Below are 55,843 nucleotides of genomic sequence, written 5' to 3' on the forward strand. Positions count from 1 at the left end.
GGGCGGGCCGTCGCCGTCGCCCTGCTCAACCTCAGCGGCCTCGGCCTCGGCTACGCGCTCGTGCGCCGCCGGCTGCTCATGGCCGCCTGCTGGGTGGCGACCGTGATCCTGCTGGTCATCGCCCTGCCGGCCGACGCCGACGGTGTCCCGGGCGCCCTGCTCGCCGGCTACGTCGTCCTCCTGCTGCTGGCCGCCGCCCATGGCGCGTACACCGGACTTCGCACCCGCCTCCGGTGGCCCGGCCGCACGCCCCTCGCGCTGCTGCTGGGCCTGGTGCTGCTCGCCGTACCGGCCGGTGGCGCGCTCTGGTACCAGGACGCGCGCGACGAGGCCGTGCAGCAGGCGCTCCTGGACCGTCTGGCGAGCGCCGACCACCTGGTCGCGGCGGACGCGGGCAAGTCCTTCGCCACCGCCGAGCCGGACTACCGCCGGGTCCTCGGGGTCTACCGCGACCTCGTCGTCCACCACTCCGGCTCCCGCGCCGCCCGCAAGGTCCCCGCCAGCCTGCGCACCTACTACTCCAAGGTCGCCGCGCCCTACGACGGTCAGGACTACTGCACCGCCGTGGCCCCGCTGACCTACCTGCGCACGGTGCCCGGCGAACTGCCGAAGGCCACCGTCGGGGCGCTGGCCGGCTGGCCCGACGACCGGCTCGCGACCTCGCTGTACGAGTGCGGTTCGCAGGGCCTGGCCTCGGGCGACCGGGACTGGGACACACGCTTCGGCGACCTGATGAAGACCTTCCCGCACTCCCCGCAGACGGACAAGGTGGTTCCGGCCGTCGACGCGGCCGTGAAGAAGGCGCAGAAGGACGTCGGCGGCTCCGGGTCCTGCACGGCCGTCGAGGAGCTGAAGCGGCTCGACTTCGAGATCGGCGACCTGACCGGCGCCGCGGGCGACATCGACGGGGGGCTCGCGTCCGCCGCGTCCCGGGCCCGGCGCAGCGCCTCCGACGGCGCGTACGACTGCGGGGTCCAGGAGTACAAGAGCGGCGACTTCACCGGCGCCCAGCAGACCATGGACGACTTCGTCGCCGCGCACCCGCACCACCGGAACCGGGCGCGCGCCCAGAAGATCGCCATCGCCGCCGAGGTGGCCCAGACCATCCCGGCGGCCGGCAGGAAGCTGCCCACCACCGCCTCCGGCGGCAGCATCTCGGTCACGGTGAAGAACGACAGCCCGGACGACGTCACCGTGCTGTACACCGGCCCGGTCACCGGCAGCTTCACGCTGCGGGCCTGCGGCAGCTGCCGCTCCTACCTGCTCGCCGACACGCTGATGTCCACCTTCAAGCCCTGCGGCGGCGGCAAGGACTACCCGCAGCGCACCATCCAGCTCCCGGTCGGCACCACGTACTTCGTGCACAAGCCGAACGGTGGTCGGGTGACGACCGCGGGCTCCGACACGGCCAAGCTGCGCTCCGGGTACATCTACACCGAGTGCGCGTACACCACCCAGGGCTTCGGCTCGGGGACCTGACCGGCGTCGCCGCCGGTCAGGCCGGGTGGAGGGATCAGTCCTCGCGCCCGCCCCGGCGGCGCACGGCCACCAGTACGCCGGCGCCGGCGAGCACGGCCGCGGCCGCGGCGCCCGCGAGGGGCAGCGCGGGTCCCGCGCCGGTGCTCGCCAGGCTGCCGCCGGTGGTGCCGGTGGTGCCGGTGGAGAGGTCACCGGTGGTGCCGGTGCCGGTCGTGGAGCCGGTGGTGCCGCCCGTCGTGGTGGAACCGCCGCTCGTCCCCTTGCCGGTGCCGCCGGTGGACGTCGTCGAGCCGGTGCCGCCGGTCGAGCCGGTGCCGCCGGTCGAGCCCGTGCCCCCCGTCGAGCCGCCGTCCCCGGTCGAGCCGCCGCCCGTGGTGCCCGTGCCGTCGGTGACGTCGAGGGCGATGCGGGCGGTGTCGTTCGCCCTGTCGTGGTCGAACGGCCGGGGCTCCGGGCCGATCTCCACGTAACCCCGGGCGCCGGGCACCGACTTGTCGATCCTCACCTTGAAGGCGTACGTCTTCGTGTCGTGCTCGTTCACCCAGGGCGCGCCGGTGCCGCACGCGTAGGACTCGGCCCCGGTGTTCGTGCACAGCGGGTCGGGCCTGACCGCCGAGGTGCCCTCGGGCAGCGTGACCAGCACGTGGGCCGCGCGCTGCCCCGGCTGCGGCAGTACCCAGGCGGGCCCCGCGTCGGCGAACCTCACCCGGAGCGTGACGGTGTCCCCGACCTTGCCCTTCAACCGCGCGCCGGTCACCCGGAAGTCGGCCGAGTTGTCCGCGGTCACCGCGACGTCCGCGGTCCCGGCGGCACCGGCCGCCGGCGGCGTCCCGTCGGTGCGCTCGACCAGCTTCAGCGCGGCGGCCGTACCGCGCACCGGCGCGGAGGCGCCGTCGTCCGGGGCGGGCGCCGCGGAGTCGACCGTCACTCGGATCCGGTCGTACAGGGCACGGTCCAGGGCCTTCAGGGTCAGCGGACGCTCCGGGGCGTAGACGGCTCCGGGCCGCACCGGCTGGTCGAACTCGCACACCACCTGGGCGCGGGCCGGCTCCTCGTCGGTCGGACCGACCGTGGAGCGCAGGCAGTTGGACGGGATCCCGGTCTGGCTCAGACCGCGGGTGACGGAGTACGAAAGCCAGACCTTGTCGAGCGCCGCGGTGCCCGTGGCGGTGAAGGTGGGCGACAGTCGCAGCTCGCTGCCCGGCTTCACCTTGTCGAACGGCGCGATGGGGCCCAGCGCCAGGCCGGTCGCGGGGGCGTCGACGGCCGCGGCCGGCGCGGCGCACAGCGCGATCAGGGCGACGGCGCCGAACGCGCCCGCGGTCCGGCGCACCGCACGGGGGCCGGGAGAGCTGAAGGGCATGGATTCCTCTGACTGGAGCGACGGTGGCGGACGAACTGTCTGAGGGCGAACGGAAGTTCCCCTCTCCGTGAGACGTCCGTGCCGACGGAACGGTTGTGCGAGAGATCGCTCCCGTTCCGCCGTTCCCCGGCCCCTCGTCCCCGCTCCCCGCGGCCGCCTCAGCCGGCCGGGTGGTCCGTGCGCAGGCGCACCTGTTCCTCCAGCCGGCGCAGGCTGCCTTCCAGGGCCTGCCGGGCCGCTCGTTCGCCCGGGTCGTGCCGGTCGTCGAAGAAGGACAGGTGGACGGTCACCTCGCTGGCGCCGCTGCCGATGCCCGCCACCTGGAGCCAGCCCGCGTACTCGCCCTGCTCCCTGGTGCCCCACTCCAGGCGCATCTGGTCGGGCTCGGCGCGCAGCAGGGCGGCGGTGTCCCGCTCGGAACCGGCCTCGTGCACCGTGACGGCGGGCGGCTCCTCGGGGGCCACGTGCAGGGCGTGGGGCAGCCAGGTGTCCAGCTGGTTGACGTTGGCCGCCTGGTCGAAGACCTGCTCGGGCTGCGCGGGCATCGTGCGGGAGCTTTCGTACTCGGCCATGACTGCATCGCTCCTCCGGTCGGGAGTCGTACCCCCGTCGCGTGCCCGTTCCGCGGCGACCGAAAAGCCTCGCGCCCGCCCGGATGTCAGGCCACGGCCGTGCGGGCGGTGCGCTCCACCAGGGAGACGCCGTCGCCCATGGAGGCGCTGCCGTCCGAGAGGACGGCGACGAGACGGCGGTGACCGCCGAGGGTGACCTCGCCGATGCTGTTGACGTCCCACAGGCCCGTGGTGGTGCGCTGGAGCCAGCCGTTCTTCAGCTGGGTGCCGGCGGCGTTCACCGCCGAGACCCCCCACGCCTGCTCGGGCAGGACCTCGCCCATCAGGGTGCGGACGTAGGTGCGGGACCCGGGGGTGAGGGGGGTGGCGGCGTTCTCGTCGAAGACCGCGCGCAGCAGCCGTATCTGGTCGCTCGCGGTGGTCCGGGTCAGCCCCCACCTGCCGCCGGGGCCGCCCGTGGTCGAGGTCAGCCCCAGGCGCTTGTTGGCCGCATCGAGGCCGGGCGCCCGGCCGATCTCCTTCCACAGGGCGTCCGCCGAGTCGTTGTCGCTGCGCCGGATCATCGGCTCGGCGTGGCCGCGCTCCTCGTCGGTCAGGGCGCGGTGCTCGTCCTGCGCCTTGAGCAGCACCGCGGCGAGGATGTCGACCTTGACGATGCTGGCGGTGTCGTAGGCCCGGTCCTCGCCCTGGACCACGGGAACGCCGCCGTCCGCGTCGAGGTCGAGGACGGCCACGGTGGCGTGCGGATCGGGAACCGGCGCCGGTGCCGGGGGCTTCGGCGCCGCCGCCTTCGAGGGCTCCGTCCGCGGAGCCGGCGAGGTCGTCGGGGCCGGCTTCGGCTTCGGGGCGGGCGTGGCGGCCGTAGCCGCCGGGATGCCGGCGGTGAGCAGGGCGGTCACCGAGGCCAGAAGAACGCCGGCCGTGCGGCGGGGGTGCGAGGACATGGCTCCTGAAGTTAGACAAAACCCGCCCGCCGCGAAGTGGCTGCCATCACTCCGAACCCCGTTTCGCCCGGATTGTGAGAAGAACCACCGGCGGGACGCCATGCGCGTGCAGGCCGTCGCCGCGGCGGCGTGTACACGCGGTTCGGCCGCGTTCCTCGCATATCGTCACCCGGACACCGACATCCGGAGTGATCATGGAAAAAACGGATGAACTGGTTACCTTGAGGGAGAGCGCGGCGGTCGTCCCCGTCCCCTCGCGTCCGCCCGTGCGCCGCGCCCGGCGCTGGCCGCTCGGCGCGGCCGCGCTGCTCCTGGCGGGCGCGACGGGCGTCCTCCTCCTCGGCGGTACGCGGTGGCTGGACCAGCCCGCCGTAGGAGCGTGGCGCACCGTCTGCCTGGCCATCACCGTGCAGGCGCTCCCGTTCCTCGTCCTCGGCACCGTGCTGTCCGGCGCGATCAACGCCTTCGTGCCCGCCGGCCTGTTCACCCGGGTGCTGCCGAAGCGGGCCGCGCTCGCCGTCCCGGTCGCGGGCGTCGCCGGCGCGGTGCTGCCGGGCTGCGAGTGCGCCTCCGTCCCGGTCGCCGACAGCCTGATCCGCCGGGGCGTCACGCCGGCCGCCGCCTTCGCCTTCCTGCTGTCCGCGCCCGCCGTCAACCCGGTCGTGCTCACCGCCACCGCCGTCGCCTTCCCGGGCAACCCCGCGATGATCGCCGCCCGCCTCCTCGCCTCCCTCGGCACGGCGGCCGTGATGGGCTGGCTGTGGCTCTGGCGGGGCGACGAGAAGTGGCTGCGCCCGGCACTGCGCCACCGGCACACCGGACACGCGCACGGGCACAGCCGCCGGCAGGAGTTCCTGCTCGCCTTCCAGCACGACTTCCTCCAGGCCGGCGGCTTCCTCGTGCTCGGTGCGATGGCGGCGGCCACCTTCGACGTCGCCGTGCCGCGCGCGGTCCTCGACGCCTTCTCCGGCACGCCCTGGCTGGCGGTGCTCTTCCTGGCCGGCCTCGCGGTCCTGCTGGCGGTCTGCTCGGAGGCCGACGCGTTCGTCGCCGCCTCGCTGACCGGGTTCTCGCCGACCGCCCGGCTCGCGTTCATGGTGGTCGGGCCCATGGTCGACCTGAAGCTGATCGCCCTTCAGGCGGGCACGTTCGGCCGCGCCTTCGCCTGGCGCTTCTGCACGGCGACCACCGTGGTGGCCGTCGCCGCCAGCGCCCTGATCGGAGGGGCCCTGCTGTGAGACGCGTCGCCCCGTCCCTGCTGCTGAAGCTGACCGGGATCGGACTGCTGCACATCACCCTGTTCGACGACACGTACCTGCGCTACGTCAAGGCCGGCCTGCGCCCCGTGCTCATCGCCTCGGGCGTCGTCCTCCTGCTGCTGGGGATCGCGGCGGCGTTCTCCCGGGCCGGGCGCGAGGGGCACGCGCACGACGGCCACGACCACTCCGGCACCCCCTCTGCCGCCTGGCTGCTCCTCCTCCCCGCGCTGAGCCTCCTGCTCTTCGCCCCGCCGGCCCTCGGCGCCTACACCGCCGCCCGTTCCGGCGCCAAGCCGGTCGCCGTGCAGAAGAAGGGCTTCGACCCGCTGCCCGCGACCTCTCCGCTGCCGCTGACCCTCACGGACTTCACCAAGCGCGTCCAGCAGGACCGCAGCCGCGCCATCCTGGGCCGCAGCGTCCGCCTGACCGGCTTCGTCACCCCTGACGCGGCGGGCGACGGCTGGTACCTGACCCGCATCATCTTCACCTGCTGTGCCGCCGACTCCCAGACCGTGAAGGTCCACGTCCACGGCTCCGAGTCACCCCCGGCCGACACCTGGCTCGCGGTCACCGGCACCTGGCACCCGGCGGGCACCCTCGGCACCAGATCCGCACCGGCCGCGCTCGACGTCCAGCGGGTGACACCGATCGCGCGGCCGGTCAACGCCTTCACCGATGACCTCCCGATCACTCCGGGATAGCCCGGCCGCTCAGCCGAACAGACCGCGCACCCGGATCGTCTCGACCCGGCGCCATGTGCCGCCGGGCAGCAGCAGCCACTGGTTGCCCGGCCCGTGGCCCCGCCAGTGGCCGGCGCCGGGCGTGCCGTGGGCGGTGCGGGGGCGCGGATTGCGGCGTGCGGGGAGCGGGGCCCCGCAGTCGCGGCCGGTTCGAGGCTGCGCGGCCTTCGCCTTGCCGTTCTTCCTGGTCTGCTTGCCCATCCCTGCCTCACCTCCCGAATCCTCCCGGTACCCCTTACGGCAGCATGCACCGATCCGGCGCCCGGCGGCAGGGCCGAACGGACGCTCTTTTCTGGCGGGGCGGCGGCGCGTCGCGCAGCGTGGAGGAACAGGGGGCAACAGCCGTGGCCGGCACCGCCGCCGCAGAGAGGTGGGACAGATGGACCAGGACGTCTCCAAGCCCCGGGTCGTGGTCGGCGTCGACGGCTCGCCGTCCTCCTTCGAGGCGGTGCGCTGGGCCGTGCGTTACGCCGGGCTCGTCGGCGGCGCGGTGGAGGCCGTCGCGGCGTGGGAGGTGCCGCTGTACGGCTGGTCCGCGCCCGCGGTGGACATGTACATCGACGAGGAGGCGACCCGCGAGCAGATGGCGCAGGAGCTGACGGAGGTGCTCGGAGCGGAGGCGGCCGCCGCGGTGCGCACCCGGGTGGCCCACGGCAACCCGGCCGAGATCCTGCTCCGGGCCGCCGAGGGCGCCGAGGTCCTGGTGGTGGGCAGCCGGGGCCGGGGCGGCTTCGCGCGCGTCCTGCTCGGCTCCGTCAGCCAGCGTGTGGCGGCGCACGCGGCCTGCCCGGTGGTGATCGTCCGCTCCGAGGAGACCTGAGGCCCGCCGCGACCCGGCGAGCCGGCCCCTGCCTTGCCGTCGGTCCCTGCCTGGCTGTCAGTCCCTGCCTTGCCGTCATTCCCTGCCTGGCTGTCGGTTCTGCCTTGCCGTCGGTCCCTGCCTTGCCGTCGGTCCCCGCCCGACTGCCGGTCCCCGCCCGGCGGCCGGGCACCCCTGGCGCGCGGCGGGGGCGGCGTCACGGCGGTCCCGGCGGCTCCCTCAGCACGCTCCACGCCACCGGACCGAGCAGGTCCGCGAGCCGCCGGAACACGTCCAGCAGCAGGTCGTCCAGGGTCAGCACGCCCACCAGCCGTCCGTCGTCCAGGACGGGCAGCCGGCGCACGCCGGTGCGCCGGAAGGTGCGGTAGGCCGCGTGGATCTCGTCGCCCGCGTCCAGGGTGACCACCCGCGGCGACATCACCGCGTCGATCCGGCTGTCCAGCGGCAGGCCCTCGCCCAGCCCGCGCAGTGCGAGGTCGCGGTCCGTGACGATGCCGCGCAGGGCGCCGTCCTCCACGACGAGCAGGGAGCCGACGGCGGTCTCGGCCATCCGCCGGGTGGCCTCCGCCAGGGTGGCGTCCGGCGCGACGGTCACGGGCGGGGCGGTCATCAGCCGGCCGACGCTCACCGGTCCGTCGAAGGACGGCATGCCGGGCGGGAGGCCGGTAGGGGGGACAGGGGTCATCAGAGCCTCTTTCGGACACCGTCAAGGACACCGACCGTCGGTGGACGGTGTCTTCAGGCTGCGCCGGACGGGCCGCCGAGGGCAGGGGCCGCCCGGACCTCATCCGAGGAGACCGATTCCCCTGGAAAGGGACAATGTACCCATCCGCTCCGCCCGTTCGGCCGTGCGAGCGTGGAAGGCGGACGGGTCGCTGCGCCGCTGCGCAGCCCGAGGAAAGGCGGTGAGGAACATGCCTCTGCCCCTGGTCGTGGGTGTCGACGGCTCCGATTACAGCCTTCAGGCGGTGGACTGGGCGGCCGACGAGGCGGTCCGGCTCGGTGTGCCGCTGCGGATCGTGCACGCCTCGCTCTGGGAGCGCTACGAGGGCCGGCTCCCGTCGCTCGGCGGGGAACCGTCCGCCCCCCATGTGATGGCCGAGCACATCGTGGCCTCGGCGGCCGAACGCGTCCACAGGCGCGCCCCGGACTTGGAGGTGGACGCCGCCGTGGTGGCCGAGGACCCGGTGTCCATGCTGCTCGCCGAGGGCGACAACGCCACCGCCGTGGTGACCGGCAGCCGGGGCCGTGGCGAGTTGAAGGGGCTGCTCCTCGGCTCGGTCGGGCTGGCCCTGGCCGGGCGGGCGTCCGGACCGGTGATCGTGATCCGCGGCGACGCGGCCGGCCTCGGCGGCACCCACGACCGGGTGCTGCTCGGCGTCGGCGATCCCGGCACCAGCGACACGGCGGCCCGTTTCGCCCTGCGCGAGGCGGCGGCCCGCCGGTGCGTCCTGGACGCGGTGCGCACCTGGCGCCGGACCGGCGACGGCAACCCGCCCCAGCAGCCCGACTACGAGGACGAGGCCGCCGACCTGATCGACAAGCTGTTGCAGGACCCGCTGACCGAGCATCCGGACGTGCGGGTGTCCCGGACCGTCCTGGAAGGACCGCCCGGCAAGGTCCTGCTGCACCGCTCCGCCGCCGCCGACCTGCTGGTCCTCGGGGTACGCCGGGAGCGTGGGCATGCCGGGCTCCAGCTGGGCCGCGTCACGCACCGGCTGCTGCACCACGCCGACTGCCCGGTGGCCGTCGTACCCCAGCTGCCGTGAGGAACAACCGTGCCGGGCGGTCAGCGGGCGGAGTGCTCGTTCGCGCCCTGCGGCTCCAGATGGGAGGCGAGCACGGCGGCCTGGACCCGGCGCTGCACACCGAGCTTGGCCAGCAGCCGGGAGATGTGGTTCTTGACCGTCTTCTCCGACAGGTACAGCCGCCGGCCGATCTCACGGTTGGTCAGGCCGTCCCCGATCAGCGCCAGGATGTCCCGCTCGCGCGGCGACAGGCTCGCCAGCTCCGGCGGCAGCGACGGCGTCTCCTCGGGGTCGGCCCGCAGCGAGCGCATCAGCCGGGCCGTCGTCGCCGGGTCCAGCATCGACTGGCCGGAGGCCACCGTGCGCACCGCGGACACCAGGTCCGAGCCCTTGATCTGCTTGAGTACATAGCCGGACGCGCCGGCCATGATCGCGTCCAGCAGGGCGTCCTCGTCGTCGAACGAGGTCAGCATCAGGCACGCCAGCTCGGGCATCCGGTTGCGCAGTTCCCGGCAGACCGAGATGCCGTCCCCGTCGGGCAGCCGTACGTCCAGCACGGCGACGTGCGGGCGCAGGGCGGGGCCCCGGACCAGCGCGTGCGCGGCGGTGTCGGCGTCGCCGACGACGGAGATGTCCGGTTCGGCGTCGAGGAGGTCGGCCAGGCCGCGCCGGACGACCTCATGGTCGTCCAGGAGGAACACCCGGATCGGGTCCTGTGCCGTGAAGGTGCGTGTCTCGGTCATCTCGACCTCTCGTTCCCGGAAGTGGACATACTGCGGCCTGCCACCCGGACGATCATCGCCGGACCGTGCCGCGTGTGCCAGGGCCGACCGGCCCCACTTCCCGAGGACCGGCCTCGCGACTCAAGGGTGTCACGCCCGGCCGGGTCGTCCCGCGGCCTTCCTCACGCGTGCGCGGTCCGCTCGCCGGGCGCCAGGTCGAAGCGCACGTCCACGACCCCCTCGACGGCGCGCACCAGCCGGGCCGCCACGGGGACCAGGGAGGTGTCCCGGATCCGGCCGAGCACGGTCACCACGCCGTCCTCCACCCGCAGCTCCACCGCCGAGTCAGGCGGCGGGAAGAGCCGCGCCACGATCTCCCGCCGTACCTCCTCCTCGATCTCCTGGTCCGCGCGCAGGAAGACCTTGAGCAGATCGGCGCGGCTGACGACGCCCTCCAGCATGCCGGTCGCGTCCACCACGGGCAGCCGCTTGACCCGGGCACGGGCCATCATCCGGGCGGCCTCGGCCAGGCTCGCGTCCGCGTGGACGGTGACCGCGGGGGAGGTCATCAGGTCCCCGGCGGTGATCGCCTCGCCCTTGGCCATGTCGGCGGGGGGCCGCAGCGCCCGGTACTCCTCGGCCGGGTCGTCCCGCAGCTCCTCCTTGGGCAGCATGTCGGCCTCGGAGACCACGCCGACCACCAGGCCCTCGCCCTCGATCACGGGCAGGGCGCTGACCTGCCAGTCCTGCATCATCTCCACCAGTTCCTTGAAGGGGGCGCGCCGGCCGACGGCGGCGACGGTCGTCGTCATGACGTCGCTGACGATGTGCGGGGTGCCGTACATGGTGACTCCGTGGCTTCTCGACGTGGCTTCTCGACCTGACTTCTCGAAGCGCTTCGCGACGGGAGTTCCGCTGTCCCCAGCGTGCGCCGGTCGCCGCCGGTCGGCACAGGGGCCTCTCGGCCCTCGCGCCCGGGGCCGCTTCCCGGGCCCATCGGGCCAGGCCCGGGACCAGCGGCCCCTGATCGTCTCGCCCGTCGTGCAGGAGTCTGTAATCGTCGCTCCAGACCGGAGGGGCGACCTTTGCGAGAGGTGGAACCATGACCCGAACCGTCACCGCCGGCCTGGACGGCTCCCCCGAGAGCCGGGCCGCCGTCGAATGGGCGGCGCGCGAAGCGGCGCTGCGCGACCTGCCGCTGCGGATCCTCCACGTGCGGGAGCCCGAGGCGGGTCTCGACGCCGACGCCGCGGCGGCCGAGGAGTGGGCCCGCACGGTGCGTGAGTCCGCGGCGGGCCTGCGGCTGCGCCACCCCGCCATCGAGGTCGTCACCGACCAGGTCACCGGCGACCCTGCCGCCGCCCTCGCCGAGGCGGCCGACGGAGCGGAACTGCTGGCGCTCGGCTCCCGCGGCCTCGGCCGGCTCGGCGGGTTCCTGATCGGCTCGGCCGGGCTGTCCGTCATCGCGCACACGATGCGTCCGGTGGTGCTGGTCCGAGCGGGTGAACAGGCCGCCGACGAGCACCAGCCGGACCCGTCGGGCGTCCCGTCCGCCGCCACGCCCTTCAAGCCCGTCGTCCTCGGCCTCGACATCGACGACCCCGAGGGCCCCAGCGAGGCGCTCCTGGAGTTCGCCTTCGACGCCGCCGCGCGCCGCGGCACCGCCCTGCGCGTGGTGCACGGCTGGACCCCGCCGCCGTACGCCGCGTACGGCATCCCCGCCGACCCGCCGGTCGTGCCCGTCTTCGGCCGCCGGGCGTCCGCCCTGCTCACCAAGGTGCTGCGGCCCTGGCGGCAGAAGTTCCCGGACGTCGAGGTCAGCGAGGCCAGCCGGGCCGGCAACGCGGCCCCGGTCGTGGTCGACGCCGCCCGCGACGCCTCCCTGGTGGTCGTCGGACGCCGCATCCGCACCAGCCCGTACGGCGTCCACATCGGCCATGTGACCCAGGCCGTCCTGCACCACGCCGGGGCGCCCGTGGCCGTCGTCGCGCACGGCTGAGGTGCGCGACGGTCCGCCACGTGGCCGAATGAGGCGAGGCCCGTCGCCGAAACCGCCGGTACGGCTCGCGCGCGCCGGTGAATCCGTCAACGATGGGGTGCGGGCCCGCCTCGTCGACCTCCACTTAGGGAGAGTGAACACGATGGACCTGCCCGTCGTCGTCGGTGTCGACGGCTCCGAGGAGAGTCTGCGCGCCGTGGACTGGGCCGCCGAGGAGGCCGCACTGCGCGGGGCATCGCTCCGCGTGGTCTACGCCTCGCTCTGGGAGCGCTACGAGGGCTCCCTCATCGCCCAGGACGTCGGCAAACCGGCCGAGGAGGTGATGGCCGCGGACATCATGGGCGCCGCCGAGCGCCGGGCCCACCTGCGCCACCCGGAGCTGCGGGTCACCACCGCCGTGCTGGCCGAGGAACCCTCGTTCGGGCTGGTCAACGAGAGCAGCACCGCCCGCGTCGTGGTCCTCGGCTGCCGGGGCCGCAACGCCGTCACCGAGCTGCTGCTGGGCTCCGTGAGCCTGGCCGTCGCCGCGCACGCCCACTGCCCGGTGATCGTGCTGCGCGGGACCCCCCGGAACACGGCGGCCCCCGGCCGCGTCGTGCTCGGCGTCGCCGAGAAGGCCGCGGGCTCGGCCGCCGTACGGTTCGCGGCCGAGGAGGCGGCGCTGCGCGGGACGCCCCTGGAGGCCGTACGGGCCTGGCGGCGCCCGGCGCACGGCGACACCGGACATCCGCTGCTCGCGGGCGGCCCCGTCCACGCGGAGGAGCAGGAGGCGGCCGAGGCGCTGGAGGACGCCCTGCGGGACGTACCCGAGGGCCTCGACCAGCACCGGCACACCGCCGAGGGACACGCCCGCGACGTCCTCGTCGCCGCCTCCCAGGACGCCGGACTGCTCGTCGTCGGCGCCCGGCGCCGCAGCGGCCGCTTCGGCCTCCAGCTCGGCCGGGTCGCGCACGGGGTGCTGCACCACGCGGCCTGCCCGGTGGCCGTCGTACCGGAAACCGACTGACGCCGACCACCACCGACTCTCCGCGAACGACGGCACCCGCCCGACTTCGCCCGAACCCGACGACGATCGGAGTCCCCATGACCGAGGCCGCCCCTCAGGAAGCCGCTCTCACCGAGGAGGAGCTGCGCACCCTGGACGCGCACTGGCGCGCCGCCAACTACCTGGCCGCCGGGCAGATCTATCTCATGGCCAACCCGCTGCTGACCGAGCCGCTGCGCCCCGAGCACATCAAGCCGCGGCTGCTCGGCCACTGGGGCACCTCGCCAGGACTCAACCTCGTCTACACTCACCTCAACCGCGTGATCAAGGCCCGCGACCTGGACGCGCTGTGCGTCTGGGGGCCCGGACACGGCGGCCCGGCGGTCCTCGCGGGCTCCTGGCTGGAGGGCAGCTACAGCGAGACGTACCCGGACGTCACCCGGGACGGGGCCGGCATGGGCCGGCTGTTCCGGCAGTTCTCCTTCCCCGGCGGCGTGCCCAGCCACGTCGCCCCCGAGACGCCCGGCTCCATCCATGAGGGCGGCGAACTCGGCTACTCCCTCGCGCACGCCTACGGCGCCGCCTTCGACAACCCCGGCCTGCTCGTGACCTGCGTGATCGGCGACGGTGAGGCGGAGACCGGGCCGCTCGCCGCGTCCTGGCACTCCGACAAGTTCCTCGACCCGGTGCACGACGGGGCGGTGCTGCCCATCCTGCACCTCAACGGCTACAAGATCGCCAACCCGACCGTGCTGTCCCGCCTCCCCGAGGAGGAGCTGGACCAGCTGCTGCGGGGATACGGCCACGAACCCCTGTACGTCACCGGCGACGACCCCGCCGTCGTGCACCGCGCCCTCGCCGCCGCCCTCGACCAGGCCCTGGACCGGATCGCGCTGAAGCAGCGCGCCGCCCGCGAGGAAGGGGCCACCGAGCGGGTGCACTGGCCGATGATCGTGCTGCGCACCCCCAAGGGCTGGACCGGGCCGGCCGAGGTGGACGGCGTGCCGGTCGAGGGCACCTGGCGGGCCCACCAGGTCCCGTTGCCCGGCGTCCGCGAGAACCCCGCCCACCTGCGGCAGCTGGAGCAGTGGCTGCGCTCGTACCGGCCCGAGGAACTGTTCGGCCCGGACGGCCGCCCCACCGCCGACGTCCTCGCCTGCGTCCCCGAGGGTGACCGGCGCCTCGGGACGAACCCGCACGCCAACGGCGGCGTCCTGCTGCGCGACCTGCCGCTGCCGCCGCTCGACACCTTCGCCGTGGCCGTCGACAAGCCGGGCACCGCCCTGCACGAACCCACCAGGGTCCTCGGCGACCTCCTCGAACAGGTCATGAAGGACACCCGCGAGCGCCGGGACTTCCGCCTCGTCGGCCCGGACGAGACCGCCTCCAACCGGCTCCAGGCCGTCTTCGACGCCAGCGGCAAGGCATGGCAGGCCCAGGTGCTCCCGGTGGACGAACACCTGGACCGGCAGGGCCGGGTCCTGGAGATCCTCTCCGAACACCTCTGCCAGGGCTGGCTGGAGGGCTATCTGCTCACCGGCCGGCACGGACTGTTCTCCTGCTACGAGGCGTTCGTGCACATCGTCGACTCCATGGTCAACCAGCACATCAAGTGGCTCAGGACATCCCGGCGGCTGACCTGGCGGGCGCCCATCGCCTCCCTCAACTACCTGCTCACCTCGCACGTGTGGCGCCAGGACCACAACGGGTTCTCCCACCAGGACCCCGGCTTCGTGGACCACGTCCTCAACAAGAGCCCCGAGGTCGTCCGCGTCTATCTGCCGCCGGACGCCAACACCCTGCTGTCCGTGGCCGACCACGTGCTGCGCAGCCGCGACTACGTCAACGTGGTCGTCGCCGGCAAGCAGCCCTGCTTCGACTGGCTGACCATGGACCAGGCCCGCGCCCACTGCGCGCGCGGCGCCGGGATCTGGGAGTGGGCCGGCACGGAGGACGGCGGCGAACCCGACGTCGTCCTCGCCTGCGCCGGTGACGTGCCCACCCAGGAGGTGCTGGCCGCCGCCAAGTTGCTGCGCGAGCACCTGCCCGACCTCGCCGTGCGGGTCGTCAACGTGGTCGACATGACCCGGCTACTGCCGCACGAGGAGCACCCGCACGGCATGACCGACTTCGAGTACGACGGCCTGTTCACCACCGACAAACCCGTCATCTTCGCCTACCACGGCTACCCCTGGCTGATCCACCGCCTGGCCTACCGCCGCACCGGCCACCGGAACCTGCACGTGCGCGGCTACAAGGAATCGGGCACCACCACCACCCCCTTCGACATGGTCGTCCGCAACGACCTCGACCGCTACCGCCTCGTCATGGACGTCATCGACCGCGTCCCCGGCCTCGCGGTCCGCGCCGCCGCCGTCCGCCAGACCATGGCCGACGTCCGCAGCCGCCACCACGACTGGATCCGCGAGCACGGCACGGACCTGCCGGAGGTCGCGGACTGGACCTGGGGCGGGTGAAACCGGGGCCGTCCGGCCCAAGCGCGCGCCCCGTGCGCCGACCAAGCTGGACATACCGGGATGTATCGAACATCCCGGTCCCGCGGCACACCGAGTGAAGAGGGTGAGGAGCGGCATGAAGGGTTATGTCTTTCAGGGGCCCGGAGAGGCGTCCTGGGAGGACGTCCCGGACCCGGAGATCAAGGAGCCGACCGACGCGATCGTGAAGGTCCAGGCGGTGACGATCTGCGGCACGGACCTGCACATCCTCAAGGGCGACGTGCCCGAGGTACGGCCCGGGACGGTGCTCGGGCACGAGGCCGTCGGGGAGATCGTGGAGACCGGCGGCGACGTGCGCACCGTACGGCCCGGCGACCGGGTGCTGCTCTCCTGCGTCACCTCGTGCGGACGCTGCCGCTACTGCCGCGAGGGCGTGTACGGCCAGTGCCTCGGCGGCGGTGGCTGGATCCTCGGGCATCTGATCGACGGCACGCAGGCGGAGTACGTCCGGGTGCCGTACGCCGACCTGTCCGTGCACCCGCTGCCCGGCACCCTCGCGAGCGAGGACGCCGTGCTGCTCGCGGACATCTTCCCGACCGCCTACGAGGTGGGCGTCCTCAACGGACGGGTCCGGCCCGGCGACACCGTCGTGGTCGTCGGCGCCGGCCCGATCGGGCTCGCGGCGATCGCGACGGCACGGCTGTTCTCGCCGGAGCGGATCATCGCCGTGGACCTGGCGCCGGCCCGTCTGGAGGCCGCCCGGCGGTTCGGCGCCGACGCGGTCGCGGACGTCCACGAGGCCCCGCGCCAGCTGGTCGCGGACCTGACCGACGGGCTCGGCGCGGACGTGGCCATCGAGGCCGTCGGCGTGCCGGACACCTTCGAACTGTGCACCCGCACGGTGCGCCCCGGCGGCCACGTGGCCAACGTCGGCGTGCACGGCAAGCCTGTCACGCTGCACCTCGAGGACCTGTGGATCAGGAACGTGACCATCACCACCGGTCTGGTGGACACCCACTCCACGCCGACCCTGCTGAAGATGGCCGCCTCGGGCCGGCTCCCGACCGGCCAACTGGTCACCCACACCTTCCCGCTGGACCAGATGGAGCGGGCGTACGACGTCTTCTCCCGGGCCGCCGAGACCGGCGCCCTGAAGGTCGTACTCGGCGGGGAGCAGCACGAACTGGCCATCCCCGCGGGCTGAACCGGCGCGGCGGCCGGGGCGCGCGGGCGCGCCGGCCGCTCAGCCGTCCGCGCCCGCCAGCCGCACCCCCGTGACCAGGTCCGGGCGGATGCGCACCGCCTGGTCCATGTCCTCCGGCGGGGCCCAGGGGTGCAACAGCCTCCGGAGCCGGTCCAGTTCGGCGGGGTCCGTGACGAGCCGCGCGTACCCCGTGACGACGACGCTCCAGCCGAGATGGGTGTCGGGATCGAAGGCGTCGGCCTCGTACGCGACGACGACCCCGCCGTCCTCGCCCCCCCTGGTGTGCGAGGTGAGCGCCGCGGCCTCATGGGTGCGGATCACGATGTCGCCGCCGTCCAGCGCGTGGTTGACGGGACGGACCGTGGGCAGCGCCTGCCGGGTGAAGACGATCCGGCCCAGGGACACGCTGCCCAGCAGCCGCAGGGCCTCGGTGCGGTCGAGGTCGATGCGGCGGTGGGCCGCGTCGTGAGGACGGATCATGGCTGCTTCTTCGCGGGTGCGCTGCCGACGGCGGGGAGGTCCATGTGCGTGTACGGGGGCCGTGCACGAGGGGAGCGACACCGCGGGGGATCGGTGCCGCTCCTGATGTCACCCTCGCCCCTCCCGTACCGTTCCCGACAGTGCCGTTCGGACCTGGCCGGGGGGCCGTACGGCCCCTCACCTGCTGTCGGGGCCGGGGCCGGTGTCCCCGAGCGCCGCCCGGCCGGCCTCCAGGCGGGCCACGGGCACACGGAACGGCGAGCAGGAGACGTAGTCGAGGCCGGCCGTGTGGAAGAAGCGGACCGACTCCGGGTCGCCGCCGTGCTCGCCGCAGACGCCGATCACCAGGTCCGGGCGGGCGGCCCGGCCCTCCTCCACGGCGATCCGCACCAGCCGGCCCACACCCTCGCGGTCCAGCGTCTCGAACGGGGAGGCGTCGAAGACGTCCAGGTCGAGGTAGGCCGGGAAGAACGCGGCCTCCACGTCGTCCCGGGAGAAGCCCCAGGTGGTCTGCGTGAGGTCGTTGGTGCCGAAGGAGAAGAACTCCGCCTCCTCGGCGATCCGGCCCGCCGTGAGCGCGGCCCGCGGCAGCTCGATCATCGTGCCGACCGGGCAGCGCACCGGCACGCCGGTCTCCTCGCCCACCTCGGCGAGCACCCGCTCCACCTCGGCGCGGGCGAGCCGCAGCTCCTCCACCGCGCCGACGAGCGGCACCATGATCTCCGCCCGGGGCGCGCCCCCGGCGCGGATCCTGGCGACGACCGCCTCGGCGAGCGCCCGCACCTGCATCGCCACCAGACCCGGCACGACCAGCCCGAGCCGTACACCGCGCAGCCCGAGCATCGGGTTCTCCTCGTGCGTCCGGTTCACCGCGTCGAGCAGCTCCACGTCGCGCGCCTCGGGTCGCCGGCCGGAAGCCTCGTCAGCGGCCATCCGCACGGCGAGTTCGGTGCGGTCGGGCAGGAACTCGTGCAGGGGCGGGTCCAACAGCCGTACGGTGACCGGCAGTCCGTCCATCACCGCCAGGATCTCCGTGAAGTCCGCGCGCTGGAGCGGCAGCAGAGCCGCCAGCGCCCGCTCGCGCGCGGTGTCCGTGCGGGCCAGGATCATCTCCTCGACCAGCTTGCGCCGTTCGCCCAGGAACATGTGCTCGGTGCGGCACAGCCCGATGCCCTGCGCCCCGAACCGCCGGGCGCGGGCGGCGTCCTCGGGAGTGTCCGCGTTGGCCCGTACCTCCAACCGCCGTACGGTGTCGGCGTGTTCGAGGGCGCGGGCGACCGCCGACACCACGCTGCCCGCCTGCTCCCCGCATTCCAGATAGCGCATCGTGGCAGAGGGGACGAGCGGTACCGCCCCGGCGTGGACGGTCCCGCGGGAGCCGTCCACCGAGATGAGCTCGCCCTCTGCCACGACCGTGCCGTCCCGGGTGGTGAACCGGCGCGCGCCGGTGTCCACGGTGATGTCCTGCACGCCGCACACACAGACCTTGCCCATGCCGCGCGCGACCACCGCCGCGTGGCTGGTCTTGCCGCCCCGCCCGGTCAGCACCGCCTGCGCGGCGACCATGCCGGGCAGGTCGTCCGGCGTGGTCTCCTCGCGCACGAGGACCACCGGCTCCCCGGCCGCGGCCCGTCGCAGCGCCGCCGCGGAGTCGAACACGGCGGCGCCCGCCGCGGCGCCGGGGGAGGCCGGTACGCCGTGGGCGAGCGGAGCGCCGAGGGCGGCGGTGTCGAAGCGCGGGAACATCAGCCGGGCGAGCCCGTCGCCGCTGACCCGGACCAGGCCCTCGTCCGCGCCGATCAGCCCTTCCTCGATCAGTTCGGCGGCGATGGCGAACGCGGCCTCGGCGGTGCGCTTGCCCACCCGGGTCTGCAGCATCCACAGGGTGCCGCGCTCGATGGTGAACTCGATGTCGCACAGATCGCGGTAGTGCCGCTCCAACGCCTTGGCGTGATCGCGCAGCCGGCGGTACGAGCGCGGGTCCAGCCGGGCCAGCTCCGCGAGCGGAACGGCGTCGCGTACGCCCGACACGACGTCCTCGCCCTGCGCGTTCGCCAGGTAGTCGCCGTACAGGCCGGGCCGGCCGGTGGCCGGGTCCCGGGTGAAGGCGACACCGCTGCCGGAGTCCGGGCCGAGGTTGCCGAAGACCATGCGCTGCACGTTGACCGCGGTCCCGAGGTCGTCCGGGATGCGCTCGCGGCGCCGGTAGAGCCGGGCGCGCTCGGAGTTCCAGGACCCGAACACGGCCAGGATCGCCTGCTGCAACTGGAGGGCGGGGGACTGAGGGAACTCGTGGCCGGTCCGCTCCCGCACGATCCGCTTGTACGACTCCACGAGCCGGGCCAGGTCGCAGGCGTCCAGGTGGACGTCGTCGGGCGCCTCGCGGGCCTGCCTCAGCAGCGCCATCTCCTCCTCGAACAGCGCGGGGTCGACGCCCATCACCGTGCTGCCGTACATCTGGATCAGCCGGCGGTACGAGTCCCAGGCGAAGCGCTCGTTGCCGGAGACCTTGGCGAGGCCGAGCACGGAGGCGTCGTTCAGGCCGACGTCGAGGACGGTCTCCATCATGCCGGGCATGGAGAACCGGGCCCCGGAGCGCACGGAGAGCAGCAACGGGTCGTCCGCCTGCCCGAGGAGCCGCCCGCTGTCCTTCTCCAGCGCCGCCAGATACCGCGACACCTCCGCCGCCAGCCCCTCCGGCTCCGCGCCCTCGGCCAGGAACACCCGGCACGCCTCGGTCGTCACCGTGAAACCCGGCGGCACCGGCAGCCCCAGCCGGGTCATCTCCGCCAGGTTCGCCCCCTTCCCGCCGAGCAGCCCCGCCAGGTCCCGGTTCCCCTCGGCGAACCCGTACACATAACGCCCCATGACCGCCCTCCTCGGCTTACCGGCCGCGGTACCTCTCCAGCGTCCACCAGGAAGGGGCGCGGGGCGAGGCGTCGCTGGTCCCGCGGCCGGGGGCCGGACGGCCCGGGGCGGGCGCCGCACGGCGGGACGGTCCCGGGCGGAGCGCCGGGTCCGATTTCCGCCGGTGCCCCTCGCCGGTGTCCGCGAGGCTGGTCGGCATGAACCGACTCGAAGGAAACGCCGCGCTGGTCACGGGCGGAAGCCGGGGCATCGGCGCCGCCGTGGCGCTGCGGCTGGCCGAGGAAGGCGCGGATGTGGCGCTGACCTATGAGAAGAACGAGGTACGGGCCACCGAGGTGGTGGAGCGGATCAAGGCCGCGGGGCGCCGGGCGTTCGCCGTCCGGGCCGACAGCGCGGACATCGCGGCCCTCACCGCCGCGGTGGACGAGGCCGCCGCCGTGTTCGGCCGGCTGGACATCCTGGTCAACAACGCCGGCGTCTTCCCCGTCGGACCGATCGAGGACGTGGGACCGGCGGAACTCGACCGGACGCTCGCGGTGAACGTCCGGGCGCCGTTCGAGGCGTCCCGGGCGGCCGTGCGGCACATGGGCCGGGGCGGCCGCATCGTCGGCATCGGAAGCAACATCGCGGACCGCGCGGTCTTCCCGGGCATGGCGCTGTACTCGATGAGCAAGGCGGCGCTGGCCGGGATGACCAAGGGTCTGGCCCGGGAACTCGGCCCGCGGGGGATCACCGTGAACCTGGTGCACCCCGGCCCCACCGACACGGACGCCAACCCCGCGGACGGGCCGAACGCCGAGGCGATCGCCGGCCTCACGGCGCTGGGCCGCTACGCGCGGCCCGACGAGATCGCGGCCACCGTCGCCCACCTGGCGAGCAGCGACGGCGCCTACCTCACCGGCGCCACGGTCCGCGTCGACGGCGGCTTCACCGCCTGACACCGCACACCCTGATCGGCCGGGTCACGACCCGGCCGATCAGGGTGTGCCCGGCCCGTGTCCGCATGCACACCCCCGTCGCACGCCTCGTCCCGGACGGATCGGACGACGCGGCTCGCGCACCGGCGGCCCCGCCGGCACCCCTGCCGACGGGCATGTGCCACCGGCATGACGAGCCCGCGGATGCGCCGGAGGGGACTCCGCGTGCCCCTCCCGTTCCCCGAGCGGCTACCGTGTCCTGGGAACCCGTCGGGTCGAGGACATGGGCTGATGGGAAGTGGAGGGCGTGGTGACCGGAACGGAGGAGCCCGGCGTGCGGCTGCCGCAGCTGAAGTTGGACGAGCTGCTGGAAGAGCTGCAGGCCAGGATCGACGCGGCTCGTGGTACCCGGGACCGGGTGCACAGCCTGCTGGAGGCGGTCCTCTCCGTCGGCCGCGAGCTGGAGCTGGAGCAGGTCCTGCACTCCATCGTGGAGGCCGCGGCCGCCCTGGTCGACGCCGAGTACGCGGCGCTGGGCGTCATCGGTCCCGACGGCACGACCCTCGCCGCGTTCCACACCGTGGGCCTGTCCGAGGACCGCATCAGGGAGATCGGCCCCTTCCCCGAGGGCCACGGCATCCTCGGCGAGCTGATCCGCCACCCGGAGCCCCTGCGCCTGTCGAAGCTGTCCGCACACCCGGCGTCGTACGGCTTCCCGCCCGGACACCCGCCGATGAACACCTTCCTCGGCGTCCCGATCCGCGTCCGCGACCAGGTCTTCGGCAACCTGTACCTCACCGAGAAGCGCGGCGGGATCGACTTCGACGAGGAGGACGAGTCGGTCCTCGCCACGCTCGCCGTCGCCGCGGGTGTCGCCATCGACAACGCCCGCCTCTACGAGGACTCCCGGCTGCGCGAACGCTGGCTGATGGCCAACGCCGAGATCAGCCACAGCCTGATGTCCGGCAGCGAGCGCGCCGAGGCGCTGGACCTGATCGCCGAACGCGCCCGCGAGATCACCGGCTCGGCCCTCGCCGCCGTCGCGATGCCGCTGCCGGACACCGAGGCGCTCGGTGTGGAGATCGCCGTGGGCGCCCAGGCGGAGGCCCACCGCGGCCTCGTGCTGCCCCTCGACCACAGCCTCATGGGCCTGGCCTTCACCACGGCCGCCCCGGTCACCAGCGACGACGTCGTCCACGACGACCGCGTCTGTCAGGAGCCACCGCGCTTCGACGGCCTCGGCCCCGCCGTCGCCGTCCCCATCGGCACCGGCGAGGGCGGCGCCCGGGGTGTGGTGCTGCTGGCGCGCGAGAGCGACCGGCCGGCCTTCTCCGACAAGGAGACCGAGAGGCTGCGGGGCTTCGCGGCGCAGGCCGCCATCGCCATGGAGCTGGCCCAGCGCCGGCAGGCCGCCCAGCAGATCGCCCTCCTGGAGGACCGCGACCGCATCGCCCGGGACCTGCACGACCTCGCCATCCAGCGCCTGTTCGCCACCGGCATGACCCTCCAGAGCGCGGGCCGCTTCATCGAGCACCCCGAGGCCTCCGAACGGGTGCTGCGCGCCGTGGACGACCTGGACGAGACCATAAAGATCATCCGCTCGACCATCTTCGGGCTGCGCGCCCGTGAGGGCACCGCCGCCGGCGGCCTGCGCGCCCGCGTCGTCAGGGTGGCCGGCGAGGCCGCCCCGGTGCTGGGCTTCACGCCCAGCGTGCGCATGGAGGGCCTGGTCGACACCGACGTACCGGGCGAGATCGCCGACCACGTGATCGCCGTGCTCTCCGAGTCCCTCACCAACGTCGCCCGGCACGCCCGCGCCGACCGCGCCGAGGTGCTGCTCGTCACCGACGGCCGCGAGGTGCGCCTGCGGGTCCGCGACAACGGCGTCGGCATCCCCTCCGGCGGCCGCCGCAGCGGGCTGCGCAACATGGCGGAGCGCGCGGAGCGGCTCGGCGGCGGGCTCGAAGTGGGCGAGAGCGAAGGGGGCGGGGCCACACTGGAGTGGCGGGTCCCGCTGCCCTCGTCGTAGGCCCGGGTCCTCCGGGACCGGCGGATACCCGGTCGGGTCCGGTCGGCCCACGTCACCGGCCGGGCGGCGACCACAGGCTGAACGTGCCACGCGGCACCAGAGCCCCTGGAGGAAGCCATGGACGGCACTCCGACCACCGTGCGCGACGTGATGACCCGCAGGGTGCTCGCCCTGCGCAGCGGCGCGGGCTTCAAGGACATCGTGCAGGCGATGCACGAGTGGCGGGTGGGCGCCGTGCCGGTGCTGGACGACGCCGGACACGTCGTCGGCGTCGTCTCCGAGGCGGATCTGCTGCCCAAGGAGGAGTACCGCGAGGACGACCTCGACCGGTACGGCAGGACGCGGCACCTCGCCGAGCTGGCCAAGGCCGAGGCGGCGACCGCGGAAGAGCTGATGACCTCCCCGCCGGTCACCGTGCCCCCGGACGCCACCCTCGGGCACGCGGCGCGCGTCATGGCCCGCGCGCGCGTCAAGCAGCTCCCGGTGGTGGACCCCGAGGGCACCCTGCTCGGCATCGTCAGCCGCTCCGACCTGCTCAAGGTGTTCCTGCGCGGTGACGGGGACATCGCCGACGAGGTCGCCGGCGATGTCGTCGCCCGGCTCTTCGGCGCAGAAGCGGCCGGGATCCGGGTGGAGGTGCACGATGGTGTCGTGACGCTTCGCGGCCGGGTCCGGGAGACCGCCCTCGTACCGCTCGCCGCGCGCCTCGCGCGGGCCGTGCCCGGCGTGGTGGACGTGCGGTGTGCGCTGGCCGGGCCGCCGCGCCACCCGGATCTCGACCCGGACCTGCCGGACGCCGAGTCGGCCCGCACCCGCTGAGGGGCCGCCGACGCGCGAGAGGAGGCGGTGACGATGCCACGGACACCTGCCACGACGGTCAGGCCGGTACGGCTGTGGCGGTGGCGGCGCAATCCGCTGCGGCGGCACAGTGACGTCGTCGAGGCGTGGATCGTCCTCGCCGCCTGGGTGCTCGTCCTGTTCTGCGGCGTCCTCGCCGGGCTGCTCGCGGCCCAGGCGTCCGCCGCGTCCTACGCCGCGAGGCTCGCCCAGGTGCACCCCGTCACGGCGGTCCTCACCGACCAGGCCGCCCCGACCCCGGCCGCCGGCACCGGCTACGACGACGGACGCGTGTGGGCCACGGTGCGCTGGACCGACCCGGACGGCTCGGTGCACACCGACCGGGCGAAGGTCGTGCCCGGCGTCCCCGCCGGAAGCAGCGTCACGGTCTGGGCCAACCACGCCGACCACGTCGTCGCCCCGCCCGTCACCGGAGCCTCGGCCGACCTCCAGGCGGCCCTCACCGGCGTCCTCGTCGGCCCCTCGGCCGGCGCGGCGGTCTGGTGCGCGGGCTGGCTGGTGCGCAACCGGCTCATCCGGCGCCGGATGGCCGAGTGGGACGAGGAGTGGAAGCAGATAGGCCCGCGCTGGGGGAACCTCAGCGGAGGCCGGGGCTGAAGGACGGCCGCGGCCCCGGGGGCGGCTCGGGTGCGACGAGGACGCCGGGGCTGAAGGGTGGCTGCGGCCCCGGGTGCGACTCGGGGGTGGCCGCGGTCTCGGGTGCGGCTCGGGTGTGGTGACCGGGGCGGCTACGGTGCCGGGCGCTACGGAGTCCGGTGCAGGGGCCTACCAGGGCCCTGCGGAGTACGGCGGCCACGGCGCTCAGCCCTCCGCCAGATGACAGTCCACCCCCACCACGCCCTCCACCCCCCGCACCATCCGCACCGCGAGCGGGATCCGCGTCCCGTCCGCGACCTTCCCCGTCAGCGTCACCACCCCGTCGACCACGACGACGTGCAGCGGCTCGACCGGCGCCGGGAACAGCACGTCCAGCACCTCGCGCCGGATCTCGTCGGCCAGCTCGCGGTCCTCGCGCAGGAACACCTTGAGCAGATCGCCCCGGCTGACCACGCCCTCCAGCACGCCCTCCGCCGTCACCACCGGCAGCCGCTTGACGCGCTTGAGCGCCATGATGCGCGCCGCCTCGGCGAGCGTGGCGTCGGCGTGCACGCTGATCGCGGGCGTGCTCATCACCTCCTCCGCGGTCACCGCCCCGGCCTTGGCCAGGTCGCCCAGCCGGCGCCGCTGGGTCATCCGGTCGGGATCGCTGTCCCGGAACTCCTCCTTGGGCAGCAGATCCGCCTCGGAGACCACGCCGACCACGCGGCCGTCGCCCTCCAGCACCGGCAGGGCGCTGACGTTCCACTGCTCCATCCGCGCCACGATGTCCTTGAACAGGGCCGTACGCCCCACCGCCACCACGGCGCGCGTCATCACGTCGCCCACCCGGTGGGGGCTGCCGGTCGACGGCTCCTCCCCGGGCGGCCGGGCGGTCACTCGGCGCTCCCGCTGCCGTAGGGGGCGTAGAGGTCGAGCAGCCGGACGCGGGAGGCGTGCAGCCGCTGGGCGACCACGCGGCCGACCCAGAGGGCGATCGCCCGCCCGAACTCCGGGTCCTCGTCGCACAGGGCGAGCACGGAGCCGGCGTCGAACTCCCAGGCCCGCACGGGGCTCATCGCCTCGGCACCCAGCTGCCAGATGTGCGGCGGGAAGTGCCAGGACCAGCCGACCAGTTCGCCGTGGCCGAGGGTCTCGATGACGGCGGGGCGGCGGCCGGGCACGCGCAGGTCCAGGGCGACGGTGCCGGTGCGCACGATCCAGAAGCGGTCGGCGCGCCGCCCCTCCTCGAAGAGCCGCGTGCCGGCCTCGAAGGAGACCTCGCGGGCGAGGTTCATCAGGCGATCGCGCTGCGGGGGTTCGAGCGCCGTGGTCATGGTGGTGGCGGAGGTCATCGCACCGGCTCCCTTCCTGGGGTGGTGTTCCCAGCGTGGGTGCGAGCGCCCGGCGCCGCCACAGGTCGCCCGGACCCGGCGCGGGGACTTTCGGCCCACGTACGGGCTCATGGACGGGCTCAGGCGCGGGCGGCGCGGGTGCGGACGCGAGGGGACACGCGGGCTTCCCGCACCACCCGGGCATCCGGGTACGCGTACTGCGGACGGGGGAGCCGGGCGGGCACGGATCAGGGCGGGAAGGGCCACCCGCTTCTCGCGGATCCTGATTGCGCGGTGCGCGGCTGCCGGCCGCTCCTCCGCGTCTCGATCGGCTCTTCCCGCCACTCCCCAGCACATCACGGGATCCGTCGGCGCACCAGTGCCGTCCGGCACCGGGACGCCCCGGCAAGAGGGCCGGACGGCCCCATCCACGCGGCGCTCCGATGACGCACCATGGAGGACAAGCGTAGGGGGACGAAAACACGCAAACCCGTCAAGGGGGCGTGGAGCGGAGAAGAGAGGCTGAGAGCATGGTCTTCGCATCGTGGACCACCCCCGGGGTCTTCACCGGCCGGGGCGGCGCCCGCACCGTCGAGGCGGGCATCCTCACCGGCGACCTGACCGTCCACACCACCTGGGACGGCCGCAAGGCCGATGTGTCGGTGCAGTACAGCGGCACCTCCCAGTGGTTCACGCTCAGCGGCAGCCCGGTGCTCTGCCACTCCGAGCGCGGCAGCCGTGACCTGCACCAGGAGGTGGTCGAGTCGATCAGGGCCGGCGCCGAGGCGACCGTCCCGCGGGCGCACCAGACCGCCACCTCCTAGCGGCCGCGTCAGGCGTCCAGCGCCGCCTCCACGCTCGGATAGCAGCCGATCAGGCCGGTGAGCCCGACCATCTCCAGGGTGCGCAGCACCGGTCTGCGCACCCCGGCCAGGCGCAGCCAGCCGGCCGGCTCATGGGCCTGGTGGGCGGCGATGAGGACGTTGATGCCGCTGGAGTCCATGAACCCGACCCCGGCGAGGTCGGCGACCGTGCGGGGCACGTCCACGGCGTCCGCGGGCATCAGCGCGCGCCGCAGCGTGCCCGCGGTCCGGTGGTCGACCTCACCGGTCACGGTCACGACGACGGCCCCGTCGAGCGGGGCGCGGTCGACCGTCAGCCCGTCCGGTTCCAGTGGTTCGTCGGTGCTCGCACTGTCTGTCACACGTACCTCGGCCTGTTCGAAGGTCCCTGTCCCACGGTCTCCGAAGGTCCCTGGCCGGACCCCCGTTCACCGGCCGCCTGCCCCGGATTCCCGCGACGATGCCGGACCACTGCCTCCCGGCAGCGGCTCCCGGCGCTCCAGCCATTCCCGCGGCACGGCCGCCACGCCGGTGCGCGCGGCCACGATGCCGCCGGCGATGGCGCACGTGGTGTCGACGTCGCCGAACCCCTCCGCCGTGCTCCACAGGGCGGACACCAGGTCGTCGGGATGGCGGGCCGCGCACCACACGGCGAAGGGCACCGTGTCGCCGGCGCGGATCCGCTGCCCGTTGCCGAGCAGGTCCGAGGCGCGCCACGGCTCGGTGGCGAAGGGGACCTCGGCGGCGCGGGCCAGCCCGTCCCGGACCGCGCCGTCGGGAGTCAGGGCCACCACCTCGGCGACGGTCAGCGAACCCCGCGCGGACAGCGCGGCCGCGACGGCGACGGCGACCGCTCCGGCCACGCCCTCGGGGTGGGCGTGGGTGACCTCCGCGGAGCGCCCGGCCTCCGCCACGACCCGCGGGAGGCTGCCGTGGAAGAACGCGCCCAGCGGCGCCACCCGCATGGCCGCGCCGTTGCCGAGACTGCCCTCCCCGCCGAACAGCTCCCGCGCGAACTCCCGCCACTGACCGGGGAGTTCGCGCAGCCGGGGCAGCAACTGGTGCATGCCGTGGCCGTAACCGCGCGCGGGATCGGCGGCATAGCCGAGCGCGAAGGCCAGGGCCAGCTCGCGCGGGCGTACCTCGCCGTGTTCGTCCAGCACCCGCAGCAGGGCGAGGGCCATCGCCGTGTCGTCGGTCCAGTGCCACGGCGACTCCTCGGGGGTGCGCCGGTCGCGTATCTCCCGCAGGGCGCGGCGGGGTTCACGGAAGAGCGGGAACCAGCGTTCGCCGAAGGCGTCGCCGAGCGCCAGGCCCTCCAGGCTGCGGCGGGCGGCGGCCCGGTCCGTGGTCGCGGTCATGGTCGACGATTCTCCCTCGCGGGTCACAGCGGAGCGGCGGTGCGCAGCAGGAACAGCAGGGTGAGTGCCGAGTTGGCCGAGAACATCGCCGACAGGGCGGCGCCGGTGGCCGCGGTCCACACCGCGAGGCCGGCCGCCGTGAACAGGGACGGCCAGGCGCGCGCCGCCGGGGCCGGTCCCAGCAGGGCGGCGACCCGGCGGGGGAGCGGGCCGGGCGCGGCGAGCGCGGGCAGCGTCGGCGCGGGCGCCGGCCGGGCGGAGGCCAGCGCCGCCCGGCCGATCGCGTGGGCCACGGCCCTGCGGCTGCCCACGGCCCGCGCGGCGTCCTCGTCGGCCCACCGTTCCGCCGCGTACGCCACCGCCGTGCGCAGCGGCAGCAGGAACGGGTTGGCGCAGGCGGCCAGTTGCACCAGCAGCAGATGACGGTGGTGCCGGGCGGCGAGATGGGCCCGCTCGTGTGCGAACAGCGCGCGCCGCTCCCGGGAGGCCAGGGCCCCGAGCATGCCCGTGGACACCACGACCCTCTCCCGCCGCCCGCCCGGCAGCGCGTAGGCGTACGGCACCGGGTCCGGCAGCACCGCCACCTCCGTGCGCGGTAACCCGGCGAGCGCGCGGTGGGCCCGCCGCCGTACCCGCACATGACGCGTCAGCGTACGGCAGCCCGCGGCGACGACCGCGAGCAGCGCGGGAATCGCGGCCTTGCCCGCGATCTCGTGCCGGGGCACGCTTTCGCGCACCTCCGGGTCCGACCAGCCGTCCGGCAGCGGATTGCCCGGGAGCTGGGCGGTGCCGACCACCATCAGCAGCGCCAGGCAGACCGTGCTGCACAGCGCCATCACGGTGGACACCGACGTCAGCAGCACGGTCGCGGTGCGCGGGTGCAGCCGCTGCTCGGCCAGCCGGGCGATCGGCCAGGCGGTCAGCGGCAGGACCAGGGGCAGGAAGACGAAGATTCCCATGCGCGTTCAGCCGTCGCCGGATTCCAGCAGTTCGCGCAGCAGTCGCTCGTCGCCCTCCGGCAGCGCGGTGATGAAGCTGGCGAGCACCGCCCGCCGGTCCTGCTCCCCGTCCAGGACCCGGCGCATCTTCAGCGCGGCGAGCCCCGCCTCGTCCGCGGCCGGCAGCCATACGAAGGAGCGCCCCTCGCGCCTGCGGGTGACGGCGTTCTTCGCCAGCAGCCGGCCGAGGACCGTCATCACGGTCGTGTAGGCGAGCCCGGCGGCCAGATGGTCCCGCACCCAGCCCGCGGTCACCGGACCGCCGGCCTCGTGCAGCGCCCCGAGCACCCGTGTCTCCAACGCCCCCTGCGCCCTGCGCCGACGGTGCGCGTCCGGCTCCGCCACCCGCGATCTCCCTTCCAGCCCGCCGCTTCCCTGCCCCGACCCCTCGTTGCCGAAGGAGCGTCACATCGTACCGAGCGGAGATGCGCCCTCATCCTTCTACAGTGTTGTAGATTCACATCGGCGAACCGGTGAGGGCGACGAGACCAAGGGAGCGGACCCGTGTCGGTCAACCTGAGCAAGGGTCAGCGGATCAGCCTCGACAAGACGGACGGCGGCGCGCTGAACGCCGTGCGGATGGGCCTGGGCTGGCGGGCCGCACCGCGCAAGGGGTTCCTGGCCAGACTGGCCGGCACCCGGGAGATCGACCTCGACGCCTCCGCCCTGCTGTTCGCGGGCGGGCGACTCGCGGACGTCGTCTTCTTCCGCCATCTGGCGAGCGACGACGGTTCGGTACGGCACCTCGGTGACAACCTCGTCGGCGGCGCGGGCGCCGGGAGCGACGACGAGGTCATCCTGGTGGACCTGGCGCGCGTCCCCGGCCAGGTCGACCAGATCGTGTTCACCGTCAACTCCTTCACGGGACAGACCTTCGGCGAGGTGCGGGACGCCTTCTGCCGCCTCGTCGACGAGCGGACCGGCGAGGAACTCGCCCGCTACACCCTCAGCGGCGGCGGCGCCTGCACGGCGCAGATCATGGCGAAGCTCCACCGCGCGGGCGCGGGCCGGCAGTTGCAGGCCCTCGGCGAACCGGCGTCGGGGCGCACCTTCCAGGACCTGCTGCCCGCGATCTCCGCCCATCTGTGAACGGTCTTGATCCGATCATTGCGTGAACATGGAACCGGTGAGGGGCGGAACTCGTTGATCATCCTGGACGCGGTTTCCCGCGGTGGCCCTGGAGGACATGCATGAGCGCGACCCTGGCCAAGGGCGGCAACGTGTCGCTGAGCAGACAGGCCCCGGGGCTGACCGCCGTGACGGTCGGGCTGGGCTGGCAGGCCGGGAGCGGCTGCGAGCTGGACGCCGGCGCGTTGCTCTGCGACGGCTCCGGCTGGGTGCCGTCCGACGAGCACTTCGTCCGCCGCGACAACCCGCGCAGTCCCGACGGATCGGTCCGGCACTCCGGCCGGGGCGGACCCGTCGGCGGGGACGACCAGCGGATCCGGATCGACCTCACCCGGGTCCCGGCCGCCGTGGACAAGGTCGTCTTCCCGGTGTTCCCGAACGGGGCGGCGGGGCACGGCGACACCTTCGGACAGGTGCGGCAGGCCCGCATCCGCGTCCTCGACGAGGACGGCGACACCGAACTGGCCCGCTTCGAGCTGACCGGCGCGGCCCTCGGGAACGAGACGGCACTGGTCCTCGGCGAGCTGTACCGGCACGGCGCGGACTGGAAGTTCCGCGCGGTGGGCCAGGGTTACGCCTCGGGTCTCGCGGGCCTCGCGGGCGACTACGGGGTGACCGTGCCGCGGGAGACGGCGGGTGAACCGGCGCCGGGGCCCGAGGCCGCTCGGGGGCCGGGTCCGATGCCGGTGTCCGACCCGGCGCCCCGGAAGGCTCCGGGTCCGTACGCCGCCCCCGCACCGCCCGTCCCGCAGGCCGTGCCCGCACCGCCCGTCGCCCCCGCGTCCGCCGTGTCCCCGCCCTCCCCCGGGAGTTCCCCCATGACCTGTTTCTTCGACCCCGACCACGGCCCTGGCGTGGTGACCGTGACCTGGTCCCCGCAGTGGGGCGTGCCCCGCCCCGTCCAGACGTGCGGCGGCTGCGCCCAGCGGGTGCAGAGCACGGTGCCGCCCTTCTACACCCCGCCCCAGCAGGGTTACCCCCAGCCGGTACCGCAGGGTTACGCGCCGCAGGGCTACCCCCCTCAGGGTTATCCGCAGCAGGGATACGCCCAGCCGTACGACGACCGTCACCACGGCCACCACCACGGCCACGGAGAGCACGGCGGCCGCCGGTTCGGCGCGGGCGCGGTCATCGGCGCCGGTGCGGCCGGACTCGTCGGCGGCGCGCTGCTGAACGAGGCGTTCGACGACGACGAGCCGGACGTCGTCAACAACTTCTTCGAGGAGTGACGTCCGCCTCGCGCGGATGACTCGAACTCCCCGGTCCGGCGGCGGGTCCGGACCGCCGCCGCGACCGGACGCCTACACTGGGTCGGCGCATCTGCGTCGGCTGGGCTGAGGGCGGGGACGGGAGAAGGTCGTGACGGACATCGCCGGGGGCTACGACGATCCGCCCGCCGAGGTGCTGACCGAGGCCGCCGCCGCGTTCGGACTGCTCGCCTCCTCCGCCCGGCTCCATCTGATGTGGGCCCTGGCACAGGGTGAGAGCGATGTCACACACCTCGCCGACCGGGTGGGCGGCGCGCTGCCCGCGGTCAGCCAGCACCTGGCGAAGCTGAAGCTCGCCGGGCTCGTCCGCTCCCGCCGCGAGGGCCGGCGGCAGGTGTACTACATCGACGATCCGGACGTCGTGACCCTGGTCCGCGTGATGGTCGGCCAGCTCACCGCCCGCGCCCGGCACACCGCCGCCCCCGTTCGCCGGCTGCACGGGATCGGCGGCTGACCGTCACCGCTCCTTCCGGCCACCGGGCAGCCGGTCCGGGTAAGAACCCCCGCCTGTACGCTCCGCTCATAGACGGGGCGCGTAAACTCCGGCTGCCGTACCACCTCGCCCGGCCCGTGGGTGCGATGAGGTGCCTCACCTGTGAATCTCGTGTGCATCCCTGCTGTTCCGGGCCATTTGTTTGTTAGATTGCGCAACTACGCAATCGAGGTGGGGCGGCACGGCACCGCCTCGTACACCACCGCGCACGCCCGGCCGCAGCGTCGACGGCCCGGCCCGACCGTTCAGGGGAGTGGGAGATGAGCGACCCGTGGGACGGGCCGGCCGGCCAGGCCACACGCCGCCGCGACCGGCGGGTGCCCGGCCAGCGGGCGTCCGAGCCGGACGCCGCGCGTTCCGAGGCACCACGCGCTGACGAGGACCGCCCCCAGGGCGGCCGGGCCGCGGCCCGCGCGGCGGCCCGCTCCCGCGGGGGAAGACGTGCCCGCAGGGCCCGCCCGGCGCCGCGCGGCAAGCGCGTGCTGAAGACCGTCGCGATATCCCTGTCGACGCTCATCGTGGTCACCGCCGGCGCGGGCTGGTGGTTCTACGAGCACTTGAACGGCAACATCCACAGCCTCTCCCTCGACGGCAAGGGCGGCACCGAGAAGGCCGACGCCTTCGGCCGCACCCCGATCAACATCCTGGTGATGGGCTCGGACGGGCGCACCAGCGCGGCGGACTGCAAGCTCGGCGGCGGCTGTTCCCACACCGGCGTGCAGACCGGCAGCAACGCGGACGTGGAGATGGTGGTGCACATATCCGCCGACCGCTCCAACGCCACCGTGATGAGCATCCCGCGCGACACCATGACGCAGGTCCCGGCGTGCAAGAACACCGAGAACGGCCAGTCCACCGCGGGCTACTTCGGCCAGATCAACAGCGCCCTCCAGTACGGCCCCGCCTGCCAGGTGGCGACCGTCCACCAGCTCACCGGCATCCCCATCGACCACTTCGTCAAGCTCGACTTCTCCGGCGTGGTCAAGATGTCCGACGCGGTCGGCGGCGTCCCCGTGTGCGTCAGTGACAACGTCTACGACACCTACTCGCACCTGAAGCTGTCCAAGGGCACGCACACCCTCAAGGGCGTCGCGGCCCTGGAGTTCGTGCGCTCCCGGCACGGTTTCGGCGACGGCAGCGACCTGGGTCGTACGATCTCCCAGCACATCTTCCTCAGCTCGATGATCCGCAAGTTCAAGAGCGCGGGCACGCTCACCGACCCCGGCGCGGTCTACGATCTCGCGGACGCCGCCACCAAGGCGCTCACCGTGGACGACGGGCTCGGCACGGTGAAGAAACTGATCGCGCTCGCCTCGGACGTGAACAAGGTCCCCACCAAGCGGATGACCTTCACCACCATGCAGACGGCGGCCGACCCGTCCGACGACAACCGTGTGGTGGTGGGCCCCGGCGCCAAGACACTCTTCGCCACCATCGCCAACGACCAGTCCCTGACGACCGGGTCCGGCGGCAAGAGCGCGGCGGCCTCCGCCGCCAAGAAGGCCACCACGCCGAGCGTGCCCGCCGCGCAGATCGCCGTGACGGTCGAGAACGGCACCGCCGTCACCGGCCGCGCCTCCGCCATCGCCACCGCGCTCACCGACCAGGGCTTCGGCTCCGGTACGACCACCGCCAACGCGCCGAGCCCGGCGGCGACCACCACGCTGACCTATGGCGACGGTCAGAAGGGCGCGGCCCAGACGGTCGCCAAGGCTCTCGGCCTGTCCGGCTCGCACCTCAAGCAGGGCACCGGCACCGGCCTGACCCTGGTCATCGGTGGCGACTGGACCAGCGGCACCACCTTCCCCGGCGGCTCCACGGGCCCCGCCGACACCAAGACGGCGGTCTCCAACGCCCACGCCTCGACGGCCGACCAGGCCAAGGCGTGCGCCAAGGTCAGCTCGTACAGGACGGTCACGCTCAACGGGGTGCCCATGACGCCGTCCGAGGCGTACGCGGAGGCCCGGAACAAGCCGGACTCCGACTCCTGAGCCCCGGTGCCGTCAGACGGGCCGCTGCGAGGCCGCCGCGTCGGGACGCAGGTCGGCGAGGGTGAGCGGATGCGCCGGCGGATCGGGCAGCGCGATGCGGGAGGTGACGTCGAGACGGCCGCCCACGTGCAGCAGCTCGCCGGGTGCGAGCAGCCGCCAGCGCGGGTCCTCGTCCATGGGCTCGCTGGCCACGACGGCGGAGGAGAGGCCGGCCAGCGCCGCCGAGCGCACCCGCAGCCGCCCGTGCCGGCCGGTGTGGTCGAGATGGCGTGAGCCGTGATGGCCGCCGGCCGGCCGCTCCAGGACGTACAGCTCGTGGGTGTCCGGGTAGCGCAGGGCCCACAGTTCGCCGGCCGTCACGAGGATGACGTTCAGCGCGAACAGCGGCAGGTTCCCGGCGACCCACCGGGCCGCGGCCACGAGCCCCGCCGCCACGTCACCGCCGTGGGCCTCGGTCTCCCGGGTCACGAGGGCGAAGAACCGCTCGGAGTCGGTGTCGCCACGGACCAGGGCGCGGTCCTCGCCCAGGTGGCGGTCGAGCAGGTCGAGTCCCTCGATCACCCCGTTGTGCGCCAGCAGGCGGCCCCGCTGCTCGAAGGGGTGGGTGTTGCGCACGTCCAGGCCGCCCGTCGAGGCGTACCGGATGTGCGCGAGGAAGGTGGCGGACTCCACGTCCCGGGCCTCCTCGGCGAAGGCGCGGTCCTCGTACGCGGCGATCGGCGCCTTGTGCACCTCGGGTGTGCCGTCGGCCCCGTAGTACCCGAGCCCGGTGCCGTCCGGCTCCCGGTGGCTCTGCGCGCTGAGGCTGTCGGGTGCCTCCAGCAGCCAGAAGGTGGCACGGGTGCGCCGGGGAGCGCTGGTCAGCCCGAACAAGCGGCACACGGGGTCCTCCGCACAGACGGCACCTCCGAACAGAAGGTCAATCCGTTCATACCCCAGGCAAAAGGAAGATACCGGCAGGAGGGGGTGAGAGTCATGGGAACCTGAAGGAACCGCAACGCGTCCCGTTTTCCGCTCGGAATCCCCCCGAAGCCCTGCACAGGCCCTGCACAGTGTGGGGGTGCGGTCACCCGGCCGTCACCAGCACCACGCACAGCACCACGCGCACAAGGGGGACCTCTGTGTCCGTTTCCGTTCTCACGACCGTTCGCCGCCTGACCGCCGCCACCGCCGTCGCGGCCGCCGTCGTCGGTGCCGCGCTGCCCGCCGCGGCCGCCGGCCGGCACTCGGGCCGCTCGCACGGTGTGGTGTACATCAGCGATGTGCGCCACGGCGCCACGGGCCGGGGCGCCCGGTCCGACGGCGCGCTGGACCAGCAGTGGGTGGCCGTGACCAACGAGTCGCGCCGGGCGGTGAACCTGAACGGCTGGACGCTGTCGGACGCCGCCGGACACACCTTCACGTTCCGCCACTACTCCCTCGGCGCCCGCGCCACGGTCCGTGTCCACACCGGAGTCGGCCACGACACCGGGTCCGACCTGTTCCAGGACCGCCGCTCCCAGGTCTGGGACAAGTCGGACACCGCCAAGCTGCGTGACGACCGTGGCCGCCTCGTCGACCAGGTCTCCTGGAACCGGCACCGCACCACGACCCGCACGGGCGGCCACCGTCACTGATCCCGGTCCCGACCGGCCGAGGTGGACGGTGCGGGCGGCGCGCGGACCCTCCGGGGCGGGGCGTCGCCCGCTCGGTGTGACGGCGGGTCCTCGCGTGACGGCCGGTCAGAGCATGGACTCCAGCGCCTGCTCGAAGGTCGGATGGCGGAAGGTGAAGCCCGCCTTCAACAGGGCCGTCGGGACGACGCGCGCACTGCACGTGATGCTCGTCGCGAACTCGCCGAGTGCCGCGCGGAGGGCGAAGGAGGGGACCGGGGCGAGGGCCGGGCGGTGCAGGAAGCGGCCCAGAGCCCGGGTGACCTCACGGTTCGTCGGCGGCTCGGGAGCCGTGAAGTTGACGGGACCCGACAGGGCGTCGGTGTCGAGGGCGAAGCGCAGAGCCGCGATGTGGTCGGTCAGGGAGATGAACGGCCAGTACTGGTCCCCGGACCCGAGCCGCCCGCCGAGGCCCAGCCGGAACAACGGCAGCATCTTCCCGAAGGCTCCGCCCTCGCCCGCGACCACCAGCCCGGTCCGCGGATGCACCACGCGGATTCCGGCCTCCCGCGCCGGTCCTGCCGCGGCCTCCCACGCGACACAGACGGACGCCAGGAAATCGCTCCCGGCCGGCGCGCTCTCGTCCACGATCCGGCTGCCGGTGTCCCCGTAGTACCCGGTCGCGGATGCCGACACCAGCACTCGCGGCGGAACGGCCGCGCCGGCGCACGCCCGCGCGATGGTCTGGGTGCCGCACACCCGGCTGTCCCGGATCTCCCGCTTGTACGAGGCGGTCCACCGCCTGTCCCCGACCCCGGCTCCCGCCAGGTGCACCACCGCCTCCGCCCCCGCCAGCGCGACCTCACCCCCGGCCGGATCCCAGCGTGCCACCTCGCTGCCGTCGCGCGGACCGGCGGCCGGGGCACCGCGGACCAGCCGGACGACCTGGTGCCCGTCGTCCAGGAGCGAGCGGACGAGGGCGGAACCGATGAGTCCGTTGGACCCGGTGATCGCGACGCGCATGGCGTCCTCCAGGGGCGGTGGTGATGAGAGTGCGCTGATGTCTCTCCCGATTCAAGCCTGAAACGGACCGGTTTGCGCCGCGCCCCTCCGGACCGTGCTCAGGCGTCGGCGACCGCCCAGGCCGAGCATCCCGCCGTGTACGAGCCGGCCTCGCGCGCGGCCCGCTCGGCGTCGCGGGCGCGGATCGCCTCCACGAGCCCCGCGTGATCCTGGTACCGCTCGGGCGACAACTCGTCGCGGAAGTGGTCGAGCAGCGACTCGCGGATCACCTCGCCCAGGTCCGCGTGCAGTCCGATCAGCACCACGTTGTGGGAGGCGGCGACGACGGCCAGGTGGAAGGCGGCGTCGGCGTCCACGAAGACGATCCGGTCACCGGACGACCACGCCCGCTCCCGCTGGGCGAGCGCGGCGTCGAGCCGGCGCAGGTCGTCCGCGGTGTGCCTGACGGCGGCCAGGCGTGCCGCCCGTGTCTCCAGGGCGCCGCGCACCTCGCTCACGTCGTCGGCGGGGGCCTCGGCGAAGCGGGCCCGCATCACCCCGGCCAACTCGCTGGTCGCCCGCACGTAGGTGCCCGAGCCGTGCCGGGTCTCCAGCAGCCCGGTGTGGGCGAGGGCCCGCACGGCCTCCCGGACGGTGTTGCGCGCCACTCCGAGTCGCTCGACCAGCTCCGGCTCACTGGGAATCCGCGTACCCACCGGCCACACACCGGAGGTGACCTGGCGCCGCAGCCGGTCGATCACCTGGTCGGACAGCACTTCGCGACGGACACGCTCCAGACTCATCCTCTGATTCTACGAGGGGCCATTGGACGTCGGGTCATCCCATGAGTCAACATAGCGCCATGCTGAGCGATGGACGGACGAGTCGACAGGCCCCCCGTGCCGACGAGGACGCGGGGGCAGGCTCGCGGGCGCGTCGGCTGGCGGTCCTGGCCGTCGTCATGGCGGCGCTCAACCTGCGCCCGGCGGTCACCAGCCTGGGCCCGGTCCTCGAAGAGGTGCGCACCTCGCTCGCCATGAGCGGCACCGCCGCGGGGCTGCTGACGTCCGTTCCCGCCGCCTGTTTCGCGGTGGTCGGCTTCGCCGCGCCGCGGTTGGCCCGGCGCCTCGGCCCGAGCGGAGCCGTCCTGGCCGGCTCCGTGGCACTGGCGCTCGGCCTCGCCCTGCGTCCGCTCGCCGTGAACGCCACGCTCTTCGTCGTGCTCAGCGCCGTCGCGCTCGCCGGGATCGCCATCGCCAACGTGCTGCTTCCGGCAGTGGTCAAGCAGCGATTCCCGGATCGGGTCGGCGCGATGACGGGCCTGTACGCCATGGCGCTGAACGCCGGCGCCTCCGGTGCCGCCGCGATCACGGTGCCGGTGACCCGGGCGCTCGGCGGCGACTGGCGGTTCGGGCTCGGGGGCTGGGCCGTGCTCGCCGTCCTGGCCGTACCACCCTGGCTCGGTCTGGCCCGTCGCCGTGCGCGGGCCGCCGGTCCGCGCGCAGAGGTGCCGCGACGCACGCCTGCGGCCGGCGTCCGCCTCACCCGCGATCCGACGGCCTGGGCGCTCACCGCCTACTTCGGCCTCCAGGCCAGTGCCGCGTACATCCTCATCGGCTGGCTGCCGCAGATCTTCCGCGACGCGGGCCTCTCGGCCGAGGCCGCCGGACTGCTGTTCTCCGTGACCTCGCTGCTCGGCGTCCCGTTGTCCTTCGTGCTGTCCGCCGTCGCCGGGCGGCTTCGCGGCCAGAGCGGCATCGCGCTCCTCGTCGGCGGGTGCGGCCTGGCCGGCTTCGCCGGACTGTGGGCCGCGCCGGCCACGGCGCCCTGGCTCTGGGCCGCGCTGCTCGGCGTGGCCAACTGCTCCTTTCCGCTGGCCCTGACGATGATCGGCATGCGCGGCCGGGACGGGGACACCGTCGCCCGCCTCTCCGGCTTCGTACAGAGCTTCGGCTATCTGCTGTCGATCCCCGGGCCCGTCGTCGTCGGCGTCCTCTACCAGCATTCCGGCGGCTGGCGGACCCCTCTGGTGTTCGTGATGGCGCTGACGGTCGTGCAGTCGGGAGCCGGGCTGCTGGCCGGCCGTGACCGTCAGGTCGGCTGACACCGTGTCACCCGCCACGCGTTCGGGACCGTCTCCGTCCGGAGCGTGAAACCGCACTCCGCGCCCTGCTCGGCCGGGCGAACCGGTCCCCTTCGATCCCCTGTGTCCCTGCCTCCCCAGCGGTCCGTGGAGACCCGGTCGCGAGAGGGGCGGTGGGGTAGGGTACGGGCTGCTTGGTTCAACGTTCAGCTTGAGGAGGGTCCATGGCTCAGCAGGAGCGAGCTGTGCGAACCCGACGCGCTGTGCTGGAGGCCGCCGCCGCGGTGTTCGCCGAGCGCGGCTATGCCGCGGCGACCATCGCCGAGATCCTCAACCGGGCCGGAGTCACCAAGGGCGCCCTCTACTTCCACTTCGACTCCAAGGCGGCCCTCGCGCGCGGGGTGCTCCAGGAACAGATATCCGCCGAGTACCACGTCCCCCGCGAGGTCAAGCTCCAGGAGTGGGTGGACGCGGGCATGACGCTGGCCGACCGGCTGCCGCGTGAACCCTTGCTCCTGGCCGGAGTCCGGCTCTCGGCCGACCTCCAGGGGCGGAACGTCTTCGGCAGCGCCTGGCCCGCCTGGGCCGAACTCACCGCCTCGCTGCTGGCGGAGGCCAGGGCCCGGGACGAGGTGCTGCCGCACGTGGAACCCGAGGAGACCGCGCAGGTCTTCCTCGGGGCCTGGACAGGGGTCCAGCTCGTCTCGCAGGCCGTCGCCGACTGGGCCGATCTGGACGAGCGGATGTCGGCGCTCTTCAACCATCTGCTGCCCGCGATAGCCGTCCCCGCCGTCCTCGTCCGCCTCGACACCGCCCCGGACCGCGGTGCGCGCGTGATCGACGAGGTACGACGCCGGTCCCGGGCCGCGCTCGCCGACGTCCCCCGCTGAAGCAACCCCGACTGCACCCGTCGACCGAACCTCCCCTCGACCGGACCGTCCCGATGGAGCCGCCTCCACCGCGCCGCCCCCCGACCGGCCACGCCCTCGCCGGAAAGGCCGGCACGGGAGCCGGGAATGGGACGGGACCCTCTTCGCGGGCGCGACCGACCACGACGAGCGCGGCGGGTTCCGGTATCCCCTCTGCTTGACGCCCCTGTCGGCCGAGGCGCTGCCCGCCGGCCGCGGTCGTCTCCTCGACGCGGGGCGCGGCCCCGGCCCCTTCCCGCTCGTCGCCCCTCCCGGAAGCCGTCGGCAGCGATCCAGGCTCGGGGGTGGTCCGGGCGGTCGAGCGGTGGGTCGTCGCCGCGGGGGTGGCGGGGCGGGCCGTGGATGCGGGTGCGTGCCGGGGAACTCACGGCCGGGCTCGGCGTGTTCGACGCCGTGGTCCGCGCCCGGTCCTTCCACCCACCGGACCGACCGGAACGCGGCCGGGCCCGCGTCGTCCCCGCGGTGCTCCGGCCCGGCGGCGCGCTGGTCGTCTCGCCGGCCTGAAAGGCGAGCACCGGACGACGGAGGGACGCCGTGCCCCGCGAGGACATCGCCGGTCCGGTCGAGGCGTACCCCCGCCGCCCGCGGCCTGCCGCGCGGGCCGCGTCCGGGGACGAGGCCGCGATCCCCGCGCACGCCGGCCCCGTCGACCCGAGCGCTCAAGTCGCCCCCGGCGGCGAGGTGTCGGCGCGCACCGCCGGCGACGTCGTCGCCCGTACCCTCTCGTGCTCCTCCGCCACCGCACATGGTGGGCACGCGCCGGGACGCCATCGGAGCGGAGCCGGGCGGCCTGCTCGCCCCGGGCCTCCCGGGCGGGCGCTCCGCCGAGCGGCCGCGGGCACCGATGTCTCAACGGGCGGATTTCCGGACCGATTTGCTCCGCTTGAGGTGCGGCACAGGCCACGCGGAATCCGGTGCGAAGAACGTATCGTCGGTCACTACGATGTGATCCCTAAGACAACCATTCGACCGGCTCGTCGGACATGGGCCGGTCGGGGTCGCCGATGCCAGGGACCGCTCCCCGGGCTGCGGTGATCTTCCTTCACAGGAGGACCCTCCCGCATGTTCCGACGTATTGGTGCTGCCGTCGTCCGGCACCCGGTCTGGACGATCGTGGCATGGCTGATCGCCGCGGTGGCGATCGTCGCCACCGCCCCAGGCCTGCCCTCGAACAGTGACGAGAGCAGCTTTCTGCCCAAGAGCTACGAATCGATCAAAGCCGCGGATCTCCAGCAGAAGGCGTTCCCCAGCGCCTTCACCCCGTCCGCGATCGCGCTCTACCAGCGCACCGACGGCGGCCGGCTGACCGCCGCCGACCAGAAGGACGTCGCCCGGATCACCACCGAGCTGGGCGCGAAGAAGATCGACCAGGTACAGAAGGTGGTCCCCGGCCCGCCGTCCAAGGACGGCAGGTACGCCATGACCCTGGTCCAGATGGACAGCAAGAGCGCCGGCCAGCCCGTACAGGCCGACGCGGCCAGGACGTTGCGCGAGGACGTCAAGCAACTGGCCAAGGGCACTCATCTCGACGTCAGACTGGGCGGCTCCGCCGCGCAGGCCCTCGACCAGCAGGACTCCTCCAAGCGCGGCCAGGCGCTGATCGGCTTCGGCACCTTCGCCATCATCCTGGTGACCCTGCTGATCATCTTCCGGGCACCGATCCTGGCCGTCCTGCCGCTGGTCCTCATCGGCCTGGTCTCGGCCGTGGCCAACGGGCTGATCGCCTACGCCACCAAGGTGTTCGGGCTCCAGGCCAACAGCTCGATCTCGTCCATCCTGATCGTGGTGCTCTTCGGCGTGGGCACCGACTACTTCCTGTTCCTGATGTTCCGTTACCGCGAACGCCTCAGGGCCGGCGACGAGCCCAAGGAGGCCATGATCAACGCGGTCGGCCGGGTCGGCGAAGCCATCGCCTCGGCCGCCGGCGCGGTCATCATCGCCTTCCTCGCGCTGGTCCTGTCCACCCTCGGCTTCCTCAAGCAGATGGGCCCGGCGCTCGCCATCGCGGTCGCCGCCACCCTGGTCGCCGGCCTGACCCTGATCCCGGCCGTGGTCTCCCTCATCGGCCCCAGGGTCTTCTGGCCCTCCAAGTCCTGGCAGAAGGAGCCGGAGAACGCCCGGTTCGCCGCGCTCGGCCGCGCGGTGCGGCGCCGCCCGGCGCTGACCGCCGTCGCCTCCGGCCTCGTCCTGCTCGCGCTGTCGGTCGGCACGCTCGGCTACAAGGCCACCTTCGACCTGGCCTCGGGCTCGATGCCCAAGACCAAGGAGTCCATGGTCGTCCAGGACCGGATGCAGAAGGCGTACTCGGCGGGTGCCGCCGCGCCCACGGACGTGTACCTCTCCAGCACCGACGGCAAGCCGCTCGACAAGAGCGCCTTCGCCGGGTACGCACGGAAGCTCGGCGCGGTGGACGGCGTCGCGAGCGCCCGGATGAGCCAGCTCAACAAGGACGGCACCACCGCCGACTTCACCGTCACCCTCAAGTACGAGGCGTCGACGGACCGCGCGATCGACGCCGTCCAGGGGGTGCGCGACGTCGCGCACGCGGACGCGCCCGCCGGCACCGAGGCGCTGGTCGGCGGCATGTCCTCGATCTACAAGGACATCAACGCGGCCGTCAACCACGACTACCGCACGGTGTTCCCCCTCGCCGCCGTCCTCATCATGGTCATCCTCGGCCTGCTGCTGCGCAGCGTCGTGGCGCCCTGGTACCTGATCGCCTCGGTGGGCCTCGGCTTCGGTGCGACCCTCGGTGCCACGGTGTGGATCTTCCAGAAGGGGGAGGGGCACTCCGGCCTGATGTTCATGCTCCCGGTGATCATGTATCTCTTCGTGGTCGCCATCGGCACCGACTACAACATCCTCATGATCGCCCGGCTGCGCGAGGAGGCCCGCGAGGGCCGCGATCCGCGCGAGGCGGCCGGTATGGCCCTGCGGCACGCCGGGCCGACCGTCGCCGCGGCCGGGTTCATCCTGGCGGCGACCTTCGCCACCATGATGCTGGCCGGCAACTCGCTGCTCACGGAGATGGGTTTCGCGGTCTCCTTCGGCATCGCGATCGCCGCGTTCGTCATGGCGATGTTCTTCACGCCGAGCCTCACCGCGCTCATCGGACACGCGGCGTGGTGGCCGGGCCACGGCGACCGCGCGCAGCGGGCGGCCGGCCCGGTCCCCGCACAGGCCGCGGACATGGACGACCGCGATCCGGCGGGCCGAGGCCGCTGACACCGGCACCGCCCCGCGCGGGGGCACACCAGGGCGTACGGCCCCGGTGTGCCCCCGCTGCCTTCGGCGGGCCGCCCGTGGTGCGTGATCGGGGCGCAATCGGGACGCGTGCGGATCAACCCGACGCGGTACGGGGGAGACCGGGGGAGACGCCGTGGGGTCGAGGTGCCGGCGACCACGGTCGGAACGCCGTGAGCCACCTGGACATGGCACTGCGCGGCCGGCCCGCCGGCAGTGCGCCCGAGGACGTGGTGGAGAAGGCCACCGAGAAGGCGGGGCACCCGGTCCCGAGGACGGACGACCGGGACAACCGGTTGTCCGTCCTCGCCGCGTTCGCGGGCATCGCCGTCGGGAGCGGCACCGGCGCCGCCGTCGCCCTGCTCCACGGGGCCCTGGCCATGGTCCTGGCCGACGCCCCCATCGCCGGCCTGGGCGTCAGCGACCCGCGTACGTGGTCCCCGGCCGACTGGACCGCGGACGCGCTCCCGCACCTGGCCTACGGCCTGGTCACCTACGGGCTGGTCACCGCGGCCCACCGGGTCGGCCGACCGTCTGCCGCCCAGGGGGCGGCGCCCTCAGAGGAGCAGCAGCAGCGCCGCCACCGCGGTCAGCCCCGCGCAGACGCCCAGCGTCCAGGCCACGCACCGCCGTTTCAGCTCCTGGTAACGGTTCTCGTACTCCGCCCGCAGCGAGGTGCAGCGGGCGGCGACGCGTTCCAGGTCCTTGCGGGCCCGGCGCAGGGAATCCTCGACGTAACTCCGCTCGATCTCCGTGCGCTGGGCGGTGGTCAGCCAGTCCATGGACCGGACGAACTCCTGGGCACGCTGCTCGGCCTCCGCGACGCGGGCCTGCCAGAGCAGGTATCCCTCCACCTGGTTGCTCAGTTCCCCCTCGGTGGCCCCCCGCCGCAGGCTCGGGTCGCTCATACCGCGCCGTGCGCCTCTGCCTCGGCCAGCGCGATGTCCGGGTGGTGGAGGTCGAACGCCGGGGACTCGCTGCGGACGCGGGGCAGGGTGGTGAAGTTGTGCCGCGGGGGCGGGCAGGAGGTCGCCCACTCCAGGGAGCGGCCGTAGCCCCAGGGATCGTCCACACCGACCATCGGGGCGAACTTGGCCGTCTTCCAGACGTTGTAGAGGAACGGCAGCATCGACGCGCCGAGCAGGAAGGAGCCGATCGTGGAGACGGTGTTCAGGGCGGTGAAGCCGTCGGCCGCCAGGTAGTCGGCGTACCGGCGCGGCATGCCCTCGGCGCCCAGCCAGTGCTGGACCAGGAAGGTGATGTGGAAGCCGAAGAAGAGGGTCCAGAAGTGGATCTTGCCGAGGCGCTCGTCGAGCAGCTTCCCGGTGAACTTCGGCCACCAGAAGTAGAACCCGGCGAACATCGCGAACACCACGGTGCCGAAGATCGTGTAGTGGAAGTGGGCCACGACGAAGTAGGAGTCGGTGACGTGGAAGTCCATGGGCGGCGAGGCCAGGATGACTCCGGTCAGACCGCCGAAGAGGAACGTGACGAGGAATCCCATCGTCCACAGCATCGGCGTCTCGAAGGACAGCGAGCCCTTCCACATCGTGCCGATCCAGTTGAAGAACTTGACCCCGGTCGGAACCGCGATCAGGAACGTCATGAAGGAGAAGAACGGCAGCAGTACACCACCGGTGGCGTACATGTGATGCGCCCACACGGTCATCGAAAGACCCGAGATGGAGATCGTCGCGGCGATCAGGCCCATGTAGCCGAACATCGGCTTGCGGGAGAAGACCGGGATGATCTCGGAGACGATCCCGAAGAACGGCAGCGCGATGACGTACACCTCGGGATGGCCGAAGAACCAGAAGAGGTGCTGCCACAGCAGCGCGCCGCCGTTGGCCGCGTCGAAGATGTGGGCGCCGAACTTGCGGTCCGCCTCCAGGGCCAGCAGGGCGGCGGCGAGGACCGGGAACACCAGCAGGACCAGCACACCGGTCAGCAGCACGTTCCAGCAGAAGATCGGCAAGCGGAACATGGTGAGTCCCGGGGCGCGCATGCACAGGATCGTCGCGAGGAAGTTGACCGAGCCGAGGATGGTGCCGAAGCCGGAGAGGGTCAGACCCATGATGCCCATGTCGGCGCCGACGTTCGGCGTGTGGATCGCGTCCGACAGGGGCGGGTACATGAACCAGCCGAAGTCGGGGCCGCCCTGCGGGGTGAGCAGGGAGGCCGCCGCGATGAGCGAGCCGAACAGGTACAGCCAGTAGGCGAACATGTTCAGCCGGGGGAAGGCCACGTCGGGGGCGCCGATCTGGAGCGGCATGATCCAGTTCGCGAAACCGGCGAAGAGTGGTGTCGCGAACACCAGCAGCATGATCAGGCCGTGCATCGTGAACAACTCGTTGTACTGCGTGTTCGACATGATCTGCAGCCCCGGGCGGGCCAGTTCGGCGCGCATGAGGAGCGCCAGGACGCCGCCGATCAGGAAGAAGGCGAACGAGGTGATGAGGTACAGGGTGCCGATCGTCTTGTGGTCGGTGGTCGTCAGCCACTTCACCACGACATTGCCGGGCTGCTTGCGCCGCACCGGCACCTCGGCGTCGTAGGTGCCGGTCGGCCCCTTGGGCTCGTTCAGAATGCTCACAGCTGGTACGCCTCCCGGCGCTCGCAGGTTCGCCGACGTCAGTCATCCGACATCCTTGCGGCACCGGGCCGGGCACCGGCACCCGCGGCGGCCGGGACACGGCCGATCGGCTGACGTCGGTACCCGAACGGAGCATCGGGATACCTCGTTCGGAGCAGTGGGCCGAGGCTCAGGGGGAGTGGTTGGCGAAGGTCGCCAGGTAGGTGCCGTAGAGCAGGGAGAAGCCGGCGAGGTACGCGCACACCCGGCGGGCGGTGTCGGGGTCGGTGCGCCATTTGTGCACGAGCGCCCGCGCCGCGGGGATGAGCAGCGGGAACGCCGGCAGCAGAAAGCGCGGCTTGGACTCGAAGGGGCCCGAGACCAGCACGACCGGCAGCAGCAGCGCGGCGGTGTAGAGCAGCAGCGCGAGCGGTACCCGCTCCCGGCACAGCCGAACGAACAGGAACACCCCCGCCGCCACGACCACCAGCGCCACCGGGTAGATGACGCCGTCGGTCAGCGGCATCGTCGCGAGGAAGCGCAGCGTGCCCAGGCCCCCGTCGAAGCGCGATTCCCAGGCGCTCTGCACCTGGAAGTAGCCGTGCAGCAGGGCGCCCGTGCGATGCCCCACCAGCAGCAGGTACGCCATCCAGCCGAGCGGTGCCGCGAGGGCGCCGGCCCACAGGCCGAGCGGCACCCGCCCCCGGCGCCGTACGGCCTCGACGGCGGCCACGCCGAGGACGGCCGCGGCGGCGGCGTAGCCGTTCGGCCGGGTCAGGCCCGCGAGCGCGGCGAGCGCCCCGGCCGCCGGCCAGCGCTCGTCCAGCAGGGCGTACAGGCACCAGACGGCGAGGGCGATGAACAGGGGCTCGGTGTAGGCGAGGGTGAGGACCACCGAGTGCGGCAGGACGGCCCACAGGGCCACCATGGCGGTGGCGACCGAGCGGCCGTGGAGCCGGTGCCCGATCGCGTAGACGCCGACGGCGGCCAGCGCGGTCGCGGTCCAGGCGATCAGGAGCGCGGCCACGGCCGGGGAGACCAGGGGGATCCAGTCGAGCGCCCGGATGAGCCCCGGGTACAGGGGGAAGAACGCCCAGTCGGTCTGCACCGAGCCGGTGTCCGTGATGTGCAGCCGGGAGCCGTAGCCGTGCGTGGCGATGTGCAGGTACCAGACGGAGTCCCAGGAGTGGGCCAGGCCCTTGAGTATCGAGCGTCCGGTGAGCAGGTTCACCAGGACGACGAGGATCACCCCGGCCACCCGCACGGAGCCGAAGAGGACGAGCGCCCGCTGGACACCGGGCGGCCAGGCCCGGCGCTCGCGCCCTCGCGGGGACGGGCCGGGCCGTTCGCGGGCGGAGGCGTCACGGCGCTGCGGGGAGAACGTGCTCACCCTCCGACCTTGATCGGAGCCGCACGTCCGTGCAATGGGACCACGCCGATCAAGCCACTTCTGGCTTGTTTTATCTGCTGGTCAGAGCGTCGTAGGAGGAGAACACAAGACCGGCTTGCACCTACCGGTCCCGGTTCGGGCGGGTCATGCTGGAACGGCGGCCCGTCCGGGCCGAACCCCCGGGAAGGAGCCCCTGTGGACGGCTGGTACGTCGACGACCGCTGCACCAACTGCGACGTAGCCCGGCAGCTGGCGCCGGACCTGATCGACGAGAAGGACGGCAGGTCCCGCATCGTGCGCCGGCCGGAGACCGAGGAGGAGAACCGGCGTCTGCACGCCGCCGTCTTCGCCTGCCACACCCGCTCGATCCGCCCCGCCACCGGGCGGGCCGACGAGACTCTCGACCCGTTCCCGCTGGCCCTGGACGACACGGTCCTGCTGTGCGGCCACAACTCACGGCGCACCGCCGGCGCCAACTCCTACCTGCTCCGCCGCCCCTCCGGCACCCTCATGATGATCGACACCCCCCGCTGGAGCCCCGCCCTGGCCGACCGGTACACGGCGCTCGGGCGGATCACGGACGTGCTGCTCACCCACCGCGACCACGCCGCCCACGGCCGGCGCTACGCCGACCACCTCGGCGCCCGGCTGTGGATCCACGAGGGCGACCTCGACGCCGCGCCCGACGCGGACCGGGTGATCCGGGGCCTCGACCCACGCGAGATCGACGACGGCGTCACCGTCCATCCGCTGCCCGGCCACACCCGGGGCAGCGTGCTGTACCTCGCGGACGACCGGTACTGCTTCAGCGGCGACAGCTTCTACTGGTCGCGCTCGCTCGGCGATCTCACCGTCGCGCACAGCGTGACCTGGTACTCCATCGAGGAGCTGGCCGCCTCCCTGGCCCGCACGGCGGACCGGCTGCGCTTCGAGTGGGTCCTGCCGGGGCACGGCGACCGCAGGCACCTGCCCGCCGACGAGATGGCCCGCCGCCTGCGCGCGCTGACCGAGCACACCCGCACCCTGCGCCCGCGTCCCGTGGACTTCACGGCCGTACGGTGGTGAGGGGGCGGCGTACGAAGGGAGGTCGCCGTGTTGCTGGCGGAGTTTCTGACCCGGGTCCGTGACCGCGGGGAGTACCGGAGCCAGGAGGAGGCCGAGCACGTGAGCGAGGCCGTGCTGTGGACGCTGGCCACCCGGATGACCCCGGAGGAGGCCGACGAACTGGCGGCACGCCTGCCCGCGCCGCTGGACGAGGCGCTGCACCGGGACCGGGGCTGCGCCGAGTCCTTCGGGCGGGAGGAGTTCCTGCGGCGGGTGGCGCAGCAGACGGGCGCCAGGCCGCGGACGGCGGAGTGGGACGCCGGCGCGGTCCTGTCCACCGTGGCCGACTCGGTCCCCGGCGGCGAGCTGGACGAGCTGCTGTCCCGGCTGCCGGTCAGCTACGCGGAGATGTTCGGGCGGCCGGGGCGCGGGTGAGCCCCCGGGGCTCCCGGGGGCCTCCGTCAGCGCTGCCCGTGCGGCTCGGGTTCCTCCCGCGAGGCCCGCAGCCGCTCGTCGCACCACCGCTTGGCCGCGTCGGCGACCAGGGCCAGCGCGCGCGGGTCCTCGAACAGATGGGTGGCCCTGGGCACCAGGTGCAGGGAGTGCGGGGCGCGCAGCCGCCGGGCGGCCTCCTCGTTGAGCCGCCGCGCCTCGTGGTCCTGCGCGCCGACCACCAGCAGGACCGGCACCCGCACCCGCTCCAGCGCGTCGCCCGCCAGATCGGGCCGTCCGTCCCGTGACACCACGGTCAGCACCCGGTCCGGCCGCTCGGCGGCGGCCGTCAGCGCGGCGGCGGTGCCCGTGCCGGCGCCGAACAGCACCACCGGGATCCCGCGGGTGTCGGGCTGCTCCGCGAGCCAGTCGATCGCCCCGACCAGCCGGCGCGTGAGGAGCGGGATGTCGAAGCGGTGCCCGGCCCTCAGCGCGTCGTGCCGCTCCTCCCGCTCGTTGAGCAGGTCGAGCAGCAGCGTGCCGTACCCCGCCGTGCGCAGCTCGGCGGCCACGGCGCGGTTGCGGGTGCTGTGCCGGGAGCTGCCGTTGCCGTGCGCGAAGAGCACCACCGCCCGCGAGGGCGCCGGAACCACCAGGTCACCGTGGAGCGCGGCATCGTCCATGCGGACGAGAACCATCTCGGAGATCATCGGCCTCAACCCTTCCGGGGGCGCCGTTCCCGCCGAGCGATACGGCCCGGATGTCCACTTCCCATCATGCCCACGGGGCGCGGCCCCGGCACCCGGGGGCCGGCGGACCGCCATCACCGGCCGGTCAGCAGGAGGTGATCGAGGAGCAGGGCGAGCACGACCTGGGCGGCGAGCCGGGGGCGGGGCCGGGGGAGCAGGGAGCAGGGAGCAGGCGGGCAGCAGCCACAGCGCGAAGGGCAGCCAGATCCGCTCGGTCTCGGCCTTGCTCATCCCGGACAGGCCGGCCACCAGGAGCGCGAGCAGGGCGGCGCAGACGAGGACGGCGAGCCGGGCCCGGGGGCCGGTGCGGCGGCGCCGGAGCACGGCGCCCGCACGGCCAAGGCCCGCCGCGGTGGCCGGGCCGGTGATGAGCACGGCGCAGGCGAGGTCGGCCCACAGCCAGTAGCCGTAGGGGCGGACGCCGCCGACTCCCTGGCGGTAACGGATCGTCAGAAGACGGTAGCCGTCGAGCCAGTCGAAGCCGGCGAGGGAGAACACCGCGGGGAACACCGCCAGTCCGGCGAGGAGCGGGACCAGCGGGGAGGGACGGTCCCGTGGCCGGCGGCGGCCGAGGACGAGCACCGCCGCGCCGATGAGGGCGAAGAGGGTGAGGCCGTAGGAGAGGGAGCAGGTCAGTCCGAAGAGCAGACCGGCCCCGGCGCCCGCCCATGGGGAGGGGCGGGTCAGGGCGAGGGCGACGAGGTCACCTGAGGGGTGTCCATCCCGATCAGCAGGGCCGGGCCGTCGCAGTGGGCGAAGGCGTCCGCCAGGCGCTCGTCGAGGCCGCCCGCGCACTGCGGCAGCACCTCGAAGCCCGGGGGCAGCCAGCCGCCCGGCGCGCCGTCCAGGACGAGGAGCCGCCGGGACGCGGGCGCGGCCGCCACCGTGTGCAGGGGGTCGGCGAGTGCCGCCTCGGCGAGGCCCGCCGCCTCGACGGGCGTGAACGGCGGGGTCAGCCGCGTCTTGACCCGCCCCGGGCGCGGCTCCTTGGCGATCACGAGCAGTGTGGTCCCCGGGCCGCCCGGGGAGCGGTGAGCACCCGGCGCATGTCCCGCACCGCGCGCCAGGTCCCGGCCCAGGTCCCGGTCACCTTGGACAGCCCGGTGCGCGGCAGGTACGGCACGTCGCGCTCGCTGATCCGCCATCCGGCGTCGGCGGCCCGCACCACCATCTCCAGCGGATAGCCGCTGCGCCGGTCGGTGAGGTCCAGCGCGAGCAGCTCCTCCCGGCGAGCGGCCCGCAGCGGCCCGAGATCGTGCAGCCGCAGCCCGGTACGGCGGCGCAGCAGCCGGGCCAGCGCGAGGTTCCCGACGCGGGCGTGCGCCGGCCAGGCGTCCCGGCTCACCGGCCGCCTCCGGCCGAGCACCAGGTCGGCCCGCCCTTCGCGGACCTCCCGCACGAAGGGCACCAGCAGCGCGGGGTCGAGGGAGGCGTCGCAGTCACAGAAGCAGACGATGCGGGCGGTGGCGGCACTCAGCCCGGTGTGGCAGGCGGCGCCGAAACCGCGCCGGGGCTCGTCGAGCACGGTCGCGCCCAGCGCGCGGGCGATCCGGGCCGAGTCGTCGCGGGAACCGTTGTCGACGACGATGGCCCGCCACCCGGCCGGGATCCGCCCGAGCACCCAGGGCAGCGCCTCGGCCTCGTCCAGACAGGGCAGCACCACGTCGACGTCCGAAGAAGTGGTCGTCACGCCGTTCACCCTACGAACGGAAACCGTGCATTCCGGACTTCCGGTCCTTACGAAACGCGGACACCGCCCCGACCGCCGAACCATCGCGCCGCGCCCGGTGCGACGCTTGAGCCATGCAGCAGCAGTACGAGCCCCACCGGGCCGACGCCCCCGACCCGGCGGCCGGGAACCCGGAACCGGATCGCGGCCGGGCCCGGGTCCTGGTGGTGGACGACGACCCCACCGTCTCCGAGGTCGTCGCCGGATACCTGGACCGCGCCGGGTACACGGTCGACCGCGCCGACGACGGCCCCACAGCCCTCGGCCTCGCGCACGCCCACCGGCCGGACCTCGTCGTCCTCGACCTCATGCTGCCCGGCATGGACGGCCTGGAGGTGTGCAGGCGGATGCGGGAGCAGGGGCCGGTGCCGGTCATCATGCTCACCGCCCGCGGCGACGAGGAGGACCGCGTCCTCGGCCTGGAGGTCGGCGCCGACGACTACGTCACCAAGCCCTTCAGTCCCCGTGAACTCGTGCTGCGCGTGGAGTCCGTACTGCGCCGCAGCCGCCCCTCCGCCACCGGGCACCGGCTGGCCGCGGCCGGGCTCGCGGTCGACCCCGACGCCCGCCGCGCCACCAAGGAGGGCCGCGAACTCGCCCTTACGCTCAGGGAGTTCGATCTCCTCGCGTTCTTCCTGCGGCACCCCGGGCGGGCCGTCGCCCGCGAGGAGCTGATGCGCGAGGTCTGGGGCTGGGACTTCGGCGACCTGTCCACCGTCACGGTGCACGTCCGGCGGCTGCGCGGCAAGATCGAGGACGACCCGGCCAGGCCCCGGCTGATCCGGACCGTGTGGGGCGTCGGTTACCGCTTCGAGCCGGACGGCACGGGGGACTGACCGTGCGCGACCTCCTCCTCATCGCCCTCTACGCCTTCGCCGCGGCCGCCGCCACGGGCCTCGCCGGGGCGGGCGTGCTGCGGCTGATCCGGCGGCGCTCGCTCACCGCGTCCCTCGCCGTCGTCGCCGCGGTCGGGGTCCTCGCCATGCTCGCCGGGACCCTCGCGGTCGCCTGGGCCATGTTCCTGTCCCCGCACGACCTGACCGCCGTCACCACCGTCGTCGCCATGGCGGCCGTCGTCTCCCTGGTCACCGCCCTGCTGCTCGGCCGCTGGGTGGTCGCCCGCAGCCGTGAACTCGCCGACGCGGCCCGCTCGTTCGGCGACGGCGGCGCCTTCGCCGCGCCCGACGGCCCCGCGACCGCCGAACTGGAGGAACTCAGCCGGGAGCTGGCGGCCACCAGCGCCCGGCTCGCCGAGTCCCGCGAGCGGGAGCGGGCGTTGGAGACCTCCCGGCGGGAACTGGTCGCCTGGATCTCGCACGATCTGCGCACCCCGCTCGCCGGACTGCGCGCCATGGCGGAGGCCCTGGAGGACGGCGTCGCAGCCGACCCCGACCGCTATCTGCGGCAGATCCGCGCCGAGGTGGAACGCCTCGACGCCATGGTGGGCGACCTCTTCGAACTCTCCCGCATCCACGCGGGCACCCTCCCGCTGAGCCTGTCCCGCGTCTCCCTGTACGACCTGGTCAGCGACGCGCTGGCCGGCGCCGACCCGCTGGCCAGGGAGCACGGGGTACGGCTGGTGGGCGAGCACGTCGCACCCGTGCCGGTGGAGGTGGACGGGCGGGAGATGAGCCGGGTGCTCGGCAATCTGCTGGTCAACGCCATCCGCCGGACTCCCGCCGACGGCACGGTCGCCGTCGCGGCCGAACGCACCGAGGAGGGCGTGGTGCTGTCCGTCACCGACGGCTGCGGCGGCATCCCCGAGGAGGACCTGCCGCGCGTCTTCGACACCGGCTGGCGCGGCACCGACGCGCGTACACCCCCGGCGGGCGCGGGCCTCGGCCTCGCCATCGTGCGGGGCATCGTGGAGGCCCACCGGGGCCGGGCCACCGTCCGCAACATCCCCGGCGGCTGCCGGTTCGAGGTGACGCTGCCGACCGCGCCGTAGCCCCGCGGAGCCGCACTGCCGGAGCCCGGCCCGCGCGAACTCCCGTACCCCCTCCTCGAATCCGACCCGGGGCCGCCGACCCGGCGCGGCCCGCAGCCGGGAGGAGTCGGCGGTGATGTGCCGTACGTCCCCCAGCCGGTACTCCCCGGTGACCACCGGCTCCGGTCCGCCGCACGCCTCGGCGAGCGCCCGTGCCAGTTCGCCGACGGTGCGCGGCTCACCGCTGCCGGTGTTGAACGCCGTGAGCGCGCCGGGCGCGGCCTCCGCCTCCAGCGCGGCCACGTTCGCCGCCGCCGCGTCCCGGACGTGCACGAAGTCCCGCCGCTGCCGGCCGTCCTCGAAGACGCGGGGAGCCTGACCGCGGGCGAGCGCGGAGCGGAGGAAGGCGGCGACGCCGGCATAGGGGGTGTCGCGGGGCGTAGACGTTGTGGTGGCGCAGGCAGATCGCGGTCCCGCCCGTCGAGCGGGCCCACGCGGCGGCCAGGTGCTCCTGGGCGAGCTTGGTCGCCGCGTACACGCTGCGGGGGTCCGCCGGTGCGTCCTCGCCGACCAGTCCGGGGGACAGCTCCGCCCCGCACGCCGGGCAGCGCGGCTCGAACCGGCCCGCTTCGAGGTGGGCCGCGAGGCGTGGGCCCGGTCGTACGGCACCGTGGCGCGGGCAGGTGTACCGGCCCTCGCCGTAGACGACCATGGACCCGGCCGGCAGCAGGCGCTCCACCCCCGCCCGCGCCATCGCGGCGACCAGCACGGCCGTACCCAGGTCGTTGCGCGAGACGTACTCCGGGGCATCGGCGACACCGTTGCCGAGGCCGACCATCGCCGCGTGGTGGCACACGGCGTCCACTTCGGCCGGCGCGCGGGTCAGCGCGGCCGCGTCCCGCACGTCCGCGCCGGGATCCGGGCGGACGTCGTACACCACCGGCTCGTGCCGTGCGCCCGCAGCGCCTCCACGACATGGGACCCGATGAATCCGGCGCCGCCGGTGACCAGTACGCGCATACGGTCACGCCGGCCGCGGCGGGCACCGCGCCTTCGGAGCGCGCGGGTCATGTCACGGGTCCGTAAGACCTTGCCTCAGCCGACGCGGAGCACCAGCACGCGGAGCCGTTGCGGGGAGGTCGACGCCCGCGCGGGGGCACTGCGGTGTCCCGGCGCGGGGCGCCGGGGCGCGGCCGGTGGCGGGCGGGGCGATGTCCGCGCCGCAGCCGGGGCACACCAGCGCGCCGTTGAGGTGCCGACGGCACTCGGAGCAGTAGTCCATCCGCGTCTCGCGGTCTTCCCTGTTCGGCTGCGGCGCCGGCCCGCCGGGGCCACGGCCTGCTCGTGTTCGTGCGGAGGATCGAGCGGCCGGTCACGCCGACGGGGCTTTGGAAAGGCTGTGTGCGGTCGGTGTGTCGCTCCCGCGCGGATTCGCCGGGAGCCGTGCGTCCGGCGTCCGGCGGCCGGCCGGAGAGACCGAGGAGCGGCGTCCGGGCCCGAGCGTGCCCGGACGCCGTCGGCAGGGCGCCGACGGCAGGCAGCCCCGGCCCTCTCCCCGCAACGGTGACCCGGTGCCCTTCGTCCGCGGGCTGAAGGGGCCCTCGGCGGAAGGCTTCGCGAACCCGGCCCCGGCGACGTACCCGGGACCGGGGCGCTGGTCAGCCGGTGGTCAGCAGGCGCCGTACGACATACCCGGCGGAGTCCACGCCGGAGGTGCCGCCCTCGACCAGGGCCGCGACCGCGATGTGCGCGTCGTAGGCGGTCAGCCAGCCGTTGGTGTGGTCGCCCTCCTCGGCCGTGCCCGTCTTGGCACCGACACCGGCGAGGCCGGCGAGGCGCGGGGCGGCGGTGCCACCGGTGGCGGCGGCGCGCATCATCGACTGGAGATAGCCCGCCGTCCGGGGCGAGATGGGCCGGGCCGCGCTTTCCTGCCGCTGCCCCGGCAGGATGACGGGCTGGCGGAATCCGGCGTTGCGTACGGTCGCCGCGACGGACGCCATGAACAGCGGGGTGGCCGTCACCCTGCCCTGCCCGATGAACTGGGCCGCCTGGTCGCCGCCCTGGGCGTCCGTCGGAATGCCGGGGTCGGTGGTGGCGACCCCGCCGCCGACGGACCAGCTGCCCATGCCGAAGACGTTCACGGCCTCGTCGTGCAGGGCGGAGGCGTCACCGTCGTGCACGAGGTAGTGGAAACCGTCCTTGATGAAGGACGTGTTGCACGACACGGCGAAGGCCTGCGCGAGGTTGGACTTCGGATTCGGCCTCACCCCCGGATCGTTGTGGAACAGCTGGCTGTTGGCCATCAGCGAAGGGGTGCACGGAGCCGGACTGGCCGGGGTGAGGCCCGCCTTGTCGAACAGGGCCGCCGACGTGATGATCTTCATGGTGGAGCCGGGGGACTTGATCCCGTTGATGGCGATGTCCCCGTCCGCGCCCGTGTGCGCGACCGCCAGGATGTGCCCGTTGCTCCAGTCCAGGGCCACCGTACCCGCGGGCATGCTGTGCAGGTGCGGGTCCTTGACCGCGCTCTCCGCGGCCGTCTGGAGCCGGGCGTCGATCGTCGTCCTGATGACCGGGGCGCTGCCCTTCGTGAAGGTCTTCAGCGTCCTGACGCCCGCTCCCTCGCCGTCCACGACGGCCACGCCGGTGCCGGGGCGGCCGCCGGTGGCCGTGCCGTTCTGCCGGATCGTCGCCGCGATGTCCCGCAGCGAGTCGAACCCGGACAGGTCCGTCCTGCCGTCGCTGGCCACCACCTTCGCGTCGCTCGCGCCCCGGGGCAGCGTGCCCGCGGTCAGCGACTGGCCGTCCCCGAGGCCCGGGTACAGCACCGAGTTGTTCCAGTGCACCGCCGCCGCGCCATTGGTGCTCTTGCGCACGGCCACCGCGCTCGGGTAACTCCAACTGCCGCCCGCCACCCGCGCGGTGACGGTGAACGTGACCTTCGTGGCCCCCGGGGTCGCGCTCGACGGGCCGGCCGGGAGGACGTCGCCGAACGTCACCTTCGTCAGACGCAGGCCGGCCTTGTACTGCCGCAGCGCCTGCGCCGCCGCGTCCGGCGCGTCGGTGTCCCCGGCCGCGCCGTCGAGGTTCTGCCCGGACCAGTAGCCGAGGAACGTCCTGGTCAGCTTCACCGCCTCGGCTCCGGAGGGCGGCGTGGTCGACACCGCCGACGGGTCGAAACCCGCGTCCTGCGTCCGGTCTCCGGCCGAACCGCCGGTCAGCCCGTGCAGGAGGTTGTAGGTCCCTATTCCCCCCAGAACGAGCAGCGCGGTGGTCGTACCGGCAATGCCGATCTTCACAGCTCTGTTCATGCGCCGGATCGTATGTACGTCCCATGGAGGTACGAGACGGCCGCGTCGGGATCGTTACCGGAATGTCGATGCGGACCGCTCAAAAAACCCGGCGCGGTACGACCCACCGGCCCGGCGGCGCCACCGTGTCGGCCGTCGGACGATTAAAGCGGACGATACTGGTGTAAAAGTGAGACTGATGGAACCAGCGCGCGAGAGCGACACCGCAGCCACGCCCGTGGGGGCGGCGGACCTCTTCGACGCGTCCACGGACGCGGCCGCGGTGATCTCACAGGACGGCGCGGTGTTCGGCTGGACCCGCGGCGCCGAGGCGCTGCTCGGCTATTCCGCGCCCGAGATGGTCGGCACCCGGGCCGGGCGCCTGCTCGCGATGCCCGAGGACCCGGGACGGATCAGCGGCGTCGCG

The 55,843-nt window shown here is 73.8% G+C and carries 53 protein-coding genes and 4 pseudogenes (2 of these 57 only partly in view); 28 read left to right on the plus strand and 29 right to left on the minus strand.

Annotated features, from left to right (window positions below; genetic code table 11):
* Positions 1-1,479, plus strand: partial view of a hypothetical protein gene (locus tag QSK45_RS29895; protein ID WP_285562008.1) — the 3' portion only. Its footprint begins 36 nt before the window's first position; 1,479 of the gene's 1,515 nt are visible here — the last part of the coding sequence; its start codon lies beyond the left edge, outside the window; the stop codon is at positions 1,477-1,479.
* 34 nt (positions 1,480-1,513) lie between these two features.
* Here QSK45_RS29895 and QSK45_RS29900 read toward each other — a convergent pair whose 3' ends face one another.
* From QSK45_RS29900 to QSK45_RS29910, 3 genes are all read right to left on the minus strand, one after another.
* Positions 1,514-2,842, minus strand: coding sequence for a hypothetical protein (locus QSK45_RS29900; RefSeq protein WP_285562009.1), 1,329 nt, complete (start codon positions 2,840-2,842; stop codon positions 1,514-1,516).
* A 158-nt stretch (positions 2,843-3,000) separates the two neighbouring features.
* Positions 3,001-3,414 (minus strand): SRPBCC family protein, encoded by a 414-nt coding sequence (locus QSK45_RS29905; RefSeq protein ID WP_285562010.1) that lies wholly within the window; start codon positions 3,412-3,414, stop codon positions 3,001-3,003.
* Positions 3,415-3,500: 86 nt separating this feature from the next.
* On the minus strand, positions 3,501-4,358 hold the full coding sequence (locus QSK45_RS29910) for a serine hydrolase (RefSeq protein ID WP_285562011.1): 858 nt from the start codon (positions 4,356-4,358) through the stop codon (positions 3,501-3,503).
* Positions 4,359-4,552: 194 nt separating this feature from the next.
* Here QSK45_RS29910 and QSK45_RS29915 point away from each other — a divergent pair, with 194 nt between their 5' ends.
* Both QSK45_RS29915 and QSK45_RS29920 read left to right on the plus strand, forming a co-directional pair.
* Positions 4,553-5,596, plus strand: a complete 1,044-nt coding sequence (locus QSK45_RS29915; protein ID WP_285562012.1) for a permease — start codon at positions 4,553-4,555, stop codon at positions 5,594-5,596.
* Positions 5,593-6,318 (plus strand): TIGR03943 family putative permease subunit, encoded by a 726-nt coding sequence (locus QSK45_RS29920; protein WP_285562013.1) that lies wholly within the window; start codon positions 5,593-5,595, stop codon positions 6,316-6,318. Before QSK45_RS29915 ends, QSK45_RS29920 begins: the two co-directional genes overlap by 4 nt.
* Before the next feature lie 9 nt (positions 6,319-6,327).
* On the opposite strand, the gene QSK45_RS29925 is transcribed toward QSK45_RS29920, so the two are convergent.
* Positions 6,328-6,558 carry a hypothetical protein gene (locus QSK45_RS29925; protein WP_285562014.1) on the minus strand — a complete coding sequence of 77 codons (231 nt, stop codon included), beginning with the start codon at positions 6,556-6,558 and terminating at the stop codon, positions 6,328-6,330.
* Positions 6,559-6,736: 178 nt separating this feature from the next.
* On the opposite strand from QSK45_RS29925, the gene QSK45_RS29930 reads away from it, so the two are divergent.
* Positions 6,737-7,177 (plus strand): universal stress protein, encoded by a 441-nt coding sequence (locus QSK45_RS29930; protein WP_285562015.1) that lies wholly within the window; start codon positions 6,737-6,739, stop codon positions 7,175-7,177.
* A 196-nt stretch (positions 7,178-7,373) separates the two neighbouring features.
* Here the strand turns inward: QSK45_RS29930 and QSK45_RS29935 are convergent, their stop codons facing one another.
* Positions 7,374-7,862: a CBS domain-containing protein gene (locus QSK45_RS29935; RefSeq protein WP_285562016.1), complete on the minus strand. Its 489-nt coding sequence runs from the start codon at positions 7,860-7,862 to the stop codon at positions 7,374-7,376.
* Between the two features lie 229 nt (positions 7,863-8,091).
* On the opposite strand from QSK45_RS29935, the gene QSK45_RS29940 reads away from it, so the two are divergent.
* A complete protein-coding gene (locus QSK45_RS29940) occupies positions 8,092-8,946 on the plus strand; it encodes a universal stress protein (RefSeq protein ID WP_285562091.1) in 855 nt (284 codons plus the stop codon).
* 20 nt (positions 8,947-8,966) lie between these two features.
* Here QSK45_RS29940 and QSK45_RS29945 read toward each other — a convergent pair whose 3' ends face one another.
* Entirely contained in the window at positions 8,967-9,668 is a 702-nt protein-coding gene (locus QSK45_RS29945) for a response regulator (protein ID WP_285562017.1), read from the minus strand.
* 161 nt (positions 9,669-9,829) lie between these two features.
* The gene (locus tag QSK45_RS29950; protein ID WP_285562018.1) at positions 9,830-10,492 is read right to left on the minus strand and encodes a CBS domain-containing protein; all 663 of its coding nucleotides are present in this window, start codon (positions 10,490-10,492) and stop codon (positions 9,830-9,832) included.
* 257 nt (positions 10,493-10,749) lie between these two features.
* Between QSK45_RS29950 and QSK45_RS29955 the strand changes: the two genes are divergently transcribed.
* The 4 genes from QSK45_RS29955 (at position 10,750) to QSK45_RS29970 (ending at position 16,291) form a co-directional block, all read left to right on the plus strand.
* Positions 10,750-11,646 (plus strand): universal stress protein, encoded by an 897-nt coding sequence (locus QSK45_RS29955; RefSeq protein ID WP_285562019.1) that lies wholly within the window; start codon positions 10,750-10,752, stop codon positions 11,644-11,646.
* Positions 11,647-11,788: 142 nt separating this feature from the next.
* Entirely contained in the window at positions 11,789-12,652 is an 864-nt protein-coding gene (locus QSK45_RS29960) for a universal stress protein (RefSeq protein ID WP_285562092.1), read from the plus strand.
* Positions 12,653-12,729: 77 nt separating this feature from the next.
* Positions 12,730-15,108 (plus strand): phosphoketolase family protein, encoded by a 2,379-nt coding sequence (locus QSK45_RS29965; protein ID WP_285562020.1) that lies wholly within the window; start codon positions 12,730-12,732, stop codon positions 15,106-15,108.
* 115 nt (positions 15,109-15,223) lie between these two features.
* Positions 15,224-16,291: a zinc-dependent alcohol dehydrogenase family protein gene (locus QSK45_RS29970; RefSeq protein ID WP_285562021.1), complete on the plus strand. Its 1,068-nt coding sequence runs from the start codon at positions 15,224-15,226 to the stop codon at positions 16,289-16,291.
* A gap of 39 nt (positions 16,292-16,330) precedes the next feature.
* On the opposite strand, the gene QSK45_RS29975 is transcribed toward QSK45_RS29970, so the two are convergent.
* Together QSK45_RS29975 and ppdK are read right to left on the minus strand one after the other, a co-directional pair.
* The gene (locus QSK45_RS29975; protein ID WP_285562022.1) at positions 16,331-16,771 is read right to left on the minus strand and encodes a pyridoxamine 5'-phosphate oxidase family protein; all 441 of its coding nucleotides are present in this window, start codon (positions 16,769-16,771) and stop codon (positions 16,331-16,333) included.
* 177 nt (positions 16,772-16,948) lie between these two features.
* Positions 16,949-19,639: a pyruvate, phosphate dikinase gene (ppdK, locus tag QSK45_RS29980; RefSeq protein WP_285562023.1), complete on the minus strand. Its 2,691-nt coding sequence runs from the start codon at positions 19,637-19,639 to the stop codon at positions 16,949-16,951.
* Positions 19,640-19,836: 197 nt separating this feature from the next.
* On the opposite strand from ppdK, the gene QSK45_RS29985 reads away from it, so the two are divergent.
* The 4 genes from QSK45_RS29985 (at position 19,837) to QSK45_RS30000 (ending at position 24,040) form a co-directional block, all read left to right on the plus strand.
* Positions 19,837-20,577 carry an SDR family NAD(P)-dependent oxidoreductase gene (locus QSK45_RS29985; RefSeq protein WP_285562024.1) on the plus strand — a complete coding sequence of 247 codons (741 nt, stop codon included), beginning with the start codon at positions 19,837-19,839 and terminating at the stop codon, positions 20,575-20,577.
* 289 nt (positions 20,578-20,866) lie between these two features.
* A complete protein-coding gene (locus QSK45_RS29990; protein ID WP_285562025.1) occupies positions 20,867-22,585 on the plus strand; it encodes a sensor histidine kinase in 1,719 nt (572 codons plus the stop codon).
* 117 nt (positions 22,586-22,702) lie between these two features.
* The gene (locus tag QSK45_RS29995; RefSeq protein WP_285562026.1) at positions 22,703-23,404 is read left to right on the plus strand and encodes a CBS domain-containing protein; all 702 of its coding nucleotides are present in this window, start codon (positions 22,703-22,705) and stop codon (positions 23,402-23,404) included.
* A gap of 33 nt (positions 23,405-23,437) precedes the next feature.
* Positions 23,438-24,040 (plus strand): Rv1733c family protein, encoded by a 603-nt coding sequence (locus QSK45_RS30000; RefSeq protein ID WP_285562027.1) that lies wholly within the window; start codon positions 23,438-23,440, stop codon positions 24,038-24,040.
* 204 nt (positions 24,041-24,244) lie between these two features.
* Here the strand turns inward: QSK45_RS30000 and QSK45_RS30005 are convergent, their stop codons facing one another.
* Positions 24,245-24,856 carry a CBS domain-containing protein gene (locus QSK45_RS30005; RefSeq protein ID WP_285562093.1) on the minus strand — a complete coding sequence of 204 codons (612 nt, stop codon included), beginning with the start codon at positions 24,854-24,856 and terminating at the stop codon, positions 24,245-24,247.
* Positions 24,857-24,915: 59 nt separating this feature from the next.
* Entirely contained in the window at positions 24,916-25,374 is a 459-nt protein-coding gene (locus tag QSK45_RS30010; RefSeq protein WP_285562028.1) for a cyclic nucleotide-binding domain-containing protein, read from the minus strand.
* A gap of 509 nt (positions 25,375-25,883) precedes the next feature.
* On the opposite strand from QSK45_RS30010, the gene QSK45_RS30015 reads away from it, so the two are divergent.
* The gene (locus QSK45_RS30015) at positions 25,884-26,177 is read left to right on the plus strand and encodes a hypothetical protein (RefSeq protein WP_285562029.1); all 294 of its coding nucleotides are present in this window, start codon (positions 25,884-25,886) and stop codon (positions 26,175-26,177) included.
* A gap of 8 nt (positions 26,178-26,185) precedes the next feature.
* Here QSK45_RS30015 and QSK45_RS30020 read toward each other — a convergent pair whose 3' ends face one another.
* From QSK45_RS30020 to QSK45_RS30035, 4 genes are all read right to left on the minus strand, one after another.
* On the minus strand, positions 26,186-26,557 hold the full coding sequence (locus QSK45_RS30020; protein ID WP_285562030.1) for an STAS domain-containing protein: 372 nt from the start codon (positions 26,555-26,557) through the stop codon (positions 26,186-26,188).
* Between the two features lie 66 nt (positions 26,558-26,623).
* Positions 26,624-27,556, minus strand: coding sequence for an ADP-ribosylglycohydrolase family protein (locus tag QSK45_RS30025; RefSeq protein WP_285562031.1), 933 nt, complete (start codon positions 27,554-27,556; stop codon positions 26,624-26,626).
* A gap of 23 nt (positions 27,557-27,579) precedes the next feature.
* Positions 27,580-28,515 (minus strand): M56 family metallopeptidase, encoded by a 936-nt coding sequence (locus tag QSK45_RS30030; protein ID WP_285562032.1) that lies wholly within the window; start codon positions 28,513-28,515, stop codon positions 27,580-27,582.
* Positions 28,516-28,521: 6 nt separating this feature from the next.
* Positions 28,522-28,899, minus strand: a complete 378-nt coding sequence (locus tag QSK45_RS30035) for a BlaI/MecI/CopY family transcriptional regulator (protein ID WP_285562033.1) — start codon at positions 28,897-28,899, stop codon at positions 28,522-28,524.
* A gap of 159 nt (positions 28,900-29,058) precedes the next feature.
* Between QSK45_RS30035 and QSK45_RS30040 the strand changes: the two genes are divergently transcribed.
* The 4 genes from QSK45_RS30040 (at position 29,059) to QSK45_RS30055 (ending at position 33,434) form a co-directional block, all read left to right on the plus strand.
* Entirely contained in the window at positions 29,059-29,643 is a 585-nt protein-coding gene (locus QSK45_RS30040) for a TerD family protein (protein ID WP_285562034.1), read from the plus strand.
* Positions 29,644-29,744: 101 nt separating this feature from the next.
* Positions 29,745-30,911, plus strand: a complete 1,167-nt coding sequence (locus QSK45_RS38650) for a TerD family protein (protein WP_490993636.1) — start codon at positions 29,745-29,747, stop codon at positions 30,909-30,911.
* A gap of 130 nt (positions 30,912-31,041) precedes the next feature.
* Positions 31,042-31,404 carry an ArsR/SmtB family transcription factor gene (locus tag QSK45_RS30050; RefSeq protein WP_285562035.1) on the plus strand — a complete coding sequence of 121 codons (363 nt, stop codon included), beginning with the start codon at positions 31,042-31,044 and terminating at the stop codon, positions 31,402-31,404.
* A 299-nt stretch (positions 31,405-31,703) separates the two neighbouring features.
* Positions 31,704-33,434, plus strand: coding sequence for an LCP family protein (locus QSK45_RS30055; RefSeq protein ID WP_285562036.1), 1,731 nt, complete (start codon positions 31,704-31,706; stop codon positions 33,432-33,434).
* Between the two features lie 12 nt (positions 33,435-33,446).
* On the opposite strand, the gene QSK45_RS30060 is transcribed toward QSK45_RS30055, so the two are convergent.
* On the minus strand, positions 33,447-34,316 hold the full coding sequence (locus QSK45_RS30060; protein WP_285562037.1) for a class II glutamine amidotransferase: 870 nt from the start codon (positions 34,314-34,316) through the stop codon (positions 33,447-33,449).
* A gap of 239 nt (positions 34,317-34,555) precedes the next feature.
* On the opposite strand from QSK45_RS30060, the gene QSK45_RS30065 reads away from it, so the two are divergent.
* Positions 34,556-35,050: a lamin tail domain-containing protein gene (locus tag QSK45_RS30065; protein ID WP_285562038.1), complete on the plus strand. Its 495-nt coding sequence runs from the start codon at positions 34,556-34,558 to the stop codon at positions 35,048-35,050.
* 105 nt (positions 35,051-35,155) lie between these two features.
* Here the strand turns inward: QSK45_RS30065 and QSK45_RS30070 are convergent, their stop codons facing one another.
* Both QSK45_RS30070 and QSK45_RS30075 read right to left on the minus strand, forming a co-directional pair.
* The gene (locus QSK45_RS30070; protein ID WP_285562039.1) at positions 35,156-36,049 is read right to left on the minus strand and encodes a TIGR01777 family oxidoreductase; all 894 of its coding nucleotides are present in this window, start codon (positions 36,047-36,049) and stop codon (positions 35,156-35,158) included.
* Between the two features lie 98 nt (positions 36,050-36,147).
* Entirely contained in the window at positions 36,148-36,831 is a 684-nt protein-coding gene (locus QSK45_RS30075) for a FadR/GntR family transcriptional regulator (protein WP_285562040.1), read from the minus strand.
* A 59-nt stretch (positions 36,832-36,890) separates the two neighbouring features.
* On the opposite strand from QSK45_RS30075, the gene QSK45_RS30080 reads away from it, so the two are divergent.
* From QSK45_RS30080 to QSK45_RS30095, 4 genes are all read left to right on the plus strand, one after another.
* On the plus strand, positions 36,891-38,132 hold the full coding sequence (locus QSK45_RS30080; RefSeq protein WP_285562041.1) for a CynX/NimT family MFS transporter: 1,242 nt from the start codon (positions 36,891-36,893) through the stop codon (positions 38,130-38,132).
* 203 nt (positions 38,133-38,335) lie between these two features.
* Positions 38,336-39,001, plus strand: a complete 666-nt coding sequence (locus tag QSK45_RS30085) for a ScbR family autoregulator-binding transcription factor (protein ID WP_285562042.1) — start codon at positions 38,336-38,338, stop codon at positions 38,999-39,001.
* Positions 39,002-39,382: 381 nt separating this feature from the next.
* Positions 39,383-39,544: a hypothetical protein gene (locus QSK45_RS30090; protein WP_285562043.1), complete on the plus strand. Its 162-nt coding sequence runs from the start codon at positions 39,383-39,385 to the stop codon at positions 39,542-39,544.
* Between the two features lie 558 nt (positions 39,545-40,102).
* On the plus strand, positions 40,103-42,265 hold the full coding sequence (locus tag QSK45_RS30095; protein ID WP_285562044.1) for an MMPL family transporter: 2,163 nt from the start codon (positions 40,103-40,105) through the stop codon (positions 42,263-42,265).
* 575 nt (positions 42,266-42,840) lie between these two features.
* On the opposite strand, the gene QSK45_RS30105 is transcribed toward QSK45_RS30095, so the two are convergent.
* From QSK45_RS30105 to QSK45_RS30115, 3 genes and pseudogenes are all read right to left on the minus strand, one after another.
* Entirely contained in the window at positions 42,841-43,137 is a 297-nt protein-coding gene (locus QSK45_RS30105; RefSeq protein WP_395484831.1) for a cytochrome C oxidase subunit I, read from the minus strand.
* A 12-nt stretch (positions 43,138-43,149) separates the two neighbouring features.
* Positions 43,150-44,876, minus strand: a pseudogene (gene ctaD, locus QSK45_RS30110) (aa3-type cytochrome oxidase subunit I); the annotation flags it as partial.
* A gap of 169 nt (positions 44,877-45,045) precedes the next feature.
* Complete coding sequence (locus QSK45_RS30115; RefSeq protein WP_285562047.1) at positions 45,046-46,245, minus strand: glycosyltransferase family protein; 1,200 nt, start codon at positions 46,243-46,245, stop codon at positions 45,046-45,048.
* 195 nt (positions 46,246-46,440) lie between these two features.
* Between QSK45_RS30115 and QSK45_RS30120 the strand changes: the two genes are divergently transcribed.
* Complete coding sequence (locus tag QSK45_RS30120; RefSeq protein ID WP_285562048.1) at positions 46,441-47,310, plus strand: MBL fold metallo-hydrolase; 870 nt, start codon at positions 46,441-46,443, stop codon at positions 47,308-47,310.
* Between the two features lie 27 nt (positions 47,311-47,337).
* Positions 47,338-47,724, plus strand: a complete 387-nt coding sequence (locus QSK45_RS30125; protein WP_285562049.1) for a DUF2267 domain-containing protein — start codon at positions 47,338-47,340, stop codon at positions 47,722-47,724.
* Positions 47,725-47,750: 26 nt separating this feature from the next.
* Here the strand turns inward: QSK45_RS30125 and QSK45_RS30130 are convergent, their stop codons facing one another.
* The 4 genes and pseudogenes from QSK45_RS30130 to QSK45_RS30145 form a co-directional block, all read right to left on the minus strand.
* Complete coding sequence (locus QSK45_RS30130; protein ID WP_490993637.1) at positions 47,751-48,545, minus strand: dienelactone hydrolase family protein; 795 nt, start codon at positions 48,543-48,545, stop codon at positions 47,751-47,753.
* Positions 48,545-49,172 (minus strand): annotated as a pseudogene (locus QSK45_RS30135) (hypothetical protein); the annotation flags it as partial. The gene QSK45_RS30130 and the pseudogene QSK45_RS30135, both read right to left, overlap by 1 nt.
* Positions 49,172-49,468: pseudogene (locus QSK45_RS30140) on the minus strand (DUF2064 domain-containing protein); the annotation flags it as partial. The pseudogenes QSK45_RS30135 and QSK45_RS30140, both read right to left, overlap by 1 nt.
* Positions 49,465-50,169, minus strand: a complete 705-nt coding sequence (locus QSK45_RS30145) for a glycosyltransferase family 2 protein (protein WP_285562051.1) — start codon at positions 50,167-50,169, stop codon at positions 49,465-49,467. The gene QSK45_RS30145 and the pseudogene QSK45_RS30140, both read right to left, overlap by 4 nt.
* Positions 50,170-50,273: 104 nt before the next feature.
* On the opposite strand from QSK45_RS30145, the gene QSK45_RS30150 reads away from it, so the two are divergent.
* The gene (locus tag QSK45_RS30150; RefSeq protein WP_285562052.1) at positions 50,274-51,035 is read left to right on the plus strand and encodes a response regulator transcription factor; all 762 of its coding nucleotides are present in this window, start codon (positions 50,274-50,276) and stop codon (positions 51,033-51,035) included.
* A 2-nt stretch (positions 51,036-51,037) separates the two neighbouring features.
* Entirely contained in the window at positions 51,038-52,147 is a 1,110-nt protein-coding gene (locus QSK45_RS30155; RefSeq protein ID WP_285562053.1) for a sensor histidine kinase, read from the plus strand.
* 294 nt (positions 52,148-52,441) lie between these two features.
* Here QSK45_RS30155 and QSK45_RS38655 read toward each other — a convergent pair.
* The 4 genes and pseudogenes from QSK45_RS38655 to QSK45_RS30165 all read right to left on the minus strand — a co-directional run.
* A pseudogene (locus QSK45_RS38655) lies at positions 52,442-53,066 on the minus strand (NAD-dependent epimerase/dehydratase family protein); the annotation flags it as partial.
* A complete protein-coding gene (locus QSK45_RS38660) occupies positions 53,009-53,197 on the minus strand; it encodes an NAD-dependent epimerase/dehydratase family protein (protein WP_490993638.1) in 189 nt (62 codons plus the stop codon). The gene QSK45_RS38660 and the pseudogene QSK45_RS38655, both read right to left, overlap by 58 nt.
* A 1-nt stretch (position 53,198) precedes the next feature.
* On the minus strand, positions 53,199-53,408 hold the full coding sequence (locus QSK45_RS38665) for an SCO2400 family protein (protein WP_490993639.1): 210 nt from the start codon (positions 53,406-53,408) through the stop codon (positions 53,199-53,201).
* A gap of 376 nt (positions 53,409-53,784) precedes the next feature.
* Positions 53,785-55,437 (minus strand): penicillin-binding transpeptidase domain-containing protein, encoded by a 1,653-nt coding sequence (locus QSK45_RS30165; RefSeq protein WP_285562054.1) that lies wholly within the window; start codon positions 55,435-55,437, stop codon positions 53,785-53,787.
* A 178-nt stretch (positions 55,438-55,615) separates the two neighbouring features.
* On the opposite strand from QSK45_RS30165, the gene QSK45_RS30170 reads away from it, so the two are divergent.
* A protein-coding gene (locus QSK45_RS30170) for a SpoIIE family protein phosphatase (RefSeq protein ID WP_285562055.1) crosses the window boundary here: on the plus strand, positions 55,616-55,843 show its 5' end (the start). Its footprint extends 2,229 nt past the window's final position; only the first 228 of its 2,457 coding nucleotides appear in the window; it begins with the start codon at positions 55,616-55,618; the stop codon falls past the right edge of the window.

Source organism: Streptomyces hygroscopicus subsp. hygroscopicus (assembly GCF_030269125.1).
GTDB classification, from domain to species: Bacteria; Actinomycetota; Actinomycetes; order Streptomycetales; family Streptomycetaceae; genus Streptomyces; species Streptomyces hygroscopicus_C.

Bases quoted from the DNA above. Each gene is read 5' to 3' on its own strand.
- QSK45_RS38660 (WP_490993638.1), bottom strand. From the start codon at position 53,197: ATGACCCGCGCGCTCCGAAGGCGCGGTGCCCGCCGCGGCCGGCGTGAC.
- QSK45_RS30055 (WP_285562036.1), top strand. From the start codon at position 31,704: ATGAGCGACCCGTGGGACGGGCCGGCCGGCCAGGCCACACGCCGCCGC.
- QSK45_RS29960 (WP_285562092.1), top strand. From the start codon at position 11,789: ATGGACCTGCCCGTCGTCGTCGGTGTCGACGGCTCCGAGGAGAGTCTG.
- QSK45_RS29905 (WP_285562010.1), bottom strand. From the start codon at position 3,414: ATGGCCGAGTACGAAAGCTCCCGCACGATGCCCGCGCAGCCCGAGCAG.
- QSK45_RS30090 (WP_285562043.1), top strand. From the start codon at position 39,383: ATGCGGGTGCGTGCCGGGGAACTCACGGCCGGGCTCGGCGTGTTCGAC.
- QSK45_RS29910 (WP_285562011.1), bottom strand. From the start codon at position 4,358: ATGTCCTCGCACCCCCGCCGCACGGCCGGCGTTCTTCTGGCCTCGGTG.
- QSK45_RS29985 (WP_285562024.1), top strand. From the start codon at position 19,837: ATGAACCGACTCGAAGGAAACGCCGCGCTGGTCACGGGCGGAAGCCGG.
- QSK45_RS38650 (WP_490993636.1), top strand. From the start codon at position 29,745: ATGAGCGCGACCCTGGCCAAGGGCGGCAACGTGTCGCTGAGCAGACAG.
- QSK45_RS29945 (WP_285562017.1), bottom strand. From the start codon at position 9,668: ATGACCGAGACACGCACCTTCACGGCACAGGACCCGATCCGGGTGTTC.
- QSK45_RS30150 (WP_285562052.1), top strand. From the start codon at position 50,274: ATGCAGCAGCAGTACGAGCCCCACCGGGCCGACGCCCCCGACCCGGCG.
- QSK45_RS30015 (WP_285562029.1), top strand. From the start codon at position 25,884: ATGGTCTTCGCATCGTGGACCACCCCCGGGGTCTTCACCGGCCGGGGC.
- QSK45_RS30075 (WP_285562040.1), bottom strand. From the start codon at position 36,831: ATGAGTCTGGAGCGTGTCCGTCGCGAAGTGCTGTCCGACCAGGTGATC.
- QSK45_RS29925 (WP_285562014.1), bottom strand. From the start codon at position 6,558: ATGGGCAAGCAGACCAGGAAGAACGGCAAGGCGAAGGCCGCGCAGCCT.
- QSK45_RS29975 (WP_285562022.1), bottom strand. From the start codon at position 16,771: ATGATCCGTCCTCACGACGCGGCCCACCGCCGCATCGACCTCGACCGC.
- QSK45_RS30130 (WP_490993637.1), bottom strand. From the start codon at position 48,545: ATGGCGGTCCGCCGGCCCCCGGGTGCCGGGGCCGCGCCCCGTGGGCAT.
- QSK45_RS30070 (WP_285562039.1), bottom strand. From the start codon at position 36,049: ATGCGCGTCGCGATCACCGGGTCCAACGGACTCATCGGTTCCGCCCTC.
- QSK45_RS29915 (WP_285562012.1), top strand. From the start codon at position 4,553: ATGGAAAAAACGGATGAACTGGTTACCTTGAGGGAGAGCGCGGCGGTC.
- QSK45_RS29995 (WP_285562026.1), top strand. From the start codon at position 22,703: ATGGACGGCACTCCGACCACCGTGCGCGACGTGATGACCCGCAGGGTG.
- QSK45_RS30030 (WP_285562032.1), bottom strand. From the start codon at position 28,515: ATGGGAATCTTCGTCTTCCTGCCCCTGGTCCTGCCGCTGACCGCCTGG.
- QSK45_RS30025 (WP_285562031.1), bottom strand. From the start codon at position 27,556: ATGACCGCGACCACGGACCGGGCCGCCGCCCGCCGCAGCCTGGAGGGC.
- QSK45_RS30005 (WP_285562093.1), bottom strand. From the start codon at position 24,856: ATGACGCGCGCCGTGGTGGCGGTGGGGCGTACGGCCCTGTTCAAGGAC.
- QSK45_RS29930 (WP_285562015.1), top strand. From the start codon at position 6,737: ATGGACCAGGACGTCTCCAAGCCCCGGGTCGTGGTCGGCGTCGACGGC.
- QSK45_RS29935 (WP_285562016.1), bottom strand. From the start codon at position 7,862: ATGACCCCTGTCCCCCCTACCGGCCTCCCGCCCGGCATGCCGTCCTTC.
- QSK45_RS30095 (WP_285562044.1), top strand. From the start codon at position 40,103: ATGTTCCGACGTATTGGTGCTGCCGTCGTCCGGCACCCGGTCTGGACG.
- QSK45_RS30085 (WP_285562042.1), top strand. From the start codon at position 38,336: ATGGCTCAGCAGGAGCGAGCTGTGCGAACCCGACGCGCTGTGCTGGAG.
- QSK45_RS30000 (WP_285562027.1), top strand. From the start codon at position 23,438: ATGCCACGGACACCTGCCACGACGGTCAGGCCGGTACGGCTGTGGCGG.
- QSK45_RS29950 (WP_285562018.1), bottom strand. From the start codon at position 10,492: ATGTACGGCACCCCGCACATCGTCAGCGACGTCATGACGACGACCGTC.
- QSK45_RS38665 (WP_490993639.1), bottom strand. From the start codon at position 53,408: ATGGACTACTGCTCCGAGTGCCGTCGGCACCTCAACGGCGCGCTGGTG.
- QSK45_RS29940 (WP_285562091.1), top strand. From the start codon at position 8,092: ATGCCTCTGCCCCTGGTCGTGGGTGTCGACGGCTCCGATTACAGCCTT.
- QSK45_RS29970 (WP_285562021.1), top strand. From the start codon at position 15,224: ATGAAGGGTTATGTCTTTCAGGGGCCCGGAGAGGCGTCCTGGGAGGAC.
- QSK45_RS29900 (WP_285562009.1), bottom strand. From the start codon at position 2,842: ATGCCCTTCAGCTCTCCCGGCCCCCGTGCGGTGCGCCGGACCGCGGGC.
- QSK45_RS30165 (WP_285562054.1), bottom strand. From the start codon at position 55,437: ATGAACAGAGCTGTGAAGATCGGCATTGCCGGTACGACCACCGCGCTG.
- QSK45_RS29965 (WP_285562020.1), top strand. From the start codon at position 12,730: ATGACCGAGGCCGCCCCTCAGGAAGCCGCTCTCACCGAGGAGGAGCTG.
- QSK45_RS30010 (WP_285562028.1), bottom strand. From the start codon at position 25,374: ATGACCTCCGCCACCACCATGACCACGGCGCTCGAACCCCCGCAGCGC.
- QSK45_RS30080 (WP_285562041.1), top strand. From the start codon at position 36,891: ATGCTGAGCGATGGACGGACGAGTCGACAGGCCCCCCGTGCCGACGAG.
- QSK45_RS29955 (WP_285562019.1), top strand. From the start codon at position 10,750: ATGACCCGAACCGTCACCGCCGGCCTGGACGGCTCCCCCGAGAGCCGG.
- ppdK (WP_285562023.1), bottom strand. From the start codon at position 19,639: ATGGGGCGTTATGTGTACGGGTTCGCCGAGGGGAACCGGGACCTGGCG.